Source organism: Chryseobacterium sp. KMC2 (assembly GCF_016756935.1).
Lineage (GTDB): Bacteria > Bacteroidota > Bacteroidia > Flavobacteriales > Weeksellaceae > Chryseobacterium > Chryseobacterium rhizosphaerae.
Window position 1 is genome coordinate 461,372 of record NZ_JAESIT010000001.1, and the last position, 57,671, is coordinate 519,042.

Consider the following 57,671-nt stretch of genomic DNA (forward strand, 5'->3'; position numbering starts at 1 on the left):
ATTTTAAATCCATAACATTTACAATGACAGAACTCTTACCCTTTTCAAATAAGCCTGTTGTACCTTTTCACTTGCTGTAGCTTTCCAATCTTTCGTGAAAGGGACGTCATCCAATGAATCCAGAGCTACAATTTCTGCAGCAGTACCACAGAAAAAGCCGGCATCAGCCCCCCTCATTTCTTCAGGTTTAAAGAATGTTTCCCGTACAGGAATATTGAGTTCATTACAGATCTCCATTACGGTTTGCCGTGTAATCCCCGGAAGAATGCTTCCCTTGGCCGGAGTAAATAGTATTCCGTCTTTTTCATAAAAAACATTAGCGCCCGAGCTTTCGGCAACATTTCCGTTTTCATCCAATACCAGGGCCTCATCATAGCCTTTATCTTTAGCATCCTGACAAGCCAGAATAGAGTTTACATAATGACCTCCTACCTTAGCTTCTACCTTAAAAGCTTTGGGATTCGGGCGTTGAAATTCTGAAGTCATGATTTTCATTTTATCTGCCAGATAACCGTTATTCCACTCCCAGGCTAATAAAGACAGATAAGATTTTTTACCTTTTGAAAGAGACATATTGGGAGAGCAGGTAACCAACGGGCGGATGTAAGCGTCTGAAAATCCGTTTCGTTCCAGAAGTTCATACGTAAGATCAGTAAGCTGCTCTACTGAATATTCGAACGGAATATGCATGAGCTCAGCTGATCTTTTTAATCTTTCGTAGTGCTCTTTCGCTTTAAAAATTCTGGTTCCTTGATCTGTAGTGTAGGATTTAATCCCTTCAAAAACAGAATATCCGTAGTGAAGTGATTGTCCGTAAAGATCCATTCCTGCGTCCTTCGCTTTCATGAATTTCCCGTCAAAATAGATGACAGTGTCGTCGTTGTAATACATGCTATAGAGGTTTAAAAAATTAAAAATGGGAATAAAAAAAGCCCTCTCACGTTGTGAGAGGGCTTCATATATGTACAGTCATACACTTTCCTTCTCACAGACGCAAGGGAATAATAATGACGATAATAATTACTGCTAATAACTGATACATACTTTGTACAATAAAAAATTAAAATAAAAAAAGCCGCTTCAAATGAAACGGCTTGTATATAATATAAATTAAAATCTATTTAAAATGCCGCTTCCTTACTGTTGTTAATGACAACAGCAATAATAGAAATGACAATAATATTTTCCTGATTCGTAAAATTCATGTTGCAAATGTATAAATTTTTTAATTCCTCACAAGTTTTTTTTAACACTTTTTATTTTTTCTGTAAAAATTGCAGGAGGGTTTCCCTGGCCTCCGCTACATCATGAACCCGTAGAATCTTTGCCCCTTGCTCCAATACTTTCATGTGAAGTTTCTGGGTTTCTTCATTGATATCCAGGGGAGACTTCCCAAGCGGTTTATAGATGAATGATTTTCTGGAAATCCCTATCAATAAAGGAAATTTTCTAAATCCAAGATATTCAACTTCATCAATCATTTTCATCTGATCTTCCACTGTTTTTCCAAAACCAAAACCAGGGTCAAGAATAATATCACTGACACCTTTTTCCAGGAGTGTATTGATCTTTTCTGAAAAATACCGGTTGACCTCCAATGTTATGTCTTCAAACCTGATTTTATCATGCATCGTTTCATAAGACGGATTGACATGCATCAGAATGTAAGGAAGCTTTGTCTCAGCGGCTGTATCAAACATTTTTTCATCATACTGCCCTCCTGAAATATCGTTAATCATATCAATGCCTTCGCTGAACCCAAATTTTACCGTTTCTGCATAAAAAGTATCAAGAGAAACCAAGGCTTCAGGAAATTCTTTTTTAATCTGAGAGATTATATTTCCTATCCTTTTTATTTCCTCTTGGCTGCTTAGAAACTCAGCATTCGGGCGTGTAGATTGTGGGCCAATATCTATAATTTCAGCTCCTTCATTCAACAGTTTTCCGGCTTGTTCCAATGCTGATTTTTCAGTATTGAACCGTCCCCCATCAGAAAAAGAATCCGGAGTGAGGTTCAGGATTCCCATGATCTTTGGAGTATCCAGCTGTACTAACCGACCGTTGCAGTTTATTGAATAAGGTTGAGCATTTACAGGTTGGGGTGTTTGAGAATCTGAAAGCATAGCGTAATGGGATGATAAATGGTTTTGTATACTGCAAAATTAAGAACTAATTGGGATTTGAGAGTAATAAAGATATTGCAAATGTAAGATATCAGACAAGTGAGGTAGTAACTGTAGGTGATTTTTTTCAGCAAAGAATTAAGAATCAAGAGCCAAGAACCAAGAATCAAGATGCCAGACATCAGATATAAGTGGGAGAATATTTACCATTAAACCTTATCACTCGCATCCCCGAACCCGAAACCCCACATCACGAACCCCGAATCACGAACCCCGCCCCATCAAACTCTCTTACCAAAAATTCTGCTACCTAAAAGCTAATTCGTATATTTGGAAGATTAAGAAAATTTATGCTAAAAACGTCAGTACAATTCGAGAAAGTTATCAGTCAGTGTCGTGATCTTTTCGGTAAAAAATTACAGGATTATGGTGCCGCATGGAGGGTTTTGAGACCGAGTTCCATTACGGATCAGATTTATATCAAAGTCAACAGAATCCGTACGCTTCAGATGACCGATAAAAAAATGGTGGATGAAAGTGAGGAAGATGAATTTATTGCTATTGTAAATTATTCTATAATAGGCCTTATTCAGCTTGAGAAAGGTCTTTCCAATGATTTTAACGAAAATAAAGAAGAAATTCTTGGTCTGTATGACAAATATTCCAATGAAGCTAAGGCATTAATGGAAAGAAAGAATCATGATTATGGTGAGGCATGGAGAGATATGAGAATCTCTTCGATTACAGATTTAATTTATCAAAAGGTACTGAGAACTAAACAGATTGAAGATAATCAGGGAAAAACTATCGTTTCTGAAGGCTTAGATGCCAATTATTTCGATATGCTGAACTATGCTGTTTTCTGTCTGATCAAGTTCTCTGAACAAGAAAAACAATTCGAACCCAAAACTATTTAATATGATCAAAGGTTTATTACGCTTTATTATTGCAGTCATTTTTATCCTTTCAGGCTTTGTAAAAGCTGTGGATCTGGTAGGTTTTTCTTTCAAAATGGAAGAATATTTCTCACCTGTTGTTTTCAATATGCCGTTTTTTGAAAAATTTGCACTGCTGTTTTCAATTATAGTTGTTGTACTGGAGCTTTTCCTTGGATTTATGCTTCTGCTTAAATTAAAGCTTAAATTAACCTTGTCTTTATTGATAGCCCTTTGTGTGTTCTTTGGGTTTCTTACTTTTTATTCCGCCTATTTCAATGTAGTAACGGATTGTGGATGCTTTGGAGATGCCATTAAGTTTACACCATGGCAGAGCTTCTTTAAGGATGTTGCCCTTTTGATAGGACTGATTATTGTATTTGTCCTGTATAGAAAAGAATTCCGTAAAAAGGATGAGTATAGCAGTACTCCACAGAAGAACTCGGGAAAATTCAGATACATTATTCTAGGCGCTTTTTCTTTGGTTATGATTTACATTATGGCACAGGGAATCATGCATGAGCCGATCATTGATTTCCGTGATTACAAAGTGGGAACCGATCTGAAAGCCGAAAAAGAAAAAATCAACAAAAACCCTTCTGAATATAAGACTTTTTATTCTCTGAAAAACCAAAAAACCGGGGAGGTTTTAAAGGTCAATCAGGATGATTATATTAAAGAAACAAAATACTGGGCAGAAGGTTCTCCATGGAAGATAGAGGAAGGAAAAAATGAATCTGTCCTGGTAAAAGAAGGCTATAAGTCTGAAATCGTTAAATTTAAGATTGAAGATCCAACAGGAATGGAGCTTACTGAGGAGATCATTAAGGCTCCAAAAGCTATCTTAGTATTTTCTTACCATCCAAAGGAGGTTTCTGCAGATCTTCTTCAGAAAGTGGAAGCCAAAGTAAATGCTGAAAAAGGAGTTCTTATCTATGGAGTTTCAACGGATCAGAATACCTTTAAAACCATCAAAAATGCAATGATGGATGGAACGGCTATCAAAACCATTGCTAGAAGTAACCCTTTTGTACTGATCCTGAAAAACGGAAGAATAGTAAACAAAATCCCAGCAAAAGATTATATACAATAAAATATAAATGGGAGGTGATAGATTGAGCATTGATCACTATCAACGACCATCTTTAAACACTAAAATATTCAACAACACATGCAAAAATCAAATAAATCTATCGCCGGATATCACTTATTAATGATCCTTTCTTCTGTAGACGGAGAGTTTGCTCCTGAAGAAGGAATGCTTGTACAGCAATATCTGGCTGATGAATTTCCATTCAGAATGAACCTGGACAATGAGCTTGATACTCTTGCTCTTTTACAGCCTGAAGAATGGAAAGATCACTTTGAATTTCATGGAAGATGCTTCCTTGATGATTCTACCGAAGATGAGCGACTAAAATTTGTTCAGTTTGCAAAATCATTGATCAAAGCAGACAATAAGGTGACAGAAGAAGAGCATACCTTCTATGTCCTTCTGAAAAACTTATGGGGATTGGCTTAAAATATCTTCAAAAAGCAAATAAATCAAGAAATTAAAAAGTAAAATAAATAAATCTTATGAGAAGAAAAATAGTTGCAGGAAACTGGAAAATGAACAAAAATGTAATTGATGCACAACAATTAATGATTCAGTTACTAAGCTATAAAAACAACAATACAACAAACTGTGAGGTTTGGATTGCTCCACCGGCTTTATACTTAATGATGGCAAAAGACATCTTTGAAAAGGATGAGATCGGAGTATTCTCTCAGGATGTGAGCGAGCATGAAAGTGGTGCCTATACGGGTGAGATTTCTGTAGATATGCTGGAATCCATTGATGCAACGGGATCACTGATCGGTCACTCTGAAAGAAGACAGTATCACGGAGAAACAGATTCTCACTGTAACAGAAAAATCAAATTAGCCCTTGACAAAGGTCTTATTCCTGTATACTGCAACGGAGAAACCCTTGAGCAGAGAAAAGCAGGACAACACTTTGAGGTTGTAAAAAACCAGACTGAAGTAGCACTTTTCACTCTTTCCGCTGAAGAAATCAAGAAAGTAGTGATTGCTTATGAACCGGTTTGGGCTATTGGAACAGGAGAAACGGCAAGCCCGGAACAGGCTCAGGAAATCCATGCACACATCAGAAGTATCATTGCTGCAAAATACGGACAGGAAGTTGCAGATGAGGTTTCTATCCTTTATGGAGGTTCTGTAAAACCTGACAATGCTAAGGAGATTTTCTCTCAACCTGATATCGACGGAGGTCTGATCGGTGGTGCAGCTTTAAAACTGGAGGATTTCTCTAAGATTATTGAAGCTTTTAATTAATATATTTATGCTGTAAAAAAGGACATCTCGATGTCCTTTTTTACAGCAACTTATTCGTTTTGATTTTTCATAAAAACTGATCCACTCCAAAATAGAAAATAAACAAATCCCAGGATTTTTATTTTTTTCAAATAGGTCACTTAATATTAAATAAATGGATTTTTTAAAAACGATCGCCATCATATCTGTTTTTATATTGTTCCTTCTTATTTTGTTTTTATTGACTTTAAAGTCCAATAAAAAGTTCCCCAATCAACTTTTTGCAGGATATCTTTTTCTGACTGCTCTTGACGTAAGTGGAGTCTTCATTTCTGAACCTATCCTTAGCTTACTTCCCAATCTAGAGATCTTTAGATGGACTATCATTTTATTGAATATACCGCTATTCTATTTATATGTCTTATCACTTTGCTATGAAGATTTTCAATTAAAAAGAAAACAGCTTTTGCATCTCATACCTTTTGTTATTATCAATCTCATATTAGCTTCTGGAATCTATTGGACAGATGATATTGAAAAAAAATATTTTTTCAAACATCATCATCAGACCCTTGAAATGATCATTTTTCAATATTTGATAGAAATCCAGTATTTACTATATATCATTGCTACTTTTACAGTGTTGAAAAGAACCCGAAGCATCTATCTCGAAAACCAGTCTTATTCTTCCAATTTAGTCTTTAAATGGTTGTTTCAACTAACTTTGTTTTTTATGGTTGTCCATTATTTTGCAACATTTAAAAATATATTGAGATATACAGATGAGCATCAACTACTAACTGTCATTAATGGATTTCTGGAAATCATGGCATTACTTTTCACCAGCTGGTTTGTCTTAAAAGCATTAAAATATCCTGAATTTTTCCGGGGAGTTGATCCTCAGTTACAATTAATAAATGATTTTAAAAATAAAACTGAGCCCAAAACCAGATCAGAGGGCAAACAAAATATAGATAACAGCAACGTTAATTTGCAAATTGAATTACTTAACACATACATGACAGAAAAAAAACCATACTTAGATCCGGCTCTTACAATGCAAAGTCTCGCAACACAAATGAATATGCCAACCCGAGAATTATCTATTCTGATTAATTCAAATATGAAACAGCATTTTTTTGATTTTGTAAATACCTATCGTATTGAAAATGCAATGGAATTATTAAAAAAACATTCTAAAAAAGATTCTACGGTTCTAGAAATTTTATATCAGGTTGGCTTTAATTCAAAATCATCATTTAACACTGCTTTTAAAAAGCACACTGCTTTAACTCCCACAGAATATAGAAATACATTCTATAAGACCGATTAGTCGAACACTTTATTTCTTTTTATTTGGTTCGACTTTTTAAAATCGGTCGCTTTTCATAAGATAATAATTCAAATTTGTCCACTATAAAACAGAGACGATTTTTGTCTCACAGAGTAAACAAAAAAGAATTATGAAAACAAAGAAAATATTTTTCAGCATACTATTTTTAGGGGCAAATATCTGGGGATTCGGACAGGATACCATAAGGCTAAAACCTTATATTGAAAACATGAAAACTGTAGAGGTTTCTATTGAAGGAAAAAAATACAATTTTCTGTTTGATACCGGTGGAGCAGAAACTATTATTTCTCCAGAAATAGCAAAGTATTTTAATAAAAATATATATGGGAGTTCAACAGGATTTAGAATGAGTGGAGAAATTATTAAATCTCAAAAATCAGATGGTATTTCCATTACTATAGGTTCTACAAAAATAGACCATCCAACAGTCGGTGTTTTTGATATCATGACTATTTTACCCAAAGAATTCTCTAAAATAGACGGTGTTATCTCATTAAAATCATTTGCTACCCACATCCTGACTCTCAACCTCGCCAACAATACTATCATTATAGAGAATCATTCTTCATCACAAAAAGCAATGCAAGGAAAAAGTCTTATTCCCAGCAGATTTGCCAATGGACTGGAAGCTACTGAACTCAATATTTTTTTGAATATTCCAAGAGACAATCAATCATACTGGTTTCTTTTTGATTCTGGAAATAGTGGCCCCATGCTTTTATCTACAGAAACAGCCAAAAGTTGGAAGCTATCGAAGGACAAAGATGATATGAATTCTGAGAGTCAATTTATTATTGGCAAAAAAACATTCAGTTCAAGATCATTTACAAGGGATATTATTTATGATGGTGTGCTCAATTTTGAAACCATTTGTAAATATATTTTCACGATTGACTTTAAAAACCATAAAGTTTGGGCTCAGTAAAATAAACAGAAAAATAATATCTTTTTCACTTAAAAAATTAGTAATTTATATTGATAATTATTCATACAGAGATCATAAAAACGGCGGAATCTTCGATTCCGCCGTTTTCTTTAAAAAAAATCTAATTATTGAATATCGACTACATACATCGTTCCTTTGTCTACCTTCCCTGTTTTAGGAAGAATTTTGGCTTTAGGGTTTCCGTTTCCATCATCTACCACTCCAAAATCATCATCATTGAAAACAGCCAGTTTGTTATTTCCTAAATAAACAATCCCTTCAAACTTATCATGCTCATAGCCCAGTTTCGCTACGAGATCTACTGCAAGGCTTTTAGAAACAGGCTTTATTCCGGCATTCGTAATCTCATCCCAGGTACTCTGTTCCAAAGCTTTATTATTAATTTTCATTCCGTCTACCGCTGCCAGATCCGTTCCATTGACGTCTGTAGCTCCGGATACATTGATTCTGTAAACTTTTTTTATTCCTCCCTGTGTTCCGAAATTTCCATCTCTTTCAATCACCAGGAATTCATTATTACTTAATGCAGTAATATCACAAACCGAATCAGAAGCTCCGCCATCCTGTTTGTATAAATACTGTTTCGTCTGCCCTGTGATAATATCGAATGTTACAATCCTTGTTAACGTGGTATTGGTTGCCAATGCTTTAGTGGGAACCAGCATCATCGACTGTATTGTTCCTATCAGCGTTCTTCCATCCGGAGTGATACAAAGTCCTTCCATACCTCTGTTGGCCCTTCTTTTGGCTAAAACTGCAGGGAGTTTTCTTGTTCCCGTATTCACTCCAATCGGGCTTATCCTTTCCATTTCTACCCCTTCTGCACTATAATGAACGATATGCGGACCATATTCATCAGAAACCCAGAATGTTCCATCTGGAGCGGCAACAATACTTTCACTGTCCAGACCATATTTATCTGTTCCTAACACATTTCCTGAAGCATCATAAGCTACTTCACCGGTACTCCCCATTCCTATAGGATTTGGAAGTCCTGTGATAGGCTGCCCTGCCGGATTTTTAAGTTTAATATATTGAATGACCTCAATATTACCTTCAGCATTGATCTTAAAATGCATAATCGTTGGGGTAAAATTAGGGGCAAGAAATTTTTTACCGCTTAAGTAGTCTGTATTCGGACCACGGTCTGTAATGACATAGAATTCTCCTTTTCTTGTAGGATGGGCCGCTGCTCCGGATCCAAATCCTCCGTTGATCACATCTACTCCGTTGATAGTAGCCAATTTTGAAAAAGCAAATTCCTGTGGAAGCTTAGAATAATTAATCTCCTGGTTACTGGTGGTGTCATCATCTTTACAGGATGCCAGCGCCGTTAACACAAATGCAGATAGTAGCAGTCTTTTCATATTCTCTTTTATGGCTGCGAAAATATAAATTGATTGTAAACTGATCTTGAATATAATGATAATTGTATTTTAACAATGGAACCATGAAAATGAATTTAATATAAACAATAAAACTTTCGGTTTCAATCTGAAAACCTAACTAGATCTTTAATTTAATTATCAATTCAAAAAAACATAGCTTTAAAAGCTATTCAACTTCAGGAGAAATATAAAAACTGGAATATAATTCACAAAACAGGATACAAAAATTTATATGATATATTTGCAGCGTTTTAAGGTTGAACACTGTTCATTAATAGGGAATCAAGTGAGAATAAAACTCAATTCTTGAGCTGTACCCGCAACTGTAAGCTGTTTTACTTATAGCACAATACGACCACTGGATTCCTGATCCGGGAAGGTGTGCTATAGGATGCAAGCCAGGAGACCTGCCTTATCCATTGCCACTTCAGGGATCGTGAGTATAGCCACTAATCCTGTAGGTAAGTTTCGGGAATAAAACTTTAATTTAATTATATCATGAGAAAAATCTATTTTTTTTTCTTACTGCTTTTTATGCAGTTTTTGTCAGCCCAATTTACAGAGAACGACATTAAGTTTTGGGTAGGAACAGGTTCAAAGAAGGCCTATTTCATTGCAGATTTCAACGATCCTAATTCTCCTACTTCTTATGCATGGGGATATCGTTTTGACGGTGATAATCTAATGGCAGAAGACATGATCAATGCTATTGTTGCGGCAGAGCCTAAAATGGAAGCTGATATTCTTTCAGGATTTCTTTACAGTTTCAAATATAACCACCATGCTCCAGGCACAGATGATTACTGGATACCATGGTTCGGACCAAGTGCGGAAAATATGTCTAATAACAATAATGGTGCAGGTTCTGTTACTTTAACAGACGGGCTATGGTTTGGTATTACCTATGGATCTGATGATATCCAGATTGACACTCCGCCATCTACTCCTGTACCCGCTTACAGCTCTCAATGGTATGCATCTTCGCAAATCACCAACTGGATAGGAACAGGAACCAATAAAAGTTTGGTAGTGATTGATTTTGGTACGAATCAGTCAAACGGAAATCCAGATTCTTTTGTGTTTGGAATTAAATATAACGGAAGCATCACTGCTGAGGAGGCCTTACAACTGATCCAGTCTCAAGCCTCTTATTTTAATTTTACCTCATCAAACAGCCAGATTTCTGCTCTGTCATTGAATAATTTTACAGGAAATGCCACAGGAGCAGACAGTTGGAAATTATATAAAGGTAAAGACCTCTCAAGCTGGCAAAAGAAGTCTGAACTTTCTCAGATTCAGCTAGCCAATAATGACTGGATGGGTATAAGCTTCGGACAGAGAAGACCATTTACCCCTACGGAAGCAGCCGATTCCACATTAGGTGTTTCTTCTGCCACAAAGAAAAAATTCAGTATTCATCCTAACCCGGCGAGTCATTTTATTCAGATTGAATCTCCTGAAAAATATACGGAAATCAATATCTATTCTTCTTTAGGTCAAAAAGTAATCACTTCCCAATCCACAAAGATTGATATTCATTCTTTGGCTGCCGGAATTTATTTTGTTGAGATGAAAACAGCAAATATTTCAACCATCCACAAGATCATCAAGAAATAGCACATCATATATGAAATGCTTTTTCATACAATGATAAAACAAAAAAACGCACCGTATTGGTGCGTTTTTTCCGATTTCCAGCATCGATTATTTTTTCTCTGTTGATCTCTGTAAAACCTCATCTACCATTCCGTAGCCTTTAGCTTCTTCAGAAGTCATCCAGTAGTCTCTGTCAGACGATTTTTCAACCCACTCATAAGTTTGTCCTGAGTGATGTCCGATGATCTCATAAAGCTCCTGCTTTAATTTCAACATCTCTCTTAAGTTGATTTCCATATCAGAAGCAACCCCTTGTGCACCTCCTGAAGGCTGGTGAATCATTACTCTTGAATGCTTAAGAGCAGAACGTTTTCCTTTTTCTCCAGCTACTAATAATACAGCTCCCATTGAAGCAGCCATACCTGTACAGATTGTTGCTACATCAGGCTTAATGATCTGCATGGTGTCATAAATTCCTAATCCGGCATAAACACTACCTCCCGGAGAGTTGATATAGATCTGAATATCTTTTGACGGATCTGCACTTTCTAAGAATAAAAGCTGAGCCGTAACAATATTGGCTACCTGATCGTCAATTCCTGTTCCCAGAAAGATAATCCTGTCCATCATCAAACGTGAGAAAACGTCCATCTGAGCAACGTTTAATCTTCTTTCTTCCATGATGTACGGTGTAAGATTCGTTGGGCCATACATTCCCATATACTGATCGGTAACCAAACCGCTGTTTCCTAAATGTTTTACAGAGAAATCTCTGAAGTCCTTTTTAATGTCCATATTTCTATTATGTATTATTTTAACAAATATTCTCGAAGTTTAAATTACAATATTTATTCCTAAAATTTTATGAGACTTTTTGTCACAGAACAGGAATATATCTGTCCATAAACTATCTATTTCTGCCGCCATAGATCCCTTTAATCGGCGAATACTCAATAATAGCGCTCAACCGTATGGAAGCCTGTTTCAGCAGGGTAATTTTTTTAATCAGATCATAGTATTTAGTCTCATCATTATCGCTGTACTGATCCAGTTCTTTTGCCGTCTCTTTTATCAGATAATCAATATACCTGTATTTATGCAATAATACATCACCTCTTACCTGATCTGCCACTTTATCACCATAATTGGGAGGATAAATATTTCTCGACGCCCAGTTTTCCAGATCATCGAGAGGAATCAACGCGTCAACAACCTTTGTGGTAATGTCTTCGTCCATAAAAGATACAAAAAAGTTTCCACTTCTGAGCTCTTCCTTTTGAATCCCTTCTCTTACCTGATTAATGATAATTTCATTTTCTTTTACTAAAAATATATATTGTTCTTCTTCAAAATGGTGAAGGATTTCTTCAATAACAGTGATCTGATACTCCTCATTGTTATCAGTTGTCCTTTTCAGAACAATATCTCCAAACATCAGCATATGATCCACCAGCTTATTCTCCATAAACAGAACATCATACAGGAAAGGATCTTCTTTATCCTTATCCAAAGGCACAATCTCCATCTTCGGAGGGGCACTTTCTTTCTGCTGTTGCTGAACATGATGGGTCTGGTTCTGTGTGATCTGTTTCTGAACGTCAAGTTCGTTGAAAAGACTCTGCTCAGAAAGACCAAATTTATTGGATACTTCCTTAAGATAGACTTCCCTTTTCAGTGCGTTCTGAACAAAAGAAACCGACTTTACAATATTCCGTATTGCCTCAGCTTTTTTGATAGGATCGGTACCGGCATCTTTTAACAGGATCTCAGCCTTAAAATCGATAAAATCCATCGCTTCATTTTCGATGTATTTTTCAACGTAGTCCTGTGGATGTTTTCGGGCAAAAGAATCGGGATCATCTCCATCCGGGAAAAGCAGTACACGGATATTCATACCTTCCGTCAAAAGCATATCAATGCTTCGGAAACTGGCTTTAATTCCAGCATTATCACCATCAAAAAGAATGGTTACATTTTCCGTCAGCCTTTTAATCAGCTTAATCTGCTCCGTCGTCAGGGAAGTTCCGGAACTGGCTACCACGTTTTCAATCCCGGACATATGAAGTGAAATCACATCCATATATCCTTCCACCAAAAGACAGGTATTCTTTCTCGAAATGGCCTGCTTGCTCTGGTTTAGTCCGTAAAGAACATTCGATTTATGGTAGATCTCTGTTTCCGGGGAATTGAGATATTTGGCTGTTTTGACATTGCTTTTAAGAATTCTGGCTCCAAAACCTAAAACCCTTCCTGAAAAACTGTGAATCGGAAAGATAACCCTTTCCCGGAAGCGGTCTATTCCCGCCGGAGCATTTTCAGGGAAAATAGAAAGTCCCGATTTCTCCAGAATTTCTTTAGAATATCCTTTTTCCTCGGCATAGGCTGTAAAAGCATTTTTCTTTTCGGGGGAATATCCCAGCTGGAATTTCTTGATGATATCATCTCTAAGCTCACGCTCCTTAAAATAAGCCAGCCCTATGCTTCTTCCATCTTCAGCATCCCAAAGGATTTCCTGAAAATAATTATTAGCCACTTCATGGATTTTATACAGAAGGTCTTTTTCTGTCTGCGCATGCTTGGCTTCTTCGGAAATTTCACGCAGATCTTCTTCAATTTCAATTCCGTACTTCTTGGCTGCATGGCGAAGTGCTTCAGGATAAGTAAAATTTTCAATTTCCATCAGGAAAGAGATGGCTGTACCTCCTTTGCCTGTTGAGAAATCCTTCCAGATCTGTTTACTTGGTGAAACTACAAAACTTGGAGATTTCTCTTCATGAAACGGGCTTAGCCCTTTAAAGTTAGATCCTGCCCTTTTCAACTGCACATACTCACCCACAATCTCTTCTACCCTGATTGTGGAGAATATTTTATCTATCGTCTGCTTAGAAATCATGATGTAAAAATAAGTATTTTATATAGAAACTGGAAGCTTTTACCCCGGAGAGTTTGAGAGTCTCATGGGTACGGGGTTTGAGATTCGGGGTTACGTGAGGTGGGATTCGCGGTGCGGGTTTCAGGATCAGAGGTCTAAGATACTTGTTCCTGTATAATGTATAATGTCGGATGTATAATGTATGACATCTCAACTCATAACTCTTAACTCATGACTCTTTATCAATATCCAAACCTACCTCCTACCTGGCTAACATCTAATATTTATTCCTTTCCCTCACTTTCTCAAACTTAAATTTCATTATTTTTGTAGCAAATTAACCTATGCAGTTCACTATACATACCATCGAAGACTGGCAGGAAGTTGTGGATACTATTTTTCCTGAATTAAAACATAATATTCTTTTGCTTAAAGGAAATCTGGGAGCCGGAAAAACTACTTTCACTCAGTTTTTGCTTAAAAACCTGGGAAGTGAGGATGAGGTCAACTCTCCTACTTACTCTATTGTCAATGAATACAATACTTCAAAAGGAAAAGTATACCATTTTGATCTGTATCGCTTAAAAAACGTTGAAGAAGTCTATGATATTGGTATTGAAGAATATCTGGATAACTCTTTTTTGTGCATCATTGAATGGCCTGAAGTCTATGAAGAGGAGCTTTACGGGCTCAAGTACCACACAATGAGCATCCTGAATACAGGTGAACAAAGAGAAGTTTCATTCGATTAAATATTATGTATCTTTGCTTCTTAAATCAGTATTAAAATAATAATCTGTAAGACATAATTTAAAGGATGAGTACAAATATTTTTACTCCTTTCACAGAAGAAGAATTGATGCCGAAAGAGGAAAAATTGGAAGTTATAAAAAAAGGGAAACAATTCAGTATTGGAATTCCTAAAGAAACCTGTTTAAATGAAAGGAGAACCTGCATTACTCCGGACGCAGTACAGGTGCTGGTAGAGCACGGCCATGAGATTATCATAGAATCTGGAGCCGGACAAGGATCATTTTTTACGGATTTACAGTATTCTGAATCCGGGGCGAGGATCACTAATGATCCCAAAGAAGCCTTCGGACAGGATCTTATTTTAAAGGTTAACCCTCCTACCGAAGATGAAATTGAATTTATGAAGCCCAATACCTATTTGGTGTCAGCACTTCAGATCAATCTTAGGGAAAAAGAATACTTCTTAAAACTTGCCGAGAAAAAAATAAATGCCATTGCTTTTGAATTTATTGTTGATGAATACAAACAGCTGGCCCTGGTAAGACTTATTGGTGAGATTGCAGGATCTGTTTCTATTTTATATGCTTCAGAATTATTAGCCTTATCTAATGGTTTAATGCTTGGAGGGATTACAGGAGTAAGGCCTGCTGAAGTCGTAGTTCTTGGAGCCGGAATTGTGGGTGAGTTTGCAACAAAAGCAGCCATTGGTTTAGGAGCCAGTGTCAAAGTTTTTGACAACTCATTATCCAAATTAAGAAGGCTTCACACTATTGTTGACAGCCGTGTTCCAACTTCTATCATCGATCCTAAAGAACTCAGCAAAAGTTTAAGACGTGCTGATGTAGTTATTGGAGCTCTTCCAAGATTAAATATGACCCCTATCGTTACTGAGGATATGGTCATGAAAATGAAAAAAGGCAGTGTCATCATTGATATTACTATAGATAACGGCAAGGTTATCGAAACATCGGAGCTTACCACTATGGAAGATCCGTATATCATCAAACATGGTGTCATTCATTGTGGGTTACCCAACCTTACATCGAGAATGCCGAGGACCACAACAAAAGCAATTTCGAATTTCTTCCTTTCTTATATTCTGAATTATGATGAAGAAGGTGGTTTTGAAAATATGCTGATCCGCAAAAATGAAATGAAGCAGAGTTTATATATGTATAAAGGAAGACATACCAAAAAGATCATCTGTGACCGTTTCGGACTTACGTACCACGATATCAATCTTTTAATTTTCTAATGAAAAAATTTAAATTTTATTTAATAGGCTTCATTCCGGGGCTCATTCTTGTATTCTTTATTTTAAACAAAAAGGGAGCCAGCTGTAGCGGTTATCTGCCTAACAGCCGTGTCATCGCAGAAACCCTTTCAAAAGAATTCAAATATTCTGAAGAGGTTAAAAATGCAATGGCCATCAATAAGATTGATGAAAAGTTTATCAAAGACAGTATCATTACTCAGGGGAAGGTAGATTTTGACCGAAGCAATGCACAGCAAAAGCCATGTCCGACATATATTATCACTTATCCTGAAAAAAATCCTAAGTATGAGATTGGCTTTGAAAAATGTGAAGAGACAATGACAGTAAACAGTCTGAAAAAACTTAAATAGCTTTCAACAATACGGTTCTATGGAAGGCAATTACTACATGATTCATGACTATCTGATATTCATCGGAGTTTTTGCCATTTTCTTTTTTTTAACCACCAGTATTTATCTCTTCAGCCAGAATCAAAAACTGAAACAGAAAAATACCAAGTTATCAGAAAGCAATAAAATCATTGAACAGCGATTGAATGAGGTTCGTCTTGAACATATTGGTACCAAACTGAACCCCCATCTTTTTAAAAACATCCTCAATTCAGTTCAGTCACATGCCTACCAGACGTATATGTCTCTGGATAAACTGGCTAATGTTCTGGATTATATTTTATACGAAAGCAATAATAAATTCGTAAGTCCAAAAGAAGAGCTGAACTTTGCCCTAAGCCTTATTGAAATCAATAAGATCAAAATAAATCCTCTTTTCGATTTCAGGATTAAATCCAGGATCAATAAAACAGATTCTGTATATGAGGAAAAAGTATTTGCTCCGCTCATTTCCGTTGACCTTATAGAAAATGCGTTCAAGCATACCGATTTCCTGGCCCAAGATTCCTTTATTTCCATTTATCTAGAGCTTGAAAATGGGATGTTTACGATGAAAGTCAGCAATAAAGCATCTTTAAAAAACAGTCTGACAAAAGAAAAAAGCGGTTTTGGAAGCCAGTCTTTAGATCAAAGGCTTAAAATGATTTACAGTACCTACTACCAACTGGAAAGAAGTTCAAAAAATGGTATCTTCACAGCAGAATTAAAAATCAATTTAGGAGAATTCTATGATAAAATGCGTTATTCTGGATGATGAGCTGTTAGCGATCAGCTACCTGAAACTTCTATGTGAACAAATCGAAAATGTAGAGGTGGTAAAAGCATTCAACGACCCTAAAATTTTCCTGAACGAAATTGATCATATCGACTGTAATCTGTGTATTCTGGATATAGAAATGCCCGGAATGACAGGTCTCCAGGTGGCAGAGCTTATCTCAGATTCAAAAAAAATCATTTTTACAACAGCTTACAAAGAATATGCTGCTGAAGCTTTTGACCTTAATGTAGTGGATTATGTGAGAAAGCCTATCAAAAAAGAACGTCTGATCCAGGCCTTCGAAAAAGCTAAAGAACTGGTGGAAACTCCTCCTAAAAAAGCCTTCATCGAATGGAATACCAATATCGGAAAAACAGTCATATTTACTGAACAAATTGCTTACATCAAAACATCAGAAATAGACAGCCGGGATAAAGACATCACCCTCAATGACGGAACTACGATCGTTCTGAAAAACCTGAACTTTAAAAATCTGCTGGAAATGCTCCCTGCAAAAGATTTTGCACAGGTCAATAAAAAAGAAATTATCGCACTGGCCTCTATCAAGGTATTTTCCACTAATGAAATTATCAGTACCATCTCTACAGAAGACCATAATTTTCTCAAACTTCAGATTGGCGAAGCCTATAAAAGCTCATTAATGGAACTGTTCGGAAAATAAACCTTCCAAATCTTTACGGTTTCATTACAGAATACAAACCCTTTATTACAGCCGTCCTTTTTCAGCCGGTAATCCTTGTACTTTTACTGCGAATTAATTGATTTTATAATGAAAAATTTCATGTATGCTGCAGGAGTTCTCATATCCGGTTTGTGTTTTTCTCAGGAAGGCAATTCAACCATTAAAGCATCTTTTTTTGATGGAGTTGCCGTAGCCGGATATGTAGATCATGGGGCATTTATCAATTTTACGGGGCCTAATCTAAGCCTTACTCACAAGCATATAAAATTTGTTATGGGAATGCTTCCCTCGCTGAGAATTAAGGAAGACCGATCACCCGGAACCAAAAACAGCCCTGTTATGCCTACCCTGGGTGCAGGTCTTACAATGGTTTATAAAAAAATTGCCTTTCAACTTCCTGTTTATTATAATGCTAAAACGGCAGATCAGGACGGAAACTGGAAAATAGGAATCGGTGTAGGATATTCGTTCAAATAGATTTTATTACATTTTTTAGAACATTCATTACATTTTAAAAACAAGGGTATTTCAATATAAGTATATTCTTATCAACTTTGCATCAAAATTTAGGAATCATGAATTTGGGGAAATATAAAAATATTATTTTTTACATCAGTACAATTGCATTTTTTTCATGCCTTATGTATTGGTTTTTTGTAGAAGGAAAAACATTGGAAATTGGAGAGAATATTACCCCGGCCAAATCTACAGGCTCTACCATGTGGGAAAATTTTACAGATTCATTCCTCACTAATCTTCATCATCCTTTGGCTCTTCTTCTAGCCCAGATTGTGACCATTATTCTGGTAGCAAAACTTTTTGGGTGGGTTTGCATAAAACTGAAACAGCCATCTGTTATCGGAGAGATGATAGCCGGTATTGTTCTGGGGCCCTCTCTTTTCGGATTATATTTTCCGGAACTTTCAGCATTTATTTTTCCAAAAGAATCATTACCCAACTTACAGTTTCTAAGCCAGATCGGGCTAATTCTCTTTATGTATATTGTAGGAATGGAGCTTGACCTTAGTGTTCTCAGAAAAAAAGCACATGATGCCGTAGTAATCAGTCATGCCAGTATTATTATCCCTTTTGCATTGGGAGTAGGTCTTTCTTATTTTATTTATAAAGAATTTGCACCTGATGGAATTCAGTTCAGCTCATTCGCATTGTTTATAGCTATTGCCATGAGTATTACAGCATTTCCTGTATTGGCCAGAATTGTTCAGGAAAGAAATCTCCATAAAACAAAAATAGGAACCGTTGTTATTACCTGCGCCGCAGCTGATGATATTACAGCATGGTGTATTTTAGCAGCAGTGATTGCCATTGTAAAAGCAGGATCATTTTCAGGATCCGTATTTGTTATTTTAATGGCTATTCTATATGTTTTCATTATGATAAAGGCGGTAAGACCGTTCCTCACCAAAATTGCCGAATCACAGAAAGGAAAAGGTTTTATCAGTAAAGGATTGGTAGCTATATTTTTCCTGGTATTAATCATCTCATCATATGCTACGGAAGTTATTGGAATCCATGCACTGTTCGGGGCATTTATGGCAGGTGCCATCATGCCTGAAAATGTAAAATTCAGAAATCTTTTCATAGAAAAAGTAGAAGATGTGGCATTGGTTCTTTTACTTCCTCTTTTCTTTGTATTTACCGGATTAAGAACTCAGATCGGCTTACTGAACGATGTTCATCTATGGAAAATTGGTGGACTCATCATTCTAACCGCTGTTACGGGAAAATTCGTGGGAAGTGCACTGACGGCAAAATTTTTAAAAATGAGCTGGAAAGACAGTCTTACGATAGGGGCTCTGATGAATACCAGAGGATTAACAGAGCTTATTGTGCTTAATATTGGTTATGATTTGGGTGTTTTAGGTCCGGAATTATTTGCTTTATTGGTTATCATGGCATTATTTACCACTTTTATGACAGGTCCGTGCCTTGATTTCATCAATTATGTTTTTAAAGGAAAAAAATCAATGGTAGAAGATGATGAAGAGGAACATAATGATGCAAAATATAGAGTTCTTTTATCTTTCGAAACGGCAAAAGCTGGAAGTAAACTATTGAGGCTTGCAGATAATTTCACCCATAAAATGAATGGTAACAAAAGTGTTACCGCCATGACTATTGCTCCTGTTGACGAACTTCATGCCTTTGATATTGAAAACTTCGAAAAAGAACAGTTTAAAAATGTAATTGAAACTTCTCACGAGCTTCAGCTTGAAGTCACTACCCTGTTCAAAGCTTCCACAGATGTTGAAAGTGACCTTACCAATATTACCAATAAAGGAAATTATGATCTTCTTCTTATCATGCTCGGAAAATCCATGTATGAAGGAAGTTTACTCGGTAGATTATTAGGGTTTACCACAAAAATCATCAATCCCGAAAAATTATTAAACACCGTAAAAGGAAAAGGTAATATTTTCAATACCTCTCCTTTCGACGACCTGACCCTTCAGGTGCTGGACAAAGCAACCATCCCTGTAGGTGTTCTCGTTGACAAAGAATTTACAGCAGCTGATAAGATATTTGTACCCATATTCAACCTTAGTGATTTTTACCTGCTTGAATATGCTAAAAGGTTGATCAATAATAATAACTCACAGGTTATTATTCTGGATGCTGCAGGGCAGATCCGAAACAATATTGAAGTAAAGGAGCTTATCAGAAGTATTGAACAGGTAGCTCCTAACCATATCACCCTCTATAATGAAAAGAGGATCGAGAAGGAATTCCTCAACTCACAGGATCTGATGCTTATCAGCAGCAAAAGCTGGAAAAACCTGATTGACACCAAAAGTTTATGGCTGTCTGATATTCCTTCTACTTTAATTATCTCAAACCCTTAAACAGTCTGATTAGCCATATACTTTTCTACATCTGAATAGCGGCTCTATTGATAATCCCAAGTTAAAAATAAGCGCAATAGTATATATAAGGCTATATAATCGGCAGTATTCATCCAAGAAATACTGCCGATTTCTTTTTTTTGAATGAATTTATCTTCTTAATTTCTGCATAAAAAAGAAAAAACACCCTGTTTTGTGAAATAAAAAAAAACAACTGATAAAAGTAGAAATATTATTAAAAAAATCCCTAAAACAAAGGTTTTTAAACTCAATCCACCTCGATCACTTTTTACAAATCAATCAATAAATATTAATTTTTCTCATACAATTCGCATGTCTGTTTCAAAATTTTAGCATATATTTAAAAAAACTTCTAATAACCATCGTGACTACCACAATTAAAAAGACTTTTGCGAGTAAGCATTGGGACTATTTTATTCTGATCTGTAGAGTTCTGCTTGCATGGCAGTTCTTATCTTTCGGATATGCTAAATTTTTCGATGACGGACAATTTGGTATTTCCGGTGAAGAATTGAATAAACCCATTAAAGACCTCAGTCTTTTTAAAGTAATGTGGTATTTATTCGACCACAATCCATTTAAGATCATCATCGGAATTTGTCAGACGTTATGTGGAGCTTTGCTTCTCTATAATAAAACTGTAATTATAGGAGCTCTTCTTTTTTTACCTATTGCTTTCAATATTTTAATCATGGATATCACCTTTATGGAACCTTCTATGGTTAATGGGTTTGCATCAAGACTGAGCTATTATATATTCCTTGATCTCTTAATTCTCTATCATTATAAAGACAGGATGCTTATTGTTTTTAAAGCCATTACCGGCAATATAAACAACAGGTTTAGCCATTCTTACGGGATGTACCTTATTTCCCCTATTTTGGCTATTCTTCTAAGTTTGCTTCCTCTAGTCCCTGTGGTTCTGTTTTATCTTGTAGTAGAGCCGGATCAGATGCTGCATGCTTTGGGCAACGCCTGGCATGGAGTCACCAAATTAACACAACATTTTTTAAAATAAAATTACCATGAAAAAATCAGACAAAAAACTAACAATTTCAAAAAAGAACGTACAAAATTTAAGCAAAAACAGCTTATTTGAAGTAAAAGGTGGTAAAGCCATTGGTATTGATGACGATTTAGGATTGTTTACAGCAGGATGTTCAGACGGATGTATGTCTAAATTTATGCATACTCACCTGATGAACTGTTCAAAAGCAAACTGTACAGCAGATTGCGGTAACTGCTAATTAACATTTGATCTCTTTTGTCATCTTCAACGTAAAATAATATGTCTTCAAAGCAATATACTCCATTTCATTACACCATATTGAGAACTCCGGTTCTTTCACCTGATGATTTAGACAAGTTTTATTCTTCATCGGATGTTATTGAAAATATTTCCTGTAATGATGCTATCATGGATGCTATTAAATTGTCGTCATTGAACTTTTACAATGAGGTGACAAAAGAGTTTTCTAAAAAAAATCCGGAACAAAAGGAAAAATTACAAATATCCTTATATAAATATCTTTCACGATATAGCACGCGGCCTACACCGTTTGGGTTATTTTCAGGCTTAGGTACTCTTAAAACCTCATCGGAAATAACTGATAAAAAGATTTACTGGAATACATCCCATCCCAGACTCAGACTAGATTCAGACTACGTATACAAAGCAGTAAACTCACTGGAAAAACACGAGTCCTACCTTACCAATAATACGTTGTATGAAATCTTTGACGAATACAAGTATTTGCAATGCTACACAGGAGTGATTGGCAGAGACTACCGATTGGTCACCATAGAAAGTAATGAACACATTGGTTCCGTTATCGAATTCTGCAGATCAGAAAAAACTTCTGAAGAAATTATCCATTATATCAAAGAAGAAAACGACGTTACCCAAAGTGAAGCTGAGGATTTCTTCAATGAACTAAAAGATGAACAGATTATCAATTCATCTTTATCTTATTCAGGAACCGAAACCGGAACCCTGATCAACAAAATATATAAAAATGTAAATATACCAGGCTTTAATGAGCTAAAAGAGTATATAGACAAGTCTAATCAAGGAAACAATATCCCTGAAATCCTCTCACTTCCTGATCAGAAAAAAGTACCTCTTCATGTAGACCTTTATTTTGAGACGTCAAATACCATGAGCCAAAAGTTCATTGAAGACATTCAGAAAAGTGATGCGATTTTTGAAAGATTCAGCATATTAGAAAATCAGACTCCTTACAGGATCACTAATTTCAAAAAACAATTCAGCAAAAAATATGACCAGCAGGAGGTCAACTTACTCCATGCACTTGATATTGAATTCGGAGTCGGCTATGGAAAATTTGCCAACTCAGAGAATATAGACAGCAGCACTCTCATTTTAGGCTGGCCCAATGAATCCATTAAGGAGGATAATCTTAGCCTCAACAGGAAAGAAGTTCAGTATTCCCATGCTATTATAGATTGTATTAAAAACAAAAAAAATAGTATTGATCTCCATGTATTAAGTAAAAATCAGGAAGTTTTCCTTCCCGAAAAAATGAACCCGTCTTTCCCGTTCAAATCCTATAAAGCATCTATTTTCTTTGATAAAGAAACCAATAACCCTGTTTACTTTATTGATTATATCTCATTCCACTCTCCAAGAAAAATATTGGGACGATTTTCAGATCATAAAGAGATAGGCAATTTATTAGATGATATTCATGATCACGAAAAAAAGATCTATGGTGAAGACACAGTCATTGCCGAAATTGTACATCTTCCTTCAGAGAAAATAGGAAATGTCATTGAAAGAAAAATTAATACCGAATATTATATAGGATACATTGATGAAAGCAGTAGCAGAAAGAAAATCCATCTGAATGATCTGTATATTTCTATTGTAAATGACCGGATTGTTTTACGTTCTAAAGCATTAAATAAGTATGTGATACCGGTTTTTTCCAATGCCTACAATATCATGCATCCCACCAACAGTCCGATTTTTGAGTTTTTGCTCGATTTTCAGACCCAGCAAAACCACAGTCTCCTGATCAATGAAGAAAAACTGCTGGATATTTTTAAATTTTTCCCAAGACTACAAAAAGGAAATTTCATTGTCAAAAAAGCAGCATGGCTTATTGAGTACCATGATTTCTTTTCCAATAAAAACACCAGTGTTTCAGAAGCGCTTACAGCATTTGATGAAAACCTTCAAAAGCTTAACATCACAAAGAATTTCTTCATTTCAGAAGGAGATAATGAACTCTATATCCATCTAAAATTTGAGATCTCAAAGAAAACCTTCTTAACAGAACTGAAAAAGAAACAAAAACTAAAAATAATAGAATCTTTACTAGATGAATTTACTCCGGTAACGTATAACCAGGATGGAAATACCGTCAATAATGAGTTTTTACTATTCTTCAAAAACGAAGCACAACCCAAGAAAGAAGAGAACTTCCTTCCTGTGGTGAAAACCTCTGATATTCCAAGATCCCTGTTTCCGGATATTGATAACTGCCTTTATCTGAAAATATATACAGGTAAGGTATTTGCAGACTTTTTCATATGTGAAACAGTAGGAATTTTAAGCTTTTTACAAGCAAATAAACTAATAGAGAAGTTTTTCTATATTAAATTCTATGATCCAGAATTTCACATAAGACTAAGAATTTTTGCCCCTAAAACTAATCACGAAGAGGTAAAATCCCATATCAATGCTCTTATAAAGAAATACCTTGCTGAGAAAATACAAAGGATATCTTATGACACCTATGATCGGGAATTAGAACGCTACGAAGGGAATAACACCAAAATATTTGAAAAGATATTTTATTATGATTCTCTTGTTTCCGCAGCAATCATTGAGAAAAATATTGAAGAAGATAACACCGATATTTTATGGATGTATCCTATCAAGCATATTCTTTTCTATTGTAAAGTGTTTAATCTCGATACGGAATCCCAGCTAAACTTTGTAAGCGGGGTAAAAAGCAGTCTGGCCAGGGAGTTTAATACCTCTCCTTTAAAAACCGCTTTTATCAATGCAAAATATAAAGGGTTCTCCGAGGAAATTGAGAATATTATCTCTGAAAAAAATGATATATTGTCGGCCATTCACACTCAATTCTTCAAGGATATCCAGGTAGATTTACCAACCTTGCAAGGACAGAATTCCTATAAGAATCTGGCCAATATTATCCATATGCATATTATCAGGGTAGTACGAAGTGATAACAGACTTCACGAATATTTAATGTACTGTTTCCTTGAAAAAATTTTAAAAAAACAATTCTTCAGCTTAAAAACAAATGCCAATACTTCAACACATCTGTAAAAACATCTTAGACTACGAGCATACCCACGCTGGATTAATGAATGGAGCTTGTTCAGAGTTATTATTTCTTCATCATTATTTTAATTCCTATCCTGAGCAGTTTAATAAGACTGTAGAAAAAAAAATAGACCGGTATAAAGATTTAATCTTCGATCATATAGAAAATGAAAGAATTGATCTTTCCTATGCGGCAGGGTTATCAGGAGTTTTATCTTCAGCATCCTATTTACAGGAATCTCAATGGTGTTCTCTTGATTTTCTGGATATTGAAGATATTGGAGATATAATGATTGAAGAAGCTATTGCTCAGTTTCAGAACCATAATTTTGATTTCTTCTATGGGGGAATCGGCTTGGTGATGCCCTTCATGAACAGACAGATGGATATCAGAAAACTGGATCCGGACTTACTGCACACATTAAAAGAAACCATCGTTAAAACGAAAACAGACCTGTTCTGGCAAAACCCAAAAGATAAGGCCGAAAATATATCCAATTTTGGTATTTCCCATGGATTTCTTCCCAATCTTTTACTGCTGGCCTATATTGCAGATTCAGAAGCTGATATTTCTTTTATCAGGAAAACCTTATCAGAATTTATGACCTATGCTTCGATGGAAGGTACGGTATCCGTATTCCCTTCTGTAATCGAAACCAGCAAAGAAAATTCAAAATATGCTTCCCGCCTGGCCTGGTGCTATGGGGATCTGGGAATATCCTGTGTTCTCTATAAAATTGGTGAGCTTATTCAGGATCAATCTTTACAGAATCAGGCATCACAAATACTGTTAAAAACCACAGTCAGAAAACATGAGGAATCCAGTAAGGTAACCGATGCTTCACTCTGTCATGGAAGTGCCGGAATTTCTTCGATATACGATTCATTTTATACCCGCACCCAAAAACCGGCATTCGCACAAGCCGGAGAATACTGGCGTGGAATCACTCATTCTTACTATGCTCCAGAAAATCAGGAATGTTGCTTTTTATATAAAGCAGGAGATGAATACGTCTATAATATGGGATTGTTAGAAGGATTAGCTGGGATAGGATTATCTCTTTTGAATAAAAAAGATTGGTCCGGCATCTTATTGATTGAATAAATACACAATAAAATCAAAATTTTAATATTTTTTTCGCAAACAAACGGAAAAATATATATTTTTACATCCACAAAATAACAATATTTAACAAACATTAACGATTTAAATATAATACAATGTGCCGATATGCCATGATGGTTTACAAAGGTCATTATGCCTGTTTTAACTGCCAGAAAACATTCAAACGCCGCATTTTACACGATGTGGACAGGGATTCTCAGGTTTCAGTAGAAGCCAAATGTCCTGAATGCGGAAAACTGATGGCCAATATGGGGTTGGATTTTGAATCCCCTTCAAAAAATGATCATAAAAGGTGGGCGCATATCAAGGATCTGTATACAGTAGGCATCACTTTCCATTCCTGCGGATGTTCCGGGCCGGGATATATTCCTCAGGATCGAAAAGCCATTATCACTTACCTTGAAAAAATCCGCGCAGAATATATGCATTCGCTGGTGTATTGGAGATACCGCATAGAACCGGAAACGAAAAGAGAACGTGAAATTGAGTATCAAAAAAACGGCTCTAAGCTATGGACAGTAAACCGGGATGCTTTTAAGAAAACAGTGACTAATCAGGAAGGAATTAATTACTGGATCAATAAAATCAAAGAAGTGGAAGAACGCCTTGCCGTTATCCGAAATTCAAACAACTGATGGAACTGAGATCAGATATAGAACCCGATTTAAAAACAGCAGAAAACAGATATCCTGGAATTCTTAAATTAATTCTGGACTATACAGCCCATGTCGATCTTTCGGGTGATGAAGACCTGTCCGTCTATAGCCAGCTGAAATCCGAATTACACTCGATTACTCAGAAAAATGTCTCACAGTACAGTATGGAATGGTGGGAAGAAGAAGGTATTGAGGTACTTGCTTTCCGCATTGCTTTACCCGATCCTGAAAAGGTAGAAAATCTGAGCCCGGAGGAAATTGAAGAAATTACTTTTAGAATAGAGAACCCGGTTATCATTAATAAAGACTGGGAAGAACAGACTTTTGAAGAACAATTTTCTCTGTATCTTGATAATTACTATCGGCAGTTTCTGGCATTAAATAAGGATAAATAGTATTTCCCGGATTCTAAGTAAAGACCTTAACAGTTCAGTTTTATTTTTCTAAATGTAAGAGATTTTTAAAATCCTCCTTTATTCTTTTTTCCTCTTCAGCTATATAATCTGCGCTAAACGGAGCCCCACAATCCTGGCTGTCAATGATATGAATAAGCCTCGCATTTAAAAAATAATACCTGGTTTCGGTAATCTCCGATTTTTTAAAATCAAAAGCTTCCGTATCATTATTTTCCTTCATTACTTTCACATCATAGAAAAGAGGGCGGTTGTACCGATACTCTTTTTCGAAAACAAAAGAAAGTTTTCCATTAAACAGATAATACTCTATCAACAGCTGCCCCATTTCACCGTAGTGTCTGGCTATAATTTTTTCAAGCCTTTTCTTTTGATAATAAAACGTTGCCTCCCCTCCTTCTGCCGATACTCCTTCAATATCTTTCTGTTTAATACGAGTCCATTTTGTAATAGAATTAATTCTTTTGAAATTAGCCCGGATAGGATCCAGCCTGTCTTTTATATACTCATTGGGAACAACATCCTCATCATTAAAGCTTTCTTTAATCATTATAGTGTCTCCGTACAGGATATTGGAACGTTCCGTTTTTTGTACTTTTAAAAATACGTGAGGATGGTTTTTAGCATTTCCAAAGATGATCATAACTACCAAAATAATCAGGCTACATACATATTTATTTTTCATGTGTTGTTTTTTTAGTGATACTTTTACTTCAAACTAAAAGAATTTAAAACTTAAAATAGTTCCTACACTTCACTTGTTATTATCTCTTTATTCACAATGTTATTACAAAATTAATAAATCATTCTTATTAAGTAAAACAAAGATTAGAATATAGGAAACACATACATCAACTTCGTAATTCTTCTATAATTTTCAAAATTTTAGCCAGAACAATCATAGTTTAAAAAAAAATTTATACCTTCGCTTTGTGAATTTTAACAACGGAACATATTATTATAGAATTTTTAACTCAGATCTGGGATAGGGATTCTTATGAACATAATTTAAAACCTCGTCCTAGACGAGGTTTTTTTATTTTAAACCAATTTAAAAGATGAAAATAAGTATTATAGGAGCTGGATTAATCGGCGGATCGATGGCATTAAAATTAAAGGAAAAAGGCATCGCCAGTTTTATCTACGGAATTGATAACAATAAACAGCATATTGATGAGGCATTAGAGCTGAAAATCATTGATGCAGGTGTTGATCTGGAGCAGGGAGTTAAAAATGCTGAGTTGATCATCCTTGCTATTCCTGTGGATGCTGCCAGAAAATTATTGCCGGGTGTTCTGGATCTTATATCGGATCATCAGACTGTGATGGATGCAGGTTCTACAAAAGCAGGAATTGTTCATGCCGTAAAAGATCATCCAAAACGCTCAAGATTTGTGGCCTTTCACCCGATGTGGGGTACCGAAAACAACGGTCCGAAATCTGCTATTGCCGAAAGTTTTGCCGGAAAAGCAGGGGTTATCTGCAATAAAGAAGAATCTGCTGAAGATGCTTTAAACCTGGTTGAAAAAATAGTCAATGCACTTGATATGCATATGATTTATATGGATGCGGAAGATCATGATATCCATACTGCCTATATTTCCCATATCTCCCATATTACCTCCTACGCTCTTGCCAATACCGTATTGGAAAAAGAGCGCGAAGAAGAAACGATCTTTCAACTGGCCAGTTCGGGTTTCTCCAGTACCGTACGTCTGGCTAAATCGCATCCTGAAATGTGGGTTCCCATCTTTAAACAGAACAAAGAAAACGTACTGGATGTATTGAACGAGCATATTACCCAGCTCAGAAAATTTAAATCTGCATTGGAAAAAGAAAATTACGAATACCTTGAAGAGCTGATTACCAATGCCAACAGAATCAGAGGTATATTAAGATAATAAATTCCTAGTCTGGATTTTTTCTAAAACTTAGTGTTTATCCATTAAGAGCCCCCTACTACATAAAAAAAATCCTTAGATGTTATGTCTAAGGATTTTTCGTATTTTTAATTGTATTCTGTATTAGCGTATTAGCATTCAGGAACATTCACTGCAATTGCCAACCCACCTTCTGAGGTTTCCTTAAAACGGTCACTCATAGACTGAGCTGTTTCCCACATCGTCTGGATAACCTCATCCAGGGTTACTTTTGCCTTCGTAGGGTCACTTTCCAGAGCAATATTTGCCGCAGTAATAGCTTTCATAGCCCCCATTGTATTTCTTTCAATACATGGAATCTGTACAAGTCCTTTAATAGGATCACAGGTTAATCCAAGATGGTGTTCCATAGCTATTTCAGCAGCCATTAATACCTGCCCTACACTTCCTCCAAGGATTTCCGTAAGTCCCGCAGCGGCCATCGCTGATGACACTCCGATTTCGGCCTGACATCCTCCCATTGCTGCAGAAATGGTTGCATTTTTCTTAAATAATGTTCCAATTTCTCCGGCTACAAGCAGGAATCTTACAATATCATCCTCGCTTGTAAATGGCGTAAATGCCTGTGCATACATTAACACTGCGGGAATCACTCCACTCGCTCCGTTGGTAGGTGCTGTGATGATTCTTCCGAAGCTGGCATTTTCTTCATTTACTGCCAGTGCAAAACAGGCAATCCATTTATTGATATTGGTGAAATTTTCTTCGGCATCAACAACCTGCTGAAACCATTCATCTTTATTTTTATAAATCTCTTCTCCCAACAGTTTTCTGTTAATTCCCGCTGCTCTTCGGGAAACATTCAATCCACCGGGAAGAATCCCTTCTTTATTCACTCCTTTGTAGATGCATTCTTTAATCTGACTCCAGATATATAAAGCTTCCTGTCTTGTTTCGTCCTGGGATCTCCAGCTTTCTTCATTAATTAGAATTAAATCTGAAATTTTGTTAAATCCTAGCTTCTGGCAATATTTTGCAATATCTGCAGCTTTATGACAAGGATACAATGTACGTACGCATTGTTTTTCTATTGAGTTTTTTTCCTGGCTTGCAATAAAACCTCCACCCACAGAATAAAAATCCTGAACAAGCTCAGTACCATCTTCAAAAACAGCTTTAAAGATCATTCCATTCGGGTGAAAATCAAGTGATTTCTGCATATTTAAAACCAAATGGTACCCGTAAACAAATGGAATTTCTTTCTCGCCCCCAAGATTAATAATCTGGTCTTTCTTGATCTTTTCTATCTTTTCATCAATTTTTGAAGTATTGATGGTCTTAAAATCTTCACCGTTCAAACCAAGCATGCCCGCGATATCCGTTCCGTGCCCAATTCCAGTTTTGGCTAAAGAGCCAAAGAATTCAAGAAAAACTTCTTTTACCTCTGCGATTGATCTTTCCCTTTTTATAATTCTGATAAATGCAGCCGCTGCATTCCAAGGTCCCATCGTATGTGAACTGGATGGGCCTATTCCTACTTTGATAATCTCAAAAACCGATATTGATTCCATAAATGGCTCTTCATTTTGCTTTTACAAAGATACGTGATAAATCTAATAAACAGCATAGCAGAATCGGGTATTAATAACTATTCATACCCATTAGAAATAAGATTTCACAATTATATTTTTTAAATTAGCAGTGAACAATAATTTCGTATGCCATCCTATTAAATTCACATTCTTTATTTTCATCATTCTAAATGGAAGCATTAATTAAAAATATTTCGCAGCATGTCAGATTAAGTCCGGAGGAAATTTCGGTTTTCAAAAACATCTGGACAGAAAGGACATTGGAAAAAGGTGAATTTCTTTTAAGAAATGGCGATATCTGCCGCTATGACAATTATGTTATATCCGGTACTTTAAAAGCCTTCTGCATCAATCCTGAAAATGGCAACGAAGAAATCCTTTTTTTAGCGATTGACGATTGGTGGGCAACCGATATCTACAGCTTTTCCAGGCAAAAAGCCTCTATTTATAATATACAGGCGATAGAGAAAACAAAGCTGTTGCAGATCAGCCATGGCTCTTTTCAAAAACTGTTAGAGCAAATACCTTCACTGGAAAGATATTTTAGAATTATTTTAGAAGGATATCTTGGAACCCTGGAGAAAAGAATTGTATTTAATAATATGTATAAAGCTGAACAGAAATATCTATATTTCCTGGAGTCCTATCCTGATATAGCTGCCAAAGTTCCACAGTATTTAATAGCTTCTTATTTAGGTGTCTCTGCAGAGTTTATCAGCAGAATTCGAAAAAAAAATAAATCCTCTTGAACTAGATCAATTTTTCCGGACTTAATAATCGAGAATTTTGAGGTATAAAATTTACCATTATGAAAGTATTGATTATTAATGCCAGTGTAAGAGGCAAAAGATCTTACAGCCGAAGGCTAACCGACCTGTTTGTTGAAAACTGGAAAACCAAACACCCCCATGATGTATTTACGTACAGAGAAACCGGAATTGGGCATATCCCGAATATTAATGAATCCTGGATTGCAGGAGCATTTAAAAAGCCCTCAGACAGGACGGAGGAAAGCCAAAAAGAACTGCAACTGAGCGATGAGCTTGTAAAAGAGCTTAAAGAAAATGACATCTATGTGATTGGCACCCCCATGTACAACTGGTCTATTCCCTCCGGCTTAAAAGCCTATATAGATCAGGTCATGCGAATCAACGAGACCTGGAAATTCAGGTCAGGTTTTCCAGACGGAGACTATGTAGGTCTTCTGGAAAATAAGAAAGTATTTATACTATCTAGTAGAGGAGATACAGGGTATGGAGAAAATGAGAAGAATGGCCATATGAATTTCCAGACCACCTATTTAAAACATATTTTAGGAATAATGGGAATAAAAGATATCACCGTTATCTCATTAGATAATGAAGAATTTGGTGGTGAAATATTCGAGGAGTCAAAAAAAAGGATCTTTAAGGCTATTACCTCCATTGCATAAAATCTCAAAACAGTATTTTGAAATTCCATTTAAATCAGGGTATTCCGGAAGCAACCGTGTTATACCCTGTTTTTTTCTGTTACTAATTGAGACTCTCATCGTGCTGGGAAAGATCAAGCCCCATATTTTCAGACTCTTCGGAAACCCTTAATGTAATCATGGCATCTGTAATTTTATATAAAAGCAGTGATCCGAAAAATGTAAAAGCAGAAACCAGAACCAAAGCTGCCATATGATGAAGAAATACTTCTACTCCACCATGAAGAAGACTGGCGTTTTCCCCGTGAGCAAAAATAGCTGTCAGGATCATCCCCATAATTCCTCCTACCCCATGGCAGGCGAAAACATCCAAGGTATCATCTACTTTCTTCAAAGCTTTCCAGTTGACCATCACGTTAGAAACGATTGCTGAAATAAATCCTATAAAAAGACTCTCCTGAATACTGACAAAACCACATCCGGGAGTGATCGCCACCAATCCTACTACTGCTCCAATGCAAGCTCCCAATGCAGAAATACTCCGTCCATTGATTCTATCAAAAAATATCCAGGTCATCATGGCAGAAGCGGAAGCAATGGTCGTTGTTCCAAAGGCAGTAGCTGCAGAGGCGGAAGCACTCAATGCCGATCCTGCATTAAACCCAAACCAGCCAAACCACAGCATTCCCGTTCCCAAAAGAACATAGGGAATATTTGAAGGTTCATGATGCGGATTTTTTCTTCGCCCTAATACTAAAGCTCCTGCAAGCGCTGCAAATCCGGCACTCATATGCACTACCGTACCTCCGGCAAAGTCTTTCACTCCAAAATACTTATTCAGAAGCCCATCAGGATGCCATACCATGTGGCAGAGCGGTGTATAAATAAAAATACAGAAAAGAACTATAAATAAAAGGTAAGAAATAAAACGAACCCTCTCAGCAAAAGACCCTGTAATGATAGCGGGAGTAATAACAGCGAACTTCATCTGAAACAATGCAAAAAGCACAAAAGGAATGGTAGAAGCCATCATTTTGTGTGGTAAACCTCCCACTCCGTTAAAAAACATATAGCTTAAAGGATTTCCTATAATCCCGTAATGATTTCCATTAATACTGAATCCCAAAGATTCTCCAAAAGACAAAGAAAATCCTACCACCACCCATAAAATAGAAATAACGCCTAAAGCAATAAAACTCTGCAGCATGGTGGAAATCACATTTTTCTTTCCTACCATTCCTCCGTAAAAGAAAGAAAGTCCGGGAGTCATCAGCAAGACCAGTCCGGCAGCAGCAAGAATCCAGGCAACATCTGCCCCTACAATTTTATCTTCACTCAGAAATGCTCCGGTATCAGAAATCTCTGCACCCGGATTCCAAAACAATCCTCCGAATGCAACAAGACTAATCACCGAAAATGAAATGATCCATTTTAATCCTACTTTCATAAAATTTATATTTAACCCTATCAAATTTAAATATAAATTCCATAAAAAACACATTTTAAATCACAACACCCCTATAAAAAAAACTATTTATGAAATAACATTGATCATTTTTTCAGAAAATACCTTAGTCAGTATTTTCGAAACTTCTTTATGTTTAGTGACCGGAAAAAGATGTGAACCGCCTTTGATTACATAATCCGGGTTTGAATACCGTATTGGGAAAACAATATCTTTATCTCCCAATATCTGAATAACATTAGGATTTTCTTCAAACTTCCATTCGGAAACTTTTTCTACAGACCATTTTAAATAATAAGGATCCCGCACTTTGAAATATTCCAGAATTTTAGGATTTCTGGGATCAAACAGCTTTCTTATTACAGAATATACCTGAGCCGCTCTGTTATTGAACAGTCCCACCGGAAGGATTCTTGGAATCCTGGTCACCTCACCCGTCTTTATAAATTTGGATTTTTCTTTATCTGATTTTATACTTCCAAGGATAACTACTTTCTCGGCAGGCTTCAACTGGTTAATCTCCTGCACAATAATTCCCCCAAAAGAATAGCCCAACAAACAGAATGGTTCTGAATCATCCACTTTCTCTGCCATCCTTTTTACATAGTCCTGAAAAGGTTCATTACTTTCGGGAATAAGCCAATCTATAAAAACCAGTTCACAGTTTTTGGGAAACTCCAATTTTTCAAGTACCTTAAAGTCTGCTCCAAGACCGCTTACAATATAAATTTTCATAAGACTAATTTATAAAAAAAACAGGAAAGGAAATTAGCGTTTGAAGGGAAAAAAGCTAAAGATATTGCTGTTGAATTTAAACTACAAAAGCTTTAAACATTCAAGTTGTTGTAAGACTTAGGCTTTATGTAAAAAGGAAACATGTTTTTTTCAGTCTCCTATTTCACAAGTTTTACAATTTCAAAAAAGTTTTAAAATAAGACTTCAGTTTTTAGTGATGAGCTCATTGCATAAGAAGTACACCACAGCTTTTCGGGATTTAATATTTTTATGAATATCAAGATTAGAGAGCAAAATAATCCCTTCTCCAACACATATCCGATCAGCAGATTTGACGGAATACTCTCAACACTAATTGTATACCCTACATTCCATAAAAAAAGAGCAATTCATTACCTGAACTGCTCTTTTTATCAATATTATATTTAATCTTATTTCTTTTTCTTTACCGGAACTCTGTTTTCGTTATCCAACTGTTCTGTAGAAACTCTGAACTGGATATCCATTTCGTTCTTGATGAAATAGTCTTTTAGTGAAGACTGGTAGAATACTTTAAAGTCTCTTCTGTTTAATGAGAACTTAGCAGACTCAACAACTACGGTAAACTGGGTAACATATACATTAGCAGGAAAAGTGATGGTTTTTCTTACTCCTTTAATGGTCACATCACCATACACTGTAGAATTGTATTCACTGTTGGCTAGTGGAATAATTTTAGTCAAATGAAATTTGGCTACCGGGAATTTTTTAACTTCAAAGAAGTTTGAACTTTTAAGGTCGTCTGTAAGCTTGATTTGGTCCTCATCGGAAACATCTCCGGCCATCATACTTCTCATATCTATCACAAACTCTCCGTCTACCAAAACAGTATGGTCAAAGTTAAATTTTCCACTTTTCAGTTTCACTGTTCCTGAATGGGAAGAGGCTTCAGTTTTTACAACCTTATATCCCCACCATCTGATCTCTGATGAAGTCACTTTTGAAACTTTATCAAATTTCTTTTGAGCGGAAACCAATGACATGCCTACACACACCATAGCAAACAATAGTAATCTTTTCATTCTTTTTTATTTACAATTCAACAAAAATAAAAAAAAGTGTAGAACTTCTACACTTTTAACAATCTTTTTTTGATTAATTTATTGAGCAGTAACCTTAACCTGCATATCGATATCATCTTTCACAAAAACATCCTGCATTGTAGATTTGTAAGCTACATCAAATTTTTGTCTGTCGAAAGAGAATTTATTGGATACTAAACTTACCACTCCTTTGCTGTAAGAGATCTTTGCAGGGAATGTAACCGGGTTTGTTTTTCCTTTTACAGTAAGATTTCCTGTTACCAAAGAACTGTAGATTTTATCGTTATTTTTCTTAATACCTGTAATTTTGAAACTAGCAGTCGGGAATTTTTCAACTTCAAAGAAGTCACCGTTTTTAAGGTGTCCGTTTAGTTTTTGCTGGTATTCTCCGGAAAGATCAGTTGCATTGATGGAAGTCATATCTAATACGAAGCTTCCTCCTACCAATTGATTTCCTTTCATTACCATATCTCCTGACTTTACTTTTACAGTACCGTCGTGAGAGCTAGCCTCAGATTTTGCTACTTTATATCCCCACCAGTGAATATCAGACGCTACTACTTTTTTTGACTGTCCGAAAGCTAAACCACCAGCTAAAACGGCTAATAAAAATATTTTTTTCATTGAATAAAATTATTTACTTATTTAATAACACAAAGGTAGCCATCTTCTCTGATAGATAGCGTTGATGTAAATCAAGAAAATTAATTATTTTTATGAATAATATCATCCCATAAAAAAACTCCGAATTTCTTCGGAGCCTTTTATTTATTGTTGGTAGTAAGCGGTATAAAGCGCTACCCCTTTTAATGCTGTATGATTTTGCTTGACCAGGTAGATTGGAATATTTTTCAACATGCCTTCCATTTTATCACTGATCTTGAATTTTTCATAGAATTTATCTTTATCGATGTATTCTCTTACCATCTGAGGAATATCTCCTGAGATCAGTAATCCTCCCGTCGCCTTCACCTTTAATGTAAGGTTATTCGCTTCTCTTGCCAAAAACTCAATAAAAGTATCTAAAGCAATTCTACAGATCAATACATTATCTTCTACTGCAGCTTTATAAAGTTCTTCTGCAAAATTACCCCCTGAAAGACGTTCTCCCAACCATTCCGGTTCCGGGTGTCTTTTTACGTCTCTTAAGAATCTGTAGATATTAAACAATCCGGATTTAGATAATACATTTTCCCAGCTTACAATTCCGTAGATATTATTTAGGAATTGATAAAACTCAACTTCTACGTTGGTTCTTGGTGAAAATTCAGAATGTCCTCCTTCTGTAGCGAAAGGTCTTAGATATTTTCCGTCAAAGAAATATCCGGCTTCCCCCAACCCGTTTCCAGGGGCAAGGATGGCAACATTTCCTTTTTCAAGATGTCCACTTGTATAGATAGCTTCCAGGTCATCATCCTCAAGAAGACCCATTCCGTAAGCAGAAGCTTCCAGGTCATTCAGCATATCTGCTTTTTCAAACCCGAAATCTCTTTTATATTCTTCAATATCTAAATTCCAGCCTAATCTTGCCGGGCTGCTTTTTCCGTCAAGCACAGGACCTGGAACGGCCACTCCCAGACGTTTTACATTCTCCAGCTGATTATCCTGAATAAACTTCTTTAAAATATCATTAAAAGAAGCATATTCTTTGGTGGAATACGTTTGTTGGATTTTTATCTCAAGACCTCCATTACTGGAAACAAAATAGCCTAAGATCGTCATGTCTTCACGGAGACTTGCTCCGATGATAGAGACATTATCATTATTACTGTTCTCTACTCCTGGTAAATAAAGTGGAAATTTTGGATTCAGAATCATAACCTCAAATTTTACCAAATATAATAATTGTTTTCGTAAATCCTGCAGACAAAAAAAAACCTTTTCACAAAAAGTGAAAAGGTTTGGTTAATAATTGTTTATATTAAATCTAACTACTTTCCTAATGGAATATTATAACCGAAGCCTACTCCGATATTTCCCACATTATAGTCCTGACCTGGTAAATCTCCTTTAGTTCCTACAAAAACCTTCTGGTATTGTACGAAGAAGTTCCAGTCTCTGTTGTGGTATCCGATCTCAGGCTTAAGGTAAAAACCTCCGCTTGCTCTTTCTACATTTGTATTGGAAGCTACTGTTTTATCTCCAACTAAGAATCCGTATCCTAAATCAGTTCCGAAATAGAAACCTGTTTGTTTTGGATAAATTCTAATTAAAGCAGCCACAGGAATTACTCCTACATCATTATTCTTATATCCGTTATTATCTTTTCCGAAATAATGGCTATATCCTGATGCAATACCTAATCCAAAACCAGGAGTAATAAGGTTCTGGTAAGCTACATCTACTCCAACAGCAGCCGAAAGGTTATCTGAAGGAACTGCTAAACCAACATTTGCGCCCACCTTAATCATATTATTCATTTTTGAATTCTGTGCGCTTGCTATTCCTGCTGTTAAAATTCCAGCCAGTAATATTGCTTGTTTAAACATTTTCATAACTCTAATTTTTAAATTTTACTAAGCAAGTAAGATGTAAAAATCATGCCAACCAGGACTTTACCTGTTATTTTAACACTCAACAAAATCATAAAATAATGATTATCAGTAGATTATTTTTAACAAAATTTAAATGTTTGTTTAACAAAAATTATCAAAAACTAATCTTAAAATGTGAATTAAGGATAATAAATCAGAAGTCTGAGAGCTGAAAAAAGGAAGCAGTAAAATCTACGAGTAATACCAGTCTCTGTTATCATTTATTTTTTCAAATAAAAACTTCCGGTTGGCAGCCATCTCACAATATTAACAATCCTTAACCCGTTGTTATTTTAACCTTAGGTCTTCTGAAGCATCAAAAAACAAACGCTCTTACAATGGCTGATTCACTGATAAAAAATAAACATCTTCTATGGCGTGCAGGTTTCGGGATCGGAATCAATCAAATTGACAGTTTAAAGAATAAAAACAGTACAATGTTGATTGATGAGCTATGTAAAGAAGATCATTTTACTGAAATCACCTATGATACTCCTGATATTGATCCGGCAGCGGACTACATGAGCAGTACAGCTCCTGCCGAAAAGAAAAAACAGATGCAGAAAATCAACAGGGAGCAGAATAATGAACTGAATCTTCATTTTCTGGATAAAATGGTGAACAGCAAAGAACAGATGAGAGAAAAGATGGCTTTTTTCTGGCATGGTCATTTTGCTTCCAGGGTAGTCAATCCAAAGTTCAACAGACAGCTTTTAAATATCATACGGAAACATGCATTGGGAAACTTTAAAGACCTTCTTTTTGAGGTAAGTAAGGCTCCGGCCATGCTGAACTTTCTCAATAATCAACAAAACAAAAAAGATCATCCCAACGAAAACTTTGCCCGTGAAGTGATGGAGCTGTTTACAATGGGAAGAGGAAACTATACTGAAAAAGATGTAAGAGAGGGAGCCAGAGCTTTTACCGGATGGGGATATGATAAAGAGGGGAATTTTAAAGAAAGAAAAAACTTTCACGATGAAGAGGTGAAGACTTTTTTAGGAAAAACAGGCAATTTCAATGGAGATGATGCCTTACATATGATATTAGAACATAAAGCTACCTCCAGGTTTATCACCACCAAAATTTATAAATTCTTCGTTAATGAAAAGGTCGATAGCGATAGGATAGATAAACTAAGTGCCGGCTTTTACAGCTCCGGGTATGACATTAAAAAGCTTATGAGGGAGATCTTTTCAAGTTCATGGTTTTATGATCAGAGCAATATAGGAAACAGGATAAAATCACCTATCGAACTCATGGCTGGAATCATGCGGCTTCTTCCTATGCACATCCAAAATCCTGAAAACCTCATCGTTTATCAGAAATTACTGGGACAAATGCTGCTCTACCCGCCCAATGTGGCAGGATGGCCAAATGGAAAAGCATGGATCGACAGTTCAACACTGATGCTGAGACTTCAGGTTCCACAGATTTGGTCAGGTTTAAGACCTTTGGAATACAGTCCACGTCAGGACGATGATATCGACATGGGTATGAAATCCCGGGAGACTGCTTTAAACAAGTCTTTTAAAAATCCGAATATCACCATAGACTGGGAGCGGGTAGAAAAAATTTTTGCTCAGAAAAACTGTGAAGATTATCTGATTCAGAATGCTCAAAGTTTGGATATGAACTCAGTCAGAAATTTCTCTGATAAAAGTATAAAAATGATGGTTATCAATCTGATGTCTACCCCTGAATATCAGTTAATGTAGTTTTTAAGGTAGCAGGTTGCAGATTTTAGGTAATAGATCCCGCAACCTTTGGTACTACCTGTACAACTTAAATTCAAAAGTTATGTTAATCAAAAGACGAGAATTCCTGAAAATAAGCTCGTTAGCCTCGGCTTCCCTGCTAATGCCCAGCTTTCTAAAGTCTATGGCTTTGGATAATGCCCTGAACCCCCACCAGAATATCCTGATCGTATTGCAGCTGACAGGAGGTAATGATGGATTAAATACAATTATTCCTGTAAAAAATGATATTTATTTTCGGGAAAGAAAAACCCTTGCCATTCAGGATGCTGTATCTCTTACGGATGAAGCAGGAATTAATCCGTCCCTTTCCTATTTTAAAGAGCTATTCGACAATGGTGAGCTTTCCGTCATGAACAATGTGGGGTATCCTGATCCTGATAAATCCCATTTCCGGAGTATGGATATCTGGCAGTCTGCCAGCAGGAGTGATGAATTTCTGGAAACAGGTTGGATTGGCCGCTTTTTGGATGAAGAATGTTATCGTTGTGAGCATCCCACCCAAGCACTTGAGGTAGATGATATGTTAAGCCTTGCTCTTAAAGGTGACCATAATAAAGCATTTGCCTTTAAAGACCCTAAAAGACTTTATCAGACCAGCCAGGAAAAGTATTTCAAGTCTCTTTATGACCATCACCATGAAGATGAAACCGTATCTTACCTTTATCAGACACTGGGATCTACTATCAATAATGCAGATTATATTTTTGAAAAAAGCAAAGCAAAGACAACAGAGCAAATCTACCCTAATTCACAATTGGGAAAGGATTTTAAAACAGTATCATCTTTAATTAAATCTGACATTAATACGCAGGTGTATTACCTTTCGATCGGAAGTTTTGATACGCATGTCAATCAGAATGACAGACAGAAGAAATTATTCACTGATATCAATGATGCGGTAAAGTCTTTTGTTGCAGATATGAAAGCTAACGGATTATTTCACAATATTTTACTTGTAACATTCTCAGAATTCGGACGCCGTGTTGCCCAAAATGCGAGTAACGGAACTGATCACGGAACAGCCAATCAGATGTTTTTCATCAGTGGAGGTTTAAAAAAGAAAGGACTGCTGAATGCCCTTCCTAATCTCCAGAATCTAAATGAGGGCGACCTTATCTATACAGAAGATTTCAGAAAGGTATATGCCACTATTCTGAAGAACTGGCTTAATGCAGACTCTTCCAAAGTCCTGGGCTGGAAAAACGGAGTCTATGATTTCATATAGGATGCTTAGAATTCTCCTCCTCCGGAGAGGTGGCGAAAATTAAAGAATTTTTGACGATGGGTAGAAATCATCATAAAAAAAAGAGACTGTACGGTATACGACAGCCTCTTTCAACAATTTTAAATTCTAACTACTTTTTGTTTATGCAGTAATCTGCTTTGGTTCTTTCTCTTTCTGATCGTCTTTTTTATCAAGTTTCTCAGATATTTTTTTAACGATATATTCTATCGCAATGGGTGCTATAATTGCAATTAATGCTTTAAATATTCTTGATTTCATAATGTGATGTTCTTTTTACGTTAATGCAATTTCCAAGCCAAGATAAAAATCTGCTGATGAGTTTTTTCAAATTCGTTTCTTTTTATTTCTCACCCATTGTTTCACTTTCTCATGGGTAACAGATGAAATACCGACGTCATGTATTTAGTTTTCATCGGGAACAACAAGGTTCTGATAATTCTTACCTGCAGCCCTAAACTTTTCCTCCATTCTTAGTCTCAGTTTTCTGGGTTTATGAACAATCAGAGCCTCTCCAAATCCCAGCAACAGCCTTTCCAGTTCAAAATTGATCTGAACACAGATTTTAAACAGGGTTCCCTCCTGATCTTCACGGATCACTTCCTGGCTTTTATGTAGGGGTTTTGTTTTTACGTAGGGTGCATTTCCGGAATCTACCCAGAAAATAACCGTCCTCGGAGCTATTGAATCTGAAACGGTAACCCCTACGATATCTTTAAAATATTCATCTCCATCCAGATCTTTATCAATATACTGAAGGGCATCATCTGTTTCAATACGCTCCATTCTGTCCAGTGCCAGATTATACATTTTCTGTTTATAAAGACAGATCAGAAACCAACGGTTATTAAATTCCTTCAACAGCTGCGGATGAACAGTATATATATTGGATTCTCTTGCCGTAAAACTTTTATAGAGAATTTTCAACACCTTTTTATTGGCAATACTTTCATAAAGAATATCGATATGCTCCAATCCTTTCAGCTGTTCATTTTTATCCAGATGGATAATAGATTTCTGAGTGGTGGAATGGATGGAATCTTCCAGTTTCTGAATAACACCATTCATCTCTTTAAACATAGAAAAATCTTTGAATTGCTTTAGGATTTGAACGGCATTATTCATTGCCTTCAAATCACTTTCGTTTACTGAAATATTATGAATACTGTATTCAGGGTCGCTGTAGCGGTAGTATTTTCTCTCATAGACCTCAATAGGAGCCTCATACCCGAATTTTTCACTGCGCATATTTTGCAGATCAAGCTGCACGGTTCGCTTACTTACATAGGATTCTTTACCTTCAAATTCAAATAATGCTTCAGAACATTCATCAATAAGATCTTCCAAAGTATATTTCCGGTATTTGTTCTTAAGACATTTATCTAATGTTTTATAACGGATTAAAGCATTTTTATTAGATGACATACGTATCGTGTTTAATTGGAGCAATAGGCAAATCTGCTGATTTGTAAATTTGCCTTTTTGCTATTTTCATCAAAATTATTTCTCTTTCAACGCGTCTCCGTCAAAAGTAATCCCCTCCCAGCCAAATTTCATAAAGTTTCTGATATTCTGGTGATCAGTACCATGAGGCTTTTTCAAAACATCATCCCTGTAAAATTCTCCGAAAAGAGGAAGGGTCTGTTCTTTGGTCAACCCATGATATAAGGCGTAGCTGAAGACCTTACAAGATCCGTTATTCTGCCCGGCCTGATTAGTGGTATCACCATTTTTAAAAGCCGTGGGGGTAAAATCATACTTTCCGTCGATATATTCAATAACATCACTGAACTGAATAGTTTCCGGAAAATGCTGTAGTTGTTCTAATAGTTCCATACATATTAATCTTTTAATTATATAATCCGTTGGCCAATTTGTTTATTCCAGATCAGCCCTTTAAGTTTTGTAAAAATAATTAAAAAAAAATAATCTACGCAAAACTATTGCGCAATAATGATATTACTTTGCATTATCAAAATGAGAAAACAAATGGAATTTAATGGAAATCACTTAATCGAATTAGGATATAGACCGGCTCAATGGTTTAAAGAGGCCATCACTTATATCAACGAAAATAATCTGGATGAAATTCAGATCAGTGAATATCTGGAACAGTTCAGACAACTACCCATTATACCGCTTCATGAAACAGCTAAAGATTTTATAATCAATATCCGGGCAGAACATGAAAGTGAAAATGACAATGTGGAAAAAGTAATCAAAACCATGAAAGTTCTGATGAAAACCCCAACATTAATCAATGGTGCTTTAATGCCTGATGCCTGTCCTACAGGTCCTGAAGGTCAGATTCCGGTAGGAGGTGTGGTGGTTGCCAAAAATGCCATTCATCCGGGATTCCATAGCGCTGATATCTGTTGTTCTGTTATGCTGACGGATTTTGGTAAAACCAATCCGAAAGAGGTTTTGGATGCAGCCCATTCTATCACACACTTCGGATATGGAGGAAGACCAAGAGGAGAACAGATGCCGATGTCTCAGGAACTGATGGAAGCTTTCAGAGAAAATGAATTTCTAAATGATGAAAAACTGATCAGCATTGCCCGTTCTCATATGGGAACCCAGGGAGATGGAAACCATTTCCTGTTTGTAGGAATCTCCAAAAATACAGGAAATACCATGCTGGTGACTCACCATGGTTCCAGAGCACCAGGAGCTGCGCTCTATGATAAAGGAATGAAGGTGGCCAACCGTTTCAGACAGGATATTTCTCCTGAAACATTAAGAGAAAATGCATGGATTCCTTATGATACTGAAGAAGGAAAATCCTATTGGGAAGCCCTTCAATTGATAAGACAGTGGACAAAGGAAAACCATACCTCCATTCATGATGCAGTGCTGAATAAGTTGGAGGTGGAAAAAGAGAACAGATATTGGAATGAGCATAATTTCGTATTCAGAGATGGTGATTTATTTTACCATGCTAAAGGAGCTACTCCACTGGATGATAAATTTATGCCCGATATCACAGGACCAAGATTGATTCCGCTCAATATGGCGGAACCGGTATTAATCGTTCAGGGAAAAACTACTGAAAGAAACTTAGGTTTTGCTCCACATGGGGCGGGAAGGAACTTCAGCAGAAGTCAGCATAAAAGATCTATGGCACATAAAACAACTGAGGAAATCTTCAATGAGGAAACAGAAGGATTGGATATCCGTTTCTACTCCAATGAGATTGATATCTCTGAATTGCCTAGTGCTTATAAAAGTGCTAAAAACGTAAGAGCACAGATTGAAGAATATGGTCTTTGTGAGGTCCTTGATGAAGTAATGCCTTACGGATGTATTATGGCTGGTGACGTTCAGAAAAACGCACCCTGGAAGAAAAAGAAAAAATATAGAAAAGCATAATTCGTAATTTTCAATATCATAAATCAAACCTTATGGGTTTTAAAAACCTATAAGGTTTAGGAAAACTAATAACTAAATTTTATAGTCGTAAAAAACTAATAACCCAACCTTAAGGGTGTAAAGGCCCCTAAGGTTTATGAAAACTTTTTTCATAATGGCAGGAGCAGTAGCTCAGATGGTAGAGCAACAAATTACTTTTCGCGGCAGGCAACTAAAGTTCCTATAAATCTCCAAGATTGTGGGTCACAGGTTCGAGTCCTGTCTGCTCCTCAAAACAATGAAAATATTTATATTAACGTATTAGTCATTTTCATAATTAAAAAAAATTAAAGGCAAAGAAAGTTCCTATTATTTTAGATTTACTTTCCGCCTTTTTACAAATTATAAGGCAAAGGGGGTTCCTATATACATTACCAGGTTTTACTCCCCGCCTTTTTTACAAATTATAGGTAAAAGGAGTTCCTATATCATTTTTCTTTAAAAAAATTACTCCTCACTTATTAATTTTTATATCATGAAAACACTTCAATTATTCAATGCCGTACTGGCTCAAAAATCTGATCAAATCCCTTTTGTTTCCAATGCTGGTTTTGTGATTGAGCCTGATGCACTTTGGGCAAAAAAACAGATTATTGCCTATTATTCAAAGGAAAAACTAAAAGGTAATGATCTTAATAAGACCTTCCATAAATCATGGGAGAAAATAAAGAACAGCACAAGACTGGAGCTGTTCATGGATCAGATCAGACACTATATTTCCACCTACGGAAGTAATTTTCAGGATGAAATCTATATCCCTGATGAGGTATTGAATATTCCTGAACTCAAGCTTAGTCTTAAAGTAATTAAGGCTTATTCCATTGATGAAATGACGGAGAAATGTCTGTCATTACTGAGATCAGGTATCGCTTTAAAAGAAGAAACTATTAATGATCTGTTATTTATTTTAACAGAAGAACTGGATTATGAATTCACGGGAAAGGAAAACATCAGAAATAAGGAGGCTATTGTAAAAATTGCAGACCTTTATCAGATCTATCCGGAGAATCCTGTAGAATTTTTGAGATATGTCATCTTTAAAACAACAGCCAGCAGCCTTCTGATTAAAAATAATGAGCTGATTGAAAATATCAAGCTAAGCAAATTTGATCCATCCGACTTGTTTGAAACATTTGGATTAGAAAAGCTTGCAGAGGTTTTTAATAGATTTAAGCCTTTATTTTTAGCGTATAAAAATAAAAACAAAGGGGCTAGAGCAACAGTCAATAAAATTTCCAAGTTGTCAAAAACTCACCATAAGCCTTTAATTTCGAACCCATTGAATGATGCTACAAACACATTACTGGAAGAAACTGATCTGCATTGGTTGGATAATGCCAGTCCTTTTGCCTTATTTAAAGCTTTATCAGCCTGCTACCAGAGAATGTATGGCCAGGATACTTTTGTCTACAGAATAAGAAACGGAAAGTCTTGGGTAAAAACAGGGAAGAACAGTGCCGCGAATGAATTGAATTATGAATTTATATTAAGTTATTTACAGTCAAAATTTGATCTTTCCGGAAAGAAGTTTTATTTCCCTGAGAATGTAGAATTCGGGCTTCCCACTTCTGAAAAAATGTTTGTAGGAAATATTCCGACAGGAACGAGATTCTCCGGTGAAAATCTTGCAGTAGGAATCTACTGGGAAAATGCCTGGGGAGCTTATGACCTTGACCTTTCCGGATTGAATATAGCTGGAAAGACTGGATGGAATGCCGCCTATAACCAAGGGGATGGAAATCTGATGTATTCGGGAGATATGACCTCTGCACCTCAGGGTGCCGTTGAATATCTGTATGCCAACAGAGGGCTGAATACCCCGACCTTAATCATGAACAATGTGTATTCCGGAGATGCTGAATGTGATTATAAAATTGTAGTTGGAAAAGGAGATAATATCTCAAGAGACTATATGATGGATCCCAACAAAGTATTTGCTGAAGCCAAATGTAAGTCGGTTCAGAGACAGACTATTCTGGGAATGCTTCTTCCGAAAGGGGAAAAACAATGCTTCGTACTTCTGAATTTTGGAGCGGGCCATTCTCATGTTTCAGGAAACTCTGAGATTGCTGTACTGGCAACGAATGCACTTTATCAGCAGTGGTATGAGCCGATGTCTTTCAATGAGCTTGTAAAAGAGCTGGGAGCAACAGTGACTAATGAAAAGTCAGACGCAGATTTTGATTTCTCACTGGAAAACCTGGAAAAGGATAGTTTCACAAAAATTTTTAAATAAATAATATAGCCATTTGATTACAACCGAATGGCTTTTTTGTTGGATAATAAAGGACAAGGACTTATTTCCTGTACCGTGTACCGGACTTAAACATTCATCTTTTTAATGGAAAAGTATTCATCATTCTTCTGAATAATTACTTTCTTTCCGTAGTCAATCCGGATACTGAACATATTCTCTAAGGGAAAATCTAAAACCGACTGAAGAATAAGACGGATTACCCCGGCATGCGCAATAACTAAGGCTTTATTTATATTTTGTTCTGTTATCAGCTGACTCCAAAAGCTGCGTACACGATTTTGCATTTCAAGAAGATTTTCTCCATCTGTAGGTTTTACATGAATAAAATCCTGATACCAGGGATTAATTTCTTCTTCAGGAATATCCGTCCATTTTTTCATCTCCCAGCTTCCGAAATTCATTTCCCGAAGCCTTTCATCGGTTGTATAATCAAAACCAAAATAATCAGCTAAAAGACAGCAACGTTGTGCCGGGCTTGAAATAACCAGGTCGAAATCACAATCCATATCGAGATTTTTTAAATCTTCGAGATAATCTTTTCTTAAAGACATTTCAGCCCATCCATAACACCGGTTTTCCGGATTTTCCACTTCCGTATGTCTGATCAGATGAATTTCCATGCGATTATTGTTCCTAAATAAAATAAAACCTCACTTACCTGCTGTACTGAACCCAAACAATCTCCGGTATATCCTCCGATATGCTTTTTAAAATACCATCCCATACAGATTTTACCCAAATATGCCAAAGCAAAAGCAACAATCAGGCGCCAGTCCGGAATTAACGCAAAAGAGATTAGAACACTAATTAAACCTACTAATAAGGCTGTTCCGTCTAAGGGTTTATTCGCTAAGGGTTTCGATTTGCTGACATCAATATCAGTCACATACTGGTGGGTATAAATCATTGTTCCTGAAATAAAACGGCTTGATGAGTGTGCCAAAATAATAATACCCAGCGTTTTAAAAAGATCAATAGCCCCCAAAGCCTGAATACTGAAGAACTTCAAAGCAAACAGCAGAATAATTCCAATAGTCCCATACGCTCCCACCCTACTGTCTTTCATGATGGTAAGGATTTTTTCTTTTCCATATCCGCCACCGAAACTGTCACACATATCTGTGAAACCATCTTCATGAAAAGCTCCGGTAAGTAAAACACTGGTGATCATCATCAAAACGATCCCTATTTCCATATTAAAAAGCTGAGCAGAAAGATACAGGATCATCGCATTGATAAGTCCTACCAATAGCCCGATCCACGCAAAATATTTCTGAGATTTATTCATGATCTCACTGGAATACGGAATGGTAAACGGAACAGGAATCCTGGTGAAAAACATCAGCGCCGTTGCCAGATAGATCAGTTCGTTCTTTATTGTTTTCATTTATTTTTTATTTGAAACATGGGCATCTTCAAAACTAGACATCTCATTCAGAAAATTCACAGCACCCTGAATCAGAGGATAAGCCAAGGCACAGCCTGTGCCTTCCCCCAAACGAAGATTAAAATTCAATAATGCCTTTTGTCCCAGCAGTTCCAAAAGCTGAAGATGGGCATTCTCGTCACTTACATGACAGAAAATACAGTTGTTCAGGATATCCGGGTTCTTCTTCCATGCAGTAGCAACTGCTACGGTTGCAATAAACCCATCCACCATAATCAGCATATTCTGATGGAAAGCTTCTTCCATTGCACCAATCATTTGTGCTATTTCAAGCCCTCCGAAAGTCTGTGCTATTTCATCTGCCGTCTTAGTATGGGTATGCTTGTCTATAGCTGCTGATAAAATATTGATCTTATTCTGTAACTGATCGTCATTCAAACCGGTTCCCCGTCCTATGCAGCTTATCACCGGCAGATCAAACAGCTTACTCATCATCAGTGAAGAGGCTGAAGTATTCCCGATGCCCATTTCTCCAAACCCAATAATATTACAGCCTGTGATGGCAATCTCCTCAACCACTGATTTTCCGTTTTTCAAAGCTTGCTGATATTCTTCAGAAGTCATGGCAGGCTCTTCCAGTATATTACGGCTGGATTTTCTGACTTTTTTGTCTATCAAATTCAAGTCTGAAGGAAAATCAAAATTAATCCCTGCATCTACAATCTTAATATCAATTCCATTTTGCCTGCAAAACACATTAATTGCGGCTCCTCCACCCAAAAAGTTCATCACCATCTGATAGGTGACCTCCTGTGGATAAGCGCTCACTCCAGCTTTAGCAATCCCATGATCGGCAGCAAATACCACCATATGAGGATGTGATAACCGGGGAGAAGTTGTTTTTTGAGCCATTCCTATTTTATGAGCCAACTGTTCAAGATGTCCTAAGGCACCCAAAGGTTTTGTTTTAAAATTAATTTTATGCTGTAATTCGTTTGATAACATGAATGTATATTAATTATGTTAAATAGAGAAAATGCAATATTAGTGAAATGGGGAGTATTTTGTACAATGCCAAATATAAAAAGTGAAATGGATTGGAGATTTGAGACTTGGAGACAAGAGACGTATAGACAGGACACTTAGAGATTATCTTATACTTTGAGTTGCCAGCTCAATAACAGCGTTTCTCACCCCCTCACTCTCTCACTCTCAAACACTCAAACCTTATTATTCTCAAACTTAATAAAACTACGCAAGTACATTACGTACCACCTTACTTACTTTGCCTTATAAATAAAAGACAATGACACCAACAATACTTAAAAAGATAAGAGAAATAGAAGCAGAAAAGGGCGTAGAAGTCCTTTTGGCTGTAGAATCCGGAAGCAGAGCCTGGGGTTTTGCCTCTCCGGACAGCGATTATGATATACGCTTTATCTACAAACATGAAAAAGACTGGTACCTTTCCCCCTGGGATAAGGATGAAACTATAGAGTTTATGACAGAGGATGATCTGGATGGTTCCGGATGGGATCTACGGAAAACCTTTCATCTTTTGCTGAAGTCAAATGCCGCTTTACTAAGCTGGTTCTACTCTCCTATTGTGTATAAAGAGAACAAGAGATTTGTAGATCTGTTCAGCCCTCTGGCAGATGCCTGCTTTTCTCCGATAGCAGTTTCTTATCATTATCTAAGCATGAGTAAAAAATATCTGGAAGCCTGCAGAAACGATAAAGTAAAACTGAAAAGTTATTTCTATTGCCTGAGAACCACCTTAACCGGAAAATGGATCACAGAAAAAGGAACCGTTCCTCCTGTATTGTTCAGTGACCTGCTGGTTTTGGTAGATGGCTATACAAAACGGAAAATAGAGGACCTTGTTGCTTTAAAAGCTACAAAAGGGGAAGCTTATGATCATCCGAATGATTGGGAACTGTTTGGATTTTTAGAAAATATGATCGCTGAAAATGAGGAAAGATCTAAAAGTTTAATCGGTGGAAAAGCAGATAAAAGTGAGATGGAAAGGGTTTTTAGGGAGATATTAGATTAAGCCGGGATCTGGAAGATCCAGCAATGCAATGGCTGCTTTTGAAGGCTATATATTAAAATTTGATTAAATAAATTTTAAGTTTCCCTTCTTATTCAGGAAACTATAGTTTTCCAACACCTGCCTTTTCCCTCCTAAAAAAGGGCTATGTAAGCTGTTTACTCCAAAATAAATTGGAGATAATTCGCTCAGTAAACAGCTTACATCTCTTCTTACCCTTCATTGTAAATCAACAATTTATTGATAACTTTATGTATCGTTTTGCAGTCCTTTACGTTCTACATCTCGCGCAACCTAAGCTATTTTTAAAAACATGACAAAGAATTCACAGAATGAAAAACAAAAACTTCACCCCGGTAGAGCAATCTTTCTTAAATGATCTTTCAAAAAACAGCAAAACCAATATCCCTTATATTGCTGTTGACAATTTTCCTAATTTAGGAATGCTTACAGCCCTTCGATTCCTGGAATGGGCGGCTGAAAATCCCAATGGCGTCATCAGTCTTCCTACCGGAAAAACACCGGAATATTTTATTTACTGGACCAAGCATATTCTTGAAAACTGGGAAAATGAAAACATTATTGAACTTAGAAAAAAGCATCATTTATCAGCCAGCCAAAAACCATCACTGGCGGAACTTCATTTTGTTCAGATCGATGAATTTTATCCTATAAAATCTTCCCAGGCCAACAGCTTTTATCACTACGTAAACAAATATTATATTGAAGGTCTTGGATTGAAAAGAGAAAATGCCCTTCTGATCAACTGTGATGAGATTCCTTTAGCTCACGGCAAAAGTTTTGAGGAGGTTTTTCCCAGTCATAAAGTAGACTTGGAACTGAGATACCGTGAGGCACAAAATCCTTTAGAAAAACTGCAAAAAGAATCTATTTTCCTAATTGACAACTGGTGTTCGGAATATGAACAAAAGATTCGTAAGCTGGGAGGTATTGGATTTTTTCTGGGAGGAATAGGTCCTGATGGACATATTGCCTTTAACATTAAAGGTTCTGACCCTTATTCAACAACCCGATTGACTTCAACCAATTTCGAAACACAGGCAGTTGCAGCCGGAGATCTTGGGGGAATTGAAATTTCCAGAGAACGGCTGGTTATCACCATTGGTCTGGAAACAATCACTTATAACAAAGATGCTGTAGCCATTATTTTCGCGGCAGGAGAAGCAAAAGCGCCGATGATAAAAAATGCATTGGAACTTCCTCCTTCCAATTTATATCCGGCTTCTGTTCTTTCCTCTCTCCCGAATGGCAGATTTTATATTACATTAGGAGCTGCCAGTACATTGAATGACTTCATTGCCGATTATTATCAGTCCGGAAACTGGTCACAGGAAAAAACTGATAAATCAGTCATGATGCTGACTCAAAAGCTAAACAAATATGCTGAGCATCTTACCCTGGAAGATCTTCAGTCTGATCCATATACCCAGTTAATTCCGGATCTTAATGAAGACTCCGTTCAGTCAGTGATCACGTCCATTGAAAGTAAAATAAAAAAAGGAACAGAAGCCCTTACCCATGAAATTTTTTATCATACGGGTCCTCATCATGATGATATTTCTTTAGGACTTTTGCCTTATATCCATTATCAATCCAGAAATGAAACCAATGAATCTCATTACTCAGTCCTTACATCAGGCTTTACAGCAGTGACCAATAAATTCCTGACAGAAATTCTCATGGCTACCCTTCTCTTTACTGAAAAAGGAGAAATAGAAATGCTTAATTATCCGGATTTCTTTGAAGTTGGATATAAAAATAAAAAGGATAAAGATGTCTATCATTACCTTATCAATATTGCTTCTGAAAACGCTGACGAAAGGTCAAGGGCTGTATCTCACAGGATGGTAAGAAATATAGTTGAACTCTGGAATTTAAAAACAAAACAAGACCTGGAGGAGAAAATAATCGAAGTAATTGCTATCATCAACTCCAGCTATGATGGACAAAATCCGGAACAAAAGATTCAGACACTGAAAGGAATGATTCGGGAATATGAAGAAGAATTAGTGTGGGCCCACTTCGGGGTAAGAACAAAAAACGTTCATCATTTAAGACTTGGATTTTATACAGGCGCTATTTTTACGGAGAAACCCAAAAGAGAAAGAGATGTATATCCTATATTGCAACAGCTGAAAACCATTAATCCTACCGTTATAAGTTTAGCATTCGATCCTGAAGGAAGTGGTCCTGACACCCATTATAAAGTTTTACAGGCAATTGCTGCTGCTGTAAGGGAGTGGAGTAAAGAAAAAGACCTTTCCCAACTCAAAATATGGGGCTATAGAAATGTTTGGTATCAGTTCAATGCAGCCGATGTCACCCATATTTTCCCGGTATCCCTTAATGCAATGAGTACAATGGATGAAAGTTTTACCAACAGCTATCTAAGCCAGGTAAACGCCTCCTTTCCAAGCTACAGATACAACGGAAAGTTCAGCCATCTTTCTATACAAACCTGGGTAGAACAGCTTCAAGCTGCTCAGTTAATTTTAGGAAAGCCTTATTTTTATGATAACGAAAGTCCACGTCTCCGGGCAACACATGGCCTTCTTTTCTTTAAAGAAATGAATGTGGAAGAATTTCTGCAATCTGCGCGTGAACTGGAGCAATCCACAGAAGGAGTATTTTAATAACCGATTTTATAAGTCGCTCTTCTACTTTCTTCAAAAAATACGAAGAAAGGGAGAATTAAATAAAAAAGAAATATAAATGGCATGAGGTTAATCCTCGTCCCAAAAGATAATCAATGACCATACAAGATCTAAAAACCAATAACCTCATTCTCTTTGAAGCTATCTCCGGAAGTCGTGCTTTCGGCCTGGCTACGGAAACCTCAGATACGGATATCCGTGGAGTATATTATTTACCGAAAGAAGATTTCTTTGGGCTAAACTATATTCCACAGATTTCCAATGAAACCAATGACATCACCTATTATGAACTCGGGAGATTTGTAGAATTGCTGCAGAAAAACAATCCTAATACCCTGGAAATTCTGGCAAGCCCGGAAGACTGTATCCTTTATAAAAACCCACTAATGGATCTGCTGAAAACAGAAGACTTTCTATCCAAACTATGCAAAGACACCTTTGCCGGATATGCTGTTTCACAGATTAAAAAAGCCAAAGGTCTCAACAAAAAGATTTTAAATCCTATAGATAAAGAAAGAAAATCTGTGATGGATTTCTGTTGTATCCTTGATGGACAAGGCTCTGTTCCTTTAAAGAAATGGCTGCATGAATTTTCATCACCTGGAGACGTCTCCGGAGGGCGGACTGGTCTTTTACAGGAAAAGTGTGGGTTGGTCAGTATTGATCATACCAAAGGAATATATGCCTTATTTTATGATGAATCAGGAACATTAGGATATAAGGGAATTATGCATCAGGAAGAAGCCAATCAGGTTTCCGTATCGTCTGTGCCGAAGGATGAAAAGCCAACCACTTATCTCTTCTGCAATCTGGACGCTTATTCTACGTACTGTAAGGAGTACAGGGAATATTGGAAATGGGTTTCTGAGCGTAATGAAGACCGCTATAACGTCAATCAAAATCATGGGCAGAATTATGACAGCAAAAACATGATGCATACCATCCGTTTGCTACAGTCGTGTGAACATATTTTTAAAACCAATACACTTCATATCCACGTAGAAAACCGGGATGAATTATTAAATATCAAAGCAGGAAACCTATTATACGACATGGTTATACAAAAAGCAGAAGATCTGATAGAATCGATAGAACAGCATTACACCACATCCAGTCTCCCTGCTTCCCCCGATCTGGAAAAAACAACAGAGGTTTTAATAATGATCAGAGAGAAACTATATTCATAATGTGGAAAGCCAGAGGGTAGAGACACTAGACGTAGAGACAGGAGACAAGAGACGGGAGACATAGAGACGGGAGATGTAGAGATGGGAGACCATTTATCTTTAAATTTAGAACTCAATTGTTCATCACTTTTAGGAGGCCCTAACTCTCCCACTCTCAAACCCTCTCACTCTCAAACTCTCCCACACCCAAGCTCTCCAACCTTAAGGCGTGCTTAATCTCACTTCTTCTTTGAGGCTTTAGCGATTGTATTATAATCAAGACAGATTTTTATCCAATACTCAAAATCATCAGGTTTTTGAAAACCAATGGGTTCTACGTAGCAGTAATCTTTGAGCTGTTTACCTCTCATAATCATGGGAAGAAAACCTTTTTTTTCCGAAACCTCATCTTCCAATTCAGGGTTATAGCGGCACATTAGGTTGTCATGGCTGATATTGATACACATCTTTCCATTGACAAGAAATGCTAATCCGCTGAACATTTTCTTTTCCTCAACTTCTATATCAGGAACCTTTGAAAGCCGTTCACGAACTCTGTCTGCCAGTTCAATATTGTAAGCCATAATTTTTTATTTTTTACTGTTTAAAATTAAATAAAAACAGCATTCAATGCCGTATTTTTTACTTCTATTTCATGGTAGACACTTTAAGAAATAAAATTTTATTTAAATTAATTATTGTTTTACGATAATTAATTATATATTTGTAATACTAATTAATGATCGTGTCATGAACCAGACCAAAATTATTTCAAGAATTTTATTTTATATCTGCGCTCTGCTTTCTGCCGGATATTTAATCACTTTTGTCTACTCCGTTCTATGTCTGGTAACAGGATTCTCTGTTACTCCTTATAAAGATGGACAATATCTTCATATCAATTATCCGTTTACCGAAAAACCCTTTCTGAATATTGAGAACAACTATCCGTATATCATCTTTTCTTTTCTAGCTGTTTTAATTTCCTACGGAATCTTTTTCTGGCTTTCCGCAAAAGTTTTCAAAGTGTTTTTTCAGCCCAAACTGTTTACAAAAGATCATATACAACAGCTTAAGAGATTTTACCTGTATAATATTTTCATCCCTCTCCCATTGGTAATTGCTGCCAGTTTCTTTGTGGAGGTAGAAAGTATAATCTGGGGACTGGTGTTTATTCACTTTATGCTAGGAATTTTCTGTCTGTTTCTTGCGAATATCTTTAAGCAAGGACTACATTTGCAAAACGAACAAGACCTATTTATTTAAAATGCCAATTATAGTCAACTTAGATGTCATGCTAGCCAAACGAAAAATGCAGAGTAAAGAATTGGCAGAAAAACTGGGAATCACTCCCGTAAACCTTTCTATCCTAAAAACGGGAAAGGCCAAAGGCGTGCGTTTCGATACCCTGGAAGCCATCTGTAAAATCCTGGAATGCCAGCCGGGAGATATTCTTGAATATAAGGACTAGGATTTGAGTGAGAGAGTTTGAGGGTTGGAGTGTGGTAGAGTTTGAGATTGGGAGCTCCTACTATTGAGTTGCCAGTCTAAAGTATAAGATAATCTCTAAGTCTCTTGTCTCTTGTCTTTCCTCTCCTGTCCCAAAATCTATCATTACTCTTAGCCACAGTCTATAAATCATCATTATTTACCATTATTAAAAGCAGCCTGAAAAAGGACTGCCTGTCATTTTATTACCCAAACACAACACTATGAATACTCTATCTATCAACAACCTTAGCCTTACTTACAAAAATGGTTTCCAAGCCATTAAGGACATCTCATTGGAGATCGGAAATGGGATGTTCGGTTTGCTGGGCCCAAACGGAGCCGGAAAATCGTCCTTAATGAAAACCATTGTAGGATTGCAGAAACCCAGTTCCGGAACCCTGTTTTTTAATGAAGTGAATATTGCTGAAAATCCGGGGTATATAAAACAGAACCTGGGATTTCTTCCACAGGATTTTGGAGTATATCCAAAAGTCTCTGCTTATGATCTCCTGGAGCATATCGCAGTACTCAAAGGTATTACAGACAAAACGAAAGGTAAAACCCAGATTCTAAATCTGCTGGAAAAAGTAAATCTTTCGGATTTCCGGAACAAAGAAGTTCATACTTTTTCCGGTGGGATGAAACAGCGTTTTGGGGTTGCCCAGGCTCTGTTGGGTGATCCTAAGATTATTATCGTAGACGAGCCCACCGCCGGTTTAGATCCTGAAGAACGAAACCGTTTCAATGCTTTACTAAACAACATCAGCCAGGAGGTCATCGTTATTCTGTCGACCCATCTGGTAGAAGATGTCAGAAATCTCTGTTCGGAGATGGCCGTGATGAACCATGGACAGATCCTTCGAAAAGGAAATCCCGGACAATTAATGGCAGCGCTGGAAAACAGAATCTGGTCAAAGCCCATTGATAAAAATGATCTTGAAACTTATGATGCCAGCTATGAGATCATCAGCAGGCAGCTGATAGAAAGAGAGCTTCATATCACTGTTTTTTCTGAAGAGTCTCCCAAAGATTTCAGTCCTGTAACTCCTTTACTTGAGCATGTTTACTTCCATACGCTAACCCAAAAACCTTAGTCATGAACAGCCTTTTTTTATTTGAAGCCAAGCGCAATATCAAGCACTGGCTTACATACCTTATTGCCTTAATCCTGGTCTTTATAGGTATTTTCTGTGGTAATCAGTTTAATCTTTCAGTAGGAGAAGGTATTTATCTCAATTCGCCTTATACGATTGGATTCATGTCCGGAATGCTGAGTCTTTCTATTATTTTCTTTGCCATCGTTTATGCATTACAGCTGCTTTTTAGAGATTGGGATACAAAATTCGACCTTGTTCTCTTTTCTTTCCCGATATCAAAATCTACCTATCTTAAGGGTAAATTTCTGATCTACTTTTTACAGACTTTTTTAAGTTTCTGTTTCCTAATGACCGGTTTCCTTACAGGTCAGATGCTGCGTACGGGAAGTGAAATGCAGAATGAATTCAATATAGGGTATTATCTCTACCCATTATTTATCTTCGGATTTATCAACAGTCTTCTGATTTGCAGTTTTCTGTTTTTGATATCTCTTAGTCTCCGTAAAAAACTGATTGTTGTGATTGGAGGGTTATTTCTGTACGTATTTTATATGATTGTTTTATTGTTTTCCAATTCACCATTTATGGCAGGAAGTATTCCCCAGTCTTTGGAAGCACAGCAGATTTCTGCATGGCTGGATCCGTTTGGTCTTTCCTCTTACTTTCTGGAAGCCCGGACCTTTACAGTCCATCAGAAAAACACACAGTTGGTATCCTTTACAGGATATTTACTCCTCAACAGACTGTCATTTCTTATCATATCCATAGGTTTTCTATTTCTTAGCCTCAGGTTATTTTCTTTCTCAAAAATTTCTAAGCACAAGGCAAAAAAGACGGTCAGAGAGCCTGATTCGCCCCATAAGACATTAGCCTTACAATATTCCTCCGTTCTGCCCAATTTTGGAAAAACAGCTTCTGTTAAGGCAACGTTGTCCTTTGCCCGGATTGATATAATTTATCTGTTTAAAAGCATAACCGTTCCGGCTGTATCCATCCTTTTGCTATTCTTTGTCGGGATGGAAATGTATGCCGAAATAGAGAAAGGAATACGCCTTCCCCAAAAATATGCCGGTTCCGGGCTTATGGCCACTACCATTTCAGAGAACTTTCCACTGTTCGGACTGCTTATTTCCGCCTATTTTATTAATGATCTTTACTGGAGAAGCCGTTCCTCATGGTTCTTTTTGATTGAAAACACTACTTTTTATTCCAAAAATAAGCTGCTGGGACATCTCCTTTCCATCAGTTTTCTGTTAGTTTTCTTTACAGGAATTTTGATTATTCAGGGAATCATTTTCCAGGCTGCCTATCAGTATTTCCATATCGACTGGCATGCTTATCTACCGGTCTTTCTTTTCAATACATTTCCCTTAATTCTTTTTTCCTGCCTTATTCTTCTTATTAATGACACCATCAGGAATAAATTTGTAGCGTTGGGAGTATCTGTTCTTGTGGTTTTTATATTGGCAGGTCCGGTTTCCGGAAAAATACTGACGTACCCTCTTTTCAGAATATTTTCAGATTTTAAAGGTACTTACAGTGATTTCAATGGCTATGGAATTTATGAATTAGCTTTTGCACAAAGGCTTTTATTCGGAATGGGTATAATGGCTACCTTATGGATGC

At 36.5% G+C, this 57,671-nt stretch carries 54 protein-coding genes, 1 tRNA gene and 1 riboswitch (1 of these 56 cut by a window edge); of the genes, 35 read left to right on the forward strand and 20 right to left on the reverse strand.

The annotated features are described in order from the left end of the window. Positions 1-18: 18 nt before the first annotated feature. Both ilvE and folP read right to left on the reverse strand, forming a co-directional pair. Complete coding sequence (gene ilvE / locus JML65_RS01955) at positions 19-891, reverse strand: branched-chain-amino-acid transaminase (protein ID WP_202269742.1); 873 nt, start codon at positions 889-891, stop codon at positions 19-21. Between the two features lie 365 nt (positions 892-1,256). Beyond that, on the reverse strand, positions 1,257-2,123 hold the full coding sequence (gene folP, locus JML65_RS01960) for a dihydropteroate synthase (protein ID WP_237390758.1): 867 nt from the start codon (positions 2,121-2,123) through the stop codon (positions 1,257-1,259). A gap of 350 nt (positions 2,124-2,473) precedes the next feature. On the opposite strand from folP, the gene JML65_RS01965 reads away from it, so the two are divergent. From JML65_RS01965 to JML65_RS01990, 6 genes are all read left to right on the forward strand, one after another. Then, entirely contained in the window at positions 2,474-3,040 is a 567-nt protein-coding gene (locus tag JML65_RS01965; RefSeq protein WP_047487836.1) for a DUF1599 domain-containing protein, read from the forward strand. Between the two features lies 1 nt (position 3,041). Next, entirely contained in the window at positions 3,042-4,151 is a 1,110-nt protein-coding gene (locus JML65_RS01970; protein WP_047487833.1) for a BT_3928 family protein, read from the forward strand. Positions 4,152-4,229: 78 nt separating this feature from the next. Continuing rightward, positions 4,230-4,580 carry a TerB family tellurite resistance protein gene (locus JML65_RS01975; protein ID WP_047487831.1) on the forward strand — a complete coding sequence of 117 codons (351 nt, stop codon included), beginning with the start codon at positions 4,230-4,232 and terminating at the stop codon, positions 4,578-4,580. Between the two features lie 56 nt (positions 4,581-4,636). Beyond that, on the forward strand, positions 4,637-5,395 hold the full coding sequence (gene tpiA, locus JML65_RS01980) for a triose-phosphate isomerase (RefSeq protein ID WP_047487828.1): 759 nt from the start codon (positions 4,637-4,639) through the stop codon (positions 5,393-5,395). 805 nt (positions 5,396-6,200) lie between these two features. Beyond that, entirely contained in the window at positions 6,201-6,707 is a 507-nt protein-coding gene (locus JML65_RS01985) for a helix-turn-helix domain-containing protein (RefSeq protein WP_202269743.1), read from the forward strand. 130 nt (positions 6,708-6,837) lie between these two features. Then, the gene (locus JML65_RS01990; RefSeq protein ID WP_202269744.1) at positions 6,838-7,653 is read left to right on the forward strand and encodes an aspartyl protease family protein; all 816 of its coding nucleotides are present in this window, start codon (positions 6,838-6,840) and stop codon (positions 7,651-7,653) included. 125 nt (positions 7,654-7,778) lie between these two features. On the opposite strand, the gene JML65_RS01995 is transcribed toward JML65_RS01990, so the two are convergent. Beyond that, positions 7,779-9,041 (reverse strand): esterase-like activity of phytase family protein, encoded by a 1,263-nt coding sequence (locus tag JML65_RS01995; RefSeq protein WP_202269745.1) that lies wholly within the window; start codon positions 9,039-9,041, stop codon positions 7,779-7,781. A 258-nt stretch (positions 9,042-9,299) separates the two neighbouring features. Beyond that, positions 9,300-9,492: riboswitch (cobalamin riboswitch) on the forward strand. 104 nt (positions 9,493-9,596) lie between these two features. On the opposite strand from JML65_RS01995, the gene JML65_RS02000 reads away from it, so the two are divergent. After that, complete coding sequence (locus JML65_RS02000; RefSeq protein ID WP_237390759.1) at positions 9,597-10,679, forward strand: T9SS type A sorting domain-containing protein; 1,083 nt, start codon at positions 9,597-9,599, stop codon at positions 10,677-10,679. An 87-nt stretch (positions 10,680-10,766) separates the two neighbouring features. Here the strand turns inward: JML65_RS02000 and clpP are convergent, their stop codons facing one another. Together clpP and dnaG are read right to left on the reverse strand one after the other, a co-directional pair. Beyond that, positions 10,767-11,453: an ATP-dependent Clp endopeptidase proteolytic subunit ClpP gene (clpP, locus tag JML65_RS02005; protein ID WP_047487818.1), complete on the reverse strand. Its 687-nt coding sequence runs from the start codon at positions 11,451-11,453 to the stop codon at positions 10,767-10,769. Between the two features lie 112 nt (positions 11,454-11,565). Continuing rightward, positions 11,566-13,551: a DNA primase gene (dnaG, locus tag JML65_RS02010; protein ID WP_202269747.1), complete on the reverse strand. Its 1,986-nt coding sequence runs from the start codon at positions 13,549-13,551 to the stop codon at positions 11,566-11,568. A gap of 323 nt (positions 13,552-13,874) precedes the next feature. Here dnaG and tsaE point away from each other — a divergent pair, with 323 nt between their 5' ends. The 13 genes from tsaE to JML65_RS02075 all read left to right on the forward strand — a co-directional run bounded on the left by tsaE (position 13,875) and on the right by JML65_RS02075 (position 26,791). Next, complete coding sequence (tsaE, locus tag JML65_RS02015; protein ID WP_047487811.1) at positions 13,875-14,282, forward strand: tRNA (adenosine(37)-N6)-threonylcarbamoyltransferase complex ATPase subunit type 1 TsaE; 408 nt, start codon at positions 13,875-13,877, stop codon at positions 14,280-14,282. A gap of 65 nt (positions 14,283-14,347) precedes the next feature. Next, positions 14,348-15,538 carry an alanine dehydrogenase gene (locus JML65_RS02020; RefSeq protein ID WP_047487808.1) on the forward strand — a complete coding sequence of 397 codons (1,191 nt, stop codon included), beginning with the start codon at positions 14,348-14,350 and terminating at the stop codon, positions 15,536-15,538. Next, positions 15,538-15,909 carry a hypothetical protein gene (locus JML65_RS02025; protein WP_115918335.1) on the forward strand — a complete coding sequence of 124 codons (372 nt, stop codon included), beginning with the start codon at positions 15,538-15,540 and terminating at the stop codon, positions 15,907-15,909. Before JML65_RS02020 ends, JML65_RS02025 begins: the two co-directional genes overlap by 1 nt. 19 nt (positions 15,910-15,928) lie before the next feature. Further along, positions 15,929-16,702 carry a sensor histidine kinase gene (locus JML65_RS02030; RefSeq protein ID WP_084086149.1) on the forward strand — a complete coding sequence of 258 codons (774 nt, stop codon included), beginning with the start codon at positions 15,929-15,931 and terminating at the stop codon, positions 16,700-16,702. After that, positions 16,677-17,387, forward strand: a complete 711-nt coding sequence (locus tag JML65_RS02035; protein WP_047487803.1) for a LytR/AlgR family response regulator transcription factor — start codon at positions 16,677-16,679, stop codon at positions 17,385-17,387. The genes JML65_RS02030 and JML65_RS02035 overlap by 26 nt, the downstream gene beginning before the upstream one ends. 108 nt (positions 17,388-17,495) lie before the next feature. Next, the gene (locus tag JML65_RS02040) at positions 17,496-17,885 is read left to right on the forward strand and encodes a hypothetical protein (protein ID WP_047487801.1); all 390 of its coding nucleotides are present in this window, start codon (positions 17,496-17,498) and stop codon (positions 17,883-17,885) included. Positions 17,886-17,983: 98 nt separating this feature from the next. Then, positions 17,984-20,272: a cation:proton antiporter gene (locus JML65_RS02045; RefSeq protein ID WP_047487798.1), complete on the forward strand. Its 2,289-nt coding sequence runs from the start codon at positions 17,984-17,986 to the stop codon at positions 20,270-20,272. A gap of 385 nt (positions 20,273-20,657) precedes the next feature. After that, entirely contained in the window at positions 20,658-21,311 is a 654-nt protein-coding gene (locus JML65_RS02050) for a hypothetical protein (RefSeq protein WP_202269748.1), read from the forward strand. A gap of 7 nt (positions 21,312-21,318) precedes the next feature. Continuing rightward, positions 21,319-21,540, forward strand: coding sequence for a class I lanthipeptide (locus JML65_RS02055; protein WP_047487795.1), 222 nt, complete (start codon positions 21,319-21,321; stop codon positions 21,538-21,540). A gap of 41 nt (positions 21,541-21,581) precedes the next feature. Continuing rightward, a complete protein-coding gene (locus JML65_RS02060) occupies positions 21,582-24,617 on the forward strand; it encodes a lantibiotic dehydratase (RefSeq protein ID WP_202269749.1) in 3,036 nt (1,011 codons plus the stop codon). After that, complete coding sequence (locus tag JML65_RS02065) at positions 24,592-25,719, forward strand: lanthionine synthetase LanC family protein (protein WP_202269750.1); 1,128 nt, start codon at positions 24,592-24,594, stop codon at positions 25,717-25,719. Before JML65_RS02060 ends, JML65_RS02065 begins: the two co-directional genes overlap by 26 nt. 131 nt (positions 25,720-25,850) lie before the next feature. Further along, complete coding sequence (locus JML65_RS02070) at positions 25,851-26,375, forward strand: hypothetical protein (RefSeq protein WP_228406131.1); 525 nt, start codon at positions 25,851-25,853, stop codon at positions 26,373-26,375. After that, the gene (locus JML65_RS02075; RefSeq protein WP_202269751.1) at positions 26,375-26,791 is read left to right on the forward strand and encodes a hypothetical protein; all 417 of its coding nucleotides are present in this window, start codon (positions 26,375-26,377) and stop codon (positions 26,789-26,791) included. Before JML65_RS02070 ends, JML65_RS02075 begins: the two co-directional genes overlap by 1 nt. Positions 26,792-26,831: 40 nt before the next feature. Here the strand turns inward: JML65_RS02075 and JML65_RS02080 are convergent, their stop codons facing one another. Further along, entirely contained in the window at positions 26,832-27,494 is a 663-nt protein-coding gene (locus tag JML65_RS02080) for a hypothetical protein (protein ID WP_202269752.1), read from the reverse strand. 373 nt (positions 27,495-27,867) lie between these two features. Here JML65_RS02080 and JML65_RS02085 point away from each other — a divergent pair, with 373 nt between their 5' ends. Next, positions 27,868-28,710: a prephenate dehydrogenase gene (locus JML65_RS02085; RefSeq protein WP_047487780.1), complete on the forward strand. Its 843-nt coding sequence runs from the start codon at positions 27,868-27,870 to the stop codon at positions 28,708-28,710. Between the two features lie 131 nt (positions 28,711-28,841). On the opposite strand, the gene JML65_RS02090 is transcribed toward JML65_RS02085, so the two are convergent. After that, positions 28,842-30,260 carry an L-serine ammonia-lyase gene (locus JML65_RS02090; protein WP_084086159.1) on the reverse strand — a complete coding sequence of 473 codons (1,419 nt, stop codon included), beginning with the start codon at positions 30,258-30,260 and terminating at the stop codon, positions 28,842-28,844. 191 nt (positions 30,261-30,451) lie between these two features. On the opposite strand from JML65_RS02090, the gene JML65_RS02095 reads away from it, so the two are divergent. Together JML65_RS02095 and JML65_RS02100 are read left to right on the forward strand one after the other, a co-directional pair. Next, entirely contained in the window at positions 30,452-31,030 is a 579-nt protein-coding gene (locus tag JML65_RS02095; RefSeq protein ID WP_202269753.1) for a Crp/Fnr family transcriptional regulator, read from the forward strand. Between the two features lie 59 nt (positions 31,031-31,089). Then, positions 31,090-31,713 (forward strand): FMN-dependent NADH-azoreductase, encoded by a 624-nt coding sequence (locus tag JML65_RS02100; protein WP_202269754.1) that lies wholly within the window; start codon positions 31,090-31,092, stop codon positions 31,711-31,713. A gap of 82 nt (positions 31,714-31,795) precedes the next feature. On the opposite strand, the gene JML65_RS02105 is transcribed toward JML65_RS02100, so the two are convergent. From JML65_RS02105 to JML65_RS02130, 6 genes are all read right to left on the reverse strand, one after another. Then, entirely contained in the window at positions 31,796-33,139 is a 1,344-nt protein-coding gene (locus tag JML65_RS02105) for an ammonium transporter (protein WP_047487768.1), read from the reverse strand. 87 nt (positions 33,140-33,226) lie between these two features. Beyond that, positions 33,227-33,892, reverse strand: a complete 666-nt coding sequence (locus JML65_RS02110) for an alpha/beta hydrolase (RefSeq protein ID WP_202269755.1) — start codon at positions 33,890-33,892, stop codon at positions 33,227-33,229. 431 nt (positions 33,893-34,323) lie between these two features. Continuing rightward, entirely contained in the window at positions 34,324-34,953 is a 630-nt protein-coding gene (locus tag JML65_RS02115) for a YceI family protein (protein ID WP_047487761.1), read from the reverse strand. A gap of 78 nt (positions 34,954-35,031) precedes the next feature. Further along, entirely contained in the window at positions 35,032-35,598 is a 567-nt protein-coding gene (locus JML65_RS02120; RefSeq protein WP_047487758.1) for a YceI family protein, read from the reverse strand. A 144-nt stretch (positions 35,599-35,742) separates the two neighbouring features. Continuing rightward, a complete protein-coding gene (locus tag JML65_RS02125; protein ID WP_047487946.1) occupies positions 35,743-36,792 on the reverse strand; it encodes a glucokinase in 1,050 nt (349 codons plus the stop codon). A 113-nt stretch (positions 36,793-36,905) separates the two neighbouring features. After that, a complete protein-coding gene (locus JML65_RS02130; protein WP_047487753.1) occupies positions 36,906-37,469 on the reverse strand; it encodes a membrane protein in 564 nt (187 codons plus the stop codon). Between the two features lie 377 nt (positions 37,470-37,846). On the opposite strand from JML65_RS02130, the gene JML65_RS02135 reads away from it, so the two are divergent. Beyond that, the gene (locus JML65_RS02135; protein WP_202269756.1) at positions 37,847-39,226 is read left to right on the forward strand and encodes a DUF1800 family protein; all 1,380 of its coding nucleotides are present in this window, start codon (positions 37,847-37,849) and stop codon (positions 39,224-39,226) included. A gap of 82 nt (positions 39,227-39,308) precedes the next feature. Then, entirely contained in the window at positions 39,309-40,493 is a 1,185-nt protein-coding gene (locus JML65_RS02140; protein ID WP_202269757.1) for a DUF1501 domain-containing protein, read from the forward strand. A gap of 141 nt (positions 40,494-40,634) precedes the next feature. Here the strand turns inward: JML65_RS02140 and JML65_RS02145 are convergent, their stop codons facing one another. From JML65_RS02145 to JML65_RS02155, 3 genes are all read right to left on the reverse strand, one after another. Then, positions 40,635-40,772 carry a hypothetical protein gene (locus JML65_RS02145; protein ID WP_162926152.1) on the reverse strand — a complete coding sequence of 46 codons (138 nt, stop codon included), beginning with the start codon at positions 40,770-40,772 and terminating at the stop codon, positions 40,635-40,637. A gap of 144 nt (positions 40,773-40,916) precedes the next feature. Further along, the gene (locus JML65_RS02150) at positions 40,917-41,936 is read right to left on the reverse strand and encodes a helix-turn-helix transcriptional regulator (protein WP_047487749.1); all 1,020 of its coding nucleotides are present in this window, start codon (positions 41,934-41,936) and stop codon (positions 40,917-40,919) included. A 75-nt stretch (positions 41,937-42,011) separates the two neighbouring features. Next, positions 42,012-42,347: a HopJ type III effector protein gene (locus tag JML65_RS02155; protein ID WP_047487747.1), complete on the reverse strand. Its 336-nt coding sequence runs from the start codon at positions 42,345-42,347 to the stop codon at positions 42,012-42,014. A 735-nt stretch (positions 42,348-43,082) separates the two neighbouring features. Between JML65_RS02155 and JML65_RS24085 the strand changes: the two genes are divergently transcribed. From JML65_RS24085 to JML65_RS02170, 3 genes are all read left to right on the forward strand, one after another. Next, positions 43,083-43,883, forward strand: a complete 801-nt coding sequence (locus JML65_RS24085; RefSeq protein WP_373866351.1) for an RtcB family protein — start codon at positions 43,083-43,085, stop codon at positions 43,881-43,883. A gap of 160 nt (positions 43,884-44,043) precedes the next feature. Beyond that, positions 44,044-44,153 (forward strand) — tRNA-OTHER (locus JML65_RS02165). A 244-nt stretch (positions 44,154-44,397) separates the two neighbouring features. After that, positions 44,398-46,158 carry a hypothetical protein gene (locus JML65_RS02170; protein WP_202269758.1) on the forward strand — a complete coding sequence of 587 codons (1,761 nt, stop codon included), beginning with the start codon at positions 44,398-44,400 and terminating at the stop codon, positions 46,156-46,158. An 86-nt stretch (positions 46,159-46,244) separates the two neighbouring features. Here JML65_RS02170 and cobC read toward each other — a convergent pair whose 3' ends face one another. The 3 genes from cobC to cobT are packed head-to-tail and all read right to left on the reverse strand — an operon-like array spanning position 46,245 to position 48,571. Further along, positions 46,245-46,799, reverse strand: a complete 555-nt coding sequence (cobC, locus tag JML65_RS02175) for an alpha-ribazole phosphatase family protein (RefSeq protein ID WP_202269759.1) — start codon at positions 46,797-46,799, stop codon at positions 46,245-46,247. Further along, complete coding sequence (locus tag JML65_RS02180) at positions 46,784-47,566, reverse strand: adenosylcobinamide-GDP ribazoletransferase (protein ID WP_202269760.1); 783 nt, start codon at positions 47,564-47,566, stop codon at positions 46,784-46,786. The genes cobC and JML65_RS02180 overlap by 16 nt, the downstream gene beginning before the upstream one ends. Continuing rightward, positions 47,567-48,571: a nicotinate-nucleotide--dimethylbenzimidazole phosphoribosyltransferase gene (gene cobT / locus JML65_RS02185; RefSeq protein WP_202269761.1), complete on the reverse strand. Its 1,005-nt coding sequence runs from the start codon at positions 48,569-48,571 to the stop codon at positions 47,567-47,569. A 301-nt stretch (positions 48,572-48,872) separates the two neighbouring features. On the opposite strand from cobT, the gene JML65_RS02190 reads away from it, so the two are divergent. The 3 genes from JML65_RS02190 (at position 48,873) to JML65_RS02200 (ending at position 53,478) form a co-directional block, all read left to right on the forward strand. After that, positions 48,873-49,619: a DNA polymerase beta superfamily protein gene (locus JML65_RS02190; protein ID WP_202269762.1), complete on the forward strand. Its 747-nt coding sequence runs from the start codon at positions 48,873-48,875 to the stop codon at positions 49,617-49,619. A gap of 329 nt (positions 49,620-49,948) precedes the next feature. After that, complete coding sequence (locus tag JML65_RS02195) at positions 49,949-52,270, forward strand: glucosamine-6-phosphate isomerase (protein ID WP_202269763.1); 2,322 nt, start codon at positions 49,949-49,951, stop codon at positions 52,268-52,270. 116 nt (positions 52,271-52,386) lie between these two features. Beyond that, positions 52,387-53,478, forward strand: coding sequence for a DNA polymerase beta superfamily protein (locus JML65_RS02200; protein WP_202269764.1), 1,092 nt, complete (start codon positions 52,387-52,389; stop codon positions 53,476-53,478). A gap of 218 nt (positions 53,479-53,696) precedes the next feature. Here the strand turns inward: JML65_RS02200 and JML65_RS02205 are convergent, their stop codons facing one another. Beyond that, positions 53,697-54,041 (reverse strand): TfoX/Sxy family protein, encoded by a 345-nt coding sequence (locus JML65_RS02205; protein ID WP_047487727.1) that lies wholly within the window; start codon positions 54,039-54,041, stop codon positions 53,697-53,699. Between the two features lie 166 nt (positions 54,042-54,207). Here JML65_RS02205 and JML65_RS02210 point away from each other — a divergent pair, with 166 nt between their 5' ends. From JML65_RS02210 to JML65_RS02225, 4 genes are all read left to right on the forward strand, one after another. Then, entirely contained in the window at positions 54,208-54,723 is a 516-nt protein-coding gene (locus JML65_RS02210; RefSeq protein WP_084086176.1) for a DUF2975 domain-containing protein, read from the forward strand. 1 nt (position 54,724) lies between these two features. Beyond that, the gene (locus JML65_RS02215) at positions 54,725-54,928 is read left to right on the forward strand and encodes a helix-turn-helix domain-containing protein (protein ID WP_047487719.1); all 204 of its coding nucleotides are present in this window, start codon (positions 54,725-54,727) and stop codon (positions 54,926-54,928) included. Positions 54,929-55,169: 241 nt separating this feature from the next. Continuing rightward, the gene (locus JML65_RS02220) at positions 55,170-56,042 is read left to right on the forward strand and encodes an ABC transporter ATP-binding protein (RefSeq protein ID WP_202269765.1); all 873 of its coding nucleotides are present in this window, start codon (positions 55,170-55,172) and stop codon (positions 56,040-56,042) included. A gap of 2 nt (positions 56,043-56,044) precedes the next feature. Continuing rightward, positions 56,045-57,671, forward strand: the 5' portion of a protein-coding gene (locus JML65_RS02225) for an ABC transporter permease/M1 family aminopeptidase (protein WP_202269766.1). The gene runs 1,544 nt beyond the window's last position; the window shows 1,627 of its 3,171 coding nt (coding positions 1-1,627); its start codon is at positions 56,045-56,047; its stop codon lies beyond the right edge, outside the window.

Bases quoted from the DNA above. Each gene is read 5' to 3' on its own strand.
- ilvE (WP_202269742.1), bottom strand. From the start codon at position 891: ATGTATTACAACGACGACACTGTCATCTATTTTGACGGGAAATTCATG.
- folP (WP_237390758.1), bottom strand. From the start codon at position 2,123: ATGCTTTCAGATTCTCAAACACCCCAACCTGTAAATGCTCAACCTTAT.
- JML65_RS01965 (WP_047487836.1), top strand. From the start codon at position 2,474: ATGCTAAAAACGTCAGTACAATTCGAGAAAGTTATCAGTCAGTGTCGT.
- JML65_RS01970 (WP_047487833.1), top strand. From the start codon at position 3,042: ATGATCAAAGGTTTATTACGCTTTATTATTGCAGTCATTTTTATCCTT.
- JML65_RS01975 (WP_047487831.1), top strand. From the start codon at position 4,230: ATGCAAAAATCAAATAAATCTATCGCCGGATATCACTTATTAATGATC.
- tpiA (WP_047487828.1), top strand. From the start codon at position 4,637: ATGAGAAGAAAAATAGTTGCAGGAAACTGGAAAATGAACAAAAATGTA.
- JML65_RS01985 (WP_202269743.1), top strand. From the start codon at position 6,201: ATGGCATTACTTTTCACCAGCTGGTTTGTCTTAAAAGCATTAAAATAT.
- JML65_RS01990 (WP_202269744.1), top strand. From the start codon at position 6,838: ATGAAAACAAAGAAAATATTTTTCAGCATACTATTTTTAGGGGCAAAT.
- JML65_RS01995 (WP_202269745.1), bottom strand. From the start codon at position 9,041: ATGAAAAGACTGCTACTATCTGCATTTGTGTTAACGGCGCTGGCATCC.
- JML65_RS02000 (WP_237390759.1), top strand. From the start codon at position 9,597: ATGCAGTTTTTGTCAGCCCAATTTACAGAGAACGACATTAAGTTTTGG.
- clpP (WP_047487818.1), bottom strand. From the start codon at position 11,453: ATGGACATTAAAAAGGACTTCAGAGATTTCTCTGTAAAACATTTAGGA.
- dnaG (WP_202269747.1), bottom strand. From the start codon at position 13,551: ATGATTTCTAAGCAGACGATAGATAAAATATTCTCCACAATCAGGGTA.
- tsaE (WP_047487811.1), top strand. From the start codon at position 13,875: ATGCAGTTCACTATACATACCATCGAAGACTGGCAGGAAGTTGTGGAT.
- JML65_RS02020 (WP_047487808.1), top strand. From the start codon at position 14,348: ATGAGTACAAATATTTTTACTCCTTTCACAGAAGAAGAATTGATGCCG.
- JML65_RS02025 (WP_115918335.1), top strand. From the start codon at position 15,538: ATGAAAAAATTTAAATTTTATTTAATAGGCTTCATTCCGGGGCTCATT.
- JML65_RS02030 (WP_084086149.1), top strand. From the start codon at position 15,929: ATGGAAGGCAATTACTACATGATTCATGACTATCTGATATTCATCGGA.
- JML65_RS02035 (WP_047487803.1), top strand. From the start codon at position 16,677: ATGATAAAATGCGTTATTCTGGATGATGAGCTGTTAGCGATCAGCTAC.
- JML65_RS02040 (WP_047487801.1), top strand. From the start codon at position 17,496: ATGAAAAATTTCATGTATGCTGCAGGAGTTCTCATATCCGGTTTGTGT.
- JML65_RS02045 (WP_047487798.1), top strand. From the start codon at position 17,984: ATGAATTTGGGGAAATATAAAAATATTATTTTTTACATCAGTACAATT.
- JML65_RS02055 (WP_047487795.1), top strand. From the start codon at position 21,319: ATGAAAAAATCAGACAAAAAACTAACAATTTCAAAAAAGAACGTACAA.
- JML65_RS02060 (WP_202269749.1), top strand. From the start codon at position 21,582: ATGTCTTCAAAGCAATATACTCCATTTCATTACACCATATTGAGAACT.
- JML65_RS02065 (WP_202269750.1), top strand. From the start codon at position 24,592: ATGCCAATACTTCAACACATCTGTAAAAACATCTTAGACTACGAGCAT.
- JML65_RS02070 (WP_228406131.1), top strand. From the start codon at position 25,851: ATGATGGTTTACAAAGGTCATTATGCCTGTTTTAACTGCCAGAAAACA.
- JML65_RS02075 (WP_202269751.1), top strand. From the start codon at position 26,375: ATGGAACTGAGATCAGATATAGAACCCGATTTAAAAACAGCAGAAAAC.
- JML65_RS02080 (WP_202269752.1), bottom strand. From the start codon at position 27,494: ATGAAAAATAAATATGTATGTAGCCTGATTATTTTGGTAGTTATGATC.
- JML65_RS02085 (WP_047487780.1), top strand. From the start codon at position 27,868: ATGAAAATAAGTATTATAGGAGCTGGATTAATCGGCGGATCGATGGCA.
- JML65_RS02090 (WP_084086159.1), bottom strand. From the start codon at position 30,260: ATGGAATCAATATCGGTTTTTGAGATTATCAAAGTAGGAATAGGCCCA.
- JML65_RS02095 (WP_202269753.1), top strand. From the start codon at position 30,452: ATGGAAGCATTAATTAAAAATATTTCGCAGCATGTCAGATTAAGTCCG.
- JML65_RS02100 (WP_202269754.1), top strand. From the start codon at position 31,090: ATGAAAGTATTGATTATTAATGCCAGTGTAAGAGGCAAAAGATCTTAC.
- JML65_RS02105 (WP_047487768.1), bottom strand. From the start codon at position 33,139: ATGAAAGTAGGATTAAAATGGATCATTTCATTTTCGGTGATTAGTCTT.
- JML65_RS02110 (WP_202269755.1), bottom strand. From the start codon at position 33,892: ATGAAAATTTATATTGTAAGCGGTCTTGGAGCAGACTTTAAGGTACTT.
- JML65_RS02115 (WP_047487761.1), bottom strand. From the start codon at position 34,953: ATGAAAAGATTACTATTGTTTGCTATGGTGTGTGTAGGCATGTCATTG.
- JML65_RS02120 (WP_047487758.1), bottom strand. From the start codon at position 35,598: ATGAAAAAAATATTTTTATTAGCCGTTTTAGCTGGTGGTTTAGCTTTC.
- JML65_RS02125 (WP_047487946.1), bottom strand. From the start codon at position 36,792: ATGATTCTGAATCCAAAATTTCCACTTTATTTACCAGGAGTAGAGAAC.
- JML65_RS02130 (WP_047487753.1), bottom strand. From the start codon at position 37,469: ATGAAAATGTTTAAACAAGCAATATTACTGGCTGGAATTTTAACAGCA.
- JML65_RS02135 (WP_202269756.1), top strand. From the start codon at position 37,847: ATGGCTGATTCACTGATAAAAAATAAACATCTTCTATGGCGTGCAGGT.
- JML65_RS02140 (WP_202269757.1), top strand. From the start codon at position 39,309: ATGTTAATCAAAAGACGAGAATTCCTGAAAATAAGCTCGTTAGCCTCG.
- JML65_RS02145 (WP_162926152.1), bottom strand. From the start codon at position 40,772: ATGAAATCAAGAATATTTAAAGCATTAATTGCAATTATAGCACCCATT.
- JML65_RS02150 (WP_047487749.1), bottom strand. From the start codon at position 41,936: ATGTCATCTAATAAAAATGCTTTAATCCGTTATAAAACATTAGATAAA.
- JML65_RS02155 (WP_047487747.1), bottom strand. From the start codon at position 42,347: ATGGAACTATTAGAACAACTACAGCATTTTCCGGAAACTATTCAGTTC.
- JML65_RS24085 (WP_373866351.1), top strand. From the start codon at position 43,083: ATGGGAACCCAGGGAGATGGAAACCATTTCCTGTTTGTAGGAATCTCC.
- JML65_RS02170 (WP_202269758.1), top strand. From the start codon at position 44,398: ATGAAAACACTTCAATTATTCAATGCCGTACTGGCTCAAAAATCTGAT.
- cobC (WP_202269759.1), bottom strand. From the start codon at position 46,799: ATGGAAATTCATCTGATCAGACATACGGAAGTGGAAAATCCGGAAAAC.
- JML65_RS02180 (WP_202269760.1), bottom strand. From the start codon at position 47,566: ATGAAAACAATAAAGAACGAACTGATCTATCTGGCAACGGCGCTGATG.
- cobT (WP_202269761.1), bottom strand. From the start codon at position 48,571: ATGTTATCAAACGAATTACAGCATAAAATTAATTTTAAAACAAAACCT.
- JML65_RS02190 (WP_202269762.1), top strand. From the start codon at position 48,873: ATGACACCAACAATACTTAAAAAGATAAGAGAAATAGAAGCAGAAAAG.
- JML65_RS02195 (WP_202269763.1), top strand. From the start codon at position 49,949: ATGAAAAACAAAAACTTCACCCCGGTAGAGCAATCTTTCTTAAATGAT.
- JML65_RS02200 (WP_202269764.1), top strand. From the start codon at position 52,387: ATGACCATACAAGATCTAAAAACCAATAACCTCATTCTCTTTGAAGCT.
- JML65_RS02205 (WP_047487727.1), bottom strand. From the start codon at position 54,041: ATGGCTTACAATATTGAACTGGCAGACAGAGTTCGTGAACGGCTTTCA.
- JML65_RS02210 (WP_084086176.1), top strand. From the start codon at position 54,208: ATGAACCAGACCAAAATTATTTCAAGAATTTTATTTTATATCTGCGCT.
- JML65_RS02215 (WP_047487719.1), top strand. From the start codon at position 54,725: ATGCCAATTATAGTCAACTTAGATGTCATGCTAGCCAAACGAAAAATG.
- JML65_RS02220 (WP_202269765.1), top strand. From the start codon at position 55,170: ATGAATACTCTATCTATCAACAACCTTAGCCTTACTTACAAAAATGGT.